Below are 57671 nucleotides of genomic sequence, written 5' to 3'. Positions count from 1 at the left end.
GATGAAAATCAGCTCGGGCACTTCGTTCGTGCATGAAACCGAAAGTCAGGTGATCTTGAATGGGTCGCGCGATATCTCGTTCACCATGGATCTGGTGAAAAAGGACGCGGGCCTGTTTCAGCAAGTGGCCGACCGCCACAACGTTCCGTTGGAAATCTCGCCCATGCTGGTGCAGATTTTCGAAGACGGCATCGAACGCTATGGCGAGCGTTGCTATTCGCCCAACATCATCAAGCGTCTGGAGGAGGCGACCGGGCTGGACATTCGCGCACCCGGGTTCCCGCCGGAAATGCTGGACGATGAACCGGAAGAGCCCGGATACGAAGTGATCCCGCAAGGCACGCAGCTTAAGGCGGCTGAATAAGTCAGGAAGGCGGCTGTTTTGAAACGGATCTATACTTATGCCGGGTTTCCCGCGACGCGCAACCTGACGGTTGCGGATATCAAAGCGGGTAAAGGCAAGCGCAAGTTCGTCCAGACCACCGCCGTGAACCGGATCGAAGCAGCCGCAGCCCAAGTGGCAGGTATCGACCATCTGTCGATCGTCGATCATGATCTGGCCGAGGTGCGCGCAGGCGCGCCCGACACTTTTACAACCGCCGCCTTGATGGCCAGCGACTATGAAACCCATCAGGATATCCTGCGCGCTGGTATCCGTGCCGCTGCTGCAGGCGCCGATGCGGTCTATACATTGCGCAGTTTCAAGGCGGTCGAACTGCTGGCCGATGAAGGGCTTGCGGTACAGGGGCATTTGGGCCTTGTTCCGCGCCTGTCCACCCAGATCGGCGGCCTGCGCGCCTATGGCCGCACGGCGGACGAGGCGATGCAACTGGCCGAGGACCTGCGCCGTTTGGAAGACGCCGGTGCCTATGCGGTTGAACTGGAATGTGTGGCGGATGAGGCAATTGCCGAGATCAGCCCGCGCACCGGGCTGATCACTCATTCCATCGGATCAGGTGGTGCTGCCGACGTGATCTTCCTGTTTCAGGACGACGCCTGCGGCGACACCGAAAACCCGCCGCGCCATGCCAAGGCCTTTGCCGACATGGCCAGCGCGCGTACCAAGCTGGAGGCTGAGCGTATGAAAGGGCTGACCGCCTATCGCGCGGCGGTTCTGGATGGCAGCTATCCCGATGCGGCAACCAGCATCGCCATGAAACCCGGCGAACATGACAAGCTGCGCGAGGCGTTGGATAAACGCCGCCCCTTCCACGAGTAGCATCCATGCATTGCAAAGCGTCGCGAAAATATCCTTATGAGCCACCACCGGGCCTGACCTGAAACCCTTACGTTTTCAGGAAAGGACAGGACATGACCATCGCAGATACGGATCCGAACCAAGAAACACAGACAAAAACCGAACCCGGCCCGATGAGCCGTGAATGGCATTGGCACCCTGAACTGCCGGTGAAATTCGCGTCCTATTGGAACTGGCCGCCAAACTTTACTACCTTGGGCAAATGGGCCTGGCAAAACTGGCTGCAGTTCTCGGACCGTTCCATCTTTTTGGGTCTGGCATTTCTGGTGGCGTTCTTGCTGCAACCTGTTGGTCCGGATCAGACCCGTTTCGCCTTTGGCTGGGTGGCTCATGTCTTCGCCCGCAACTGGATCTTGTTGCTGATCGTGGCGGGCGGCCTGCATTTCTGGTTCTACGGGATCGACGGGCAGGGCAAGCTGCTGAAATACGACCCGCGCCCGTATATGAAGCGCAAGAATGCCCTGTTCAAGTTCGGCTACCAGACGTGGGACAACATCTATTACTCGCTGGTCTTTGGCGCGCCATTCCTGTCGCTGTTAGAGTGCTTTCTACGTTGGATGTACGCCAATGATTACATCGGCACGCTCAGCTTTGCGGCACATCCGATCTGGTTTGTCGCGCTTTTCCCGCTTCTGGCGTTGTGGCAGAGCCTGCATTTCTATGTGGTGCACCTGTTCCTGCACCAGCCGTTCATCTACAAACATGTCCACGCCGTACATCATCGCAATGTCAATACCGGGCCGTGGTCCGGCATGTCGATGCACCCGGTTGAATCCTTCGGCTATCTCAGCGCGATCCTGATTGTTCTGATCCTGCCCAGCAACCCAGTGCATATGTTGTTTCTGGGATACTGGCTGATGCTGGGCGCGGCCTCGTCGCATTCCGGGTACGAGGCGATCTGGGCCAAGGACCGTCAGGCTTTGCTTTTGGGCGCTTTTTTTCACCAGCTGCATCACCGGTACTATGAATGCAATTACGGCAACGCGGAAATGCCTTGGGACAAGTGGTTAGGCACCTACCACGATGGCAGCGAAGACGCCACAAAACGCACCCGAAACCGTAAACGCGAAATGCACGCAAAGGCAAAGTAGCTTGCCCTACGCAACGTAGCGGAGGCCTTTCAACCGACGCTACGTTTTCGCGCCCTATTTGGTAATCCGGTTCCAAGCATTGCGGATATCTGTTTGAGATTGCCTTGCGTTTTGTGCATTGTATCCAAAATGCAAGAAGCCGGAGCAATCACATGGCGGCGACACGGGCCATTTCCAGACAAAGCCTTCCCGAAGCCATCGCGGATGACCTGCGTGAGCGAATTTTGAATGGCGAGCTGGCCGAGGGTGAGCTGATCCGGCAAGAAGCTCTGGCCGAAGAATACGACGTGTCCCGAATGCCCGTACGTGAGGCGCTAAAGCGGCTGGATGCCGAGGGGCTGGTGCAATTGACCACCAATCGCGGCACCACCGTAATGCTGCATTCCCTTGCCGAAATCGCCGAAATTTTCGATCTGCGCATCATGCTCGAGGTTGACTTGTTTCGCCGATCGATTCCGCAAATGACCGCTACTGAATTCGCCGTCTGCGAAGACCTTCTGGCGCAGATGGAGCAATCGTTTGGCGATGGCGACGTGGCCCGCTGGGGTGCGCTGAACCACGATTACCACACCGCACTTTATGCCGCCGCCGACCGCCAATTGACCAATGAATTGCTGCGGCGCATCGGCATTCAGTCCGACCGCTATATCCGCATTCATCTGAGCGTCATGCACCAACGTGGGCCGGCGCAGGCAGAGCATCGGCAATTGCTGGACTTTGCCCACGCGGGCAAGATTGATGAAGCCTGCGCGCTGCTGCGCGATCACATTGGGCGCAGCAAATCTCAGCTGTTGGATCTGATCTCGACGGCACGAAACCGGAACCCGTCCTAAAGCCCACTCACATAGGCTTGGCAAAATTGCTTGGGCTTGCACTAGATACAAAATCCAATGGACCGTTTCCGCATCTCTCAGATTTCGAAGACGAGGCCAGCCTAAAATCCAATCCCGTGGCAAATCGGCAATCAAGTTATGATGGTGGTTGGGAGAGGATTACTGAGAATCTTAAGATGCGGATAACCCGCTTTCGGTGTGGGAAAGTCGTTTCACACGGGCGGCTGCCATCGCGCTGCGATCGGCTCGAATGCACCCAGGCTATCGACCGCACGCGCTGCGATCTGGTCAATAATCTCGGTCAGGCTAAGCGGTTTCAGATAGAATGCGGGAACGGGAGGCATGATCACCGCACCCATTTCCGTCGCAGCCGTCATGTTACGCAAATGGGCCAATGTCAGCGGCGCTTCGCGGGTCAGCAGGATCAGCGGCCTGCGCTCTTTGAGTTGAACGCTGGCCGCTCGCGTCAGCAGATTGTCATCAAGGCCCAGCGAGATTGCCGCAAGAGTCCGCATTGAACACGGGGCCACGATCATACCAGATATCGGAACCGAGCCCGATGCGATGCTGGCGCCGACATCTGTGGTCTCGTGGTGTCGGGTTACCAGGTCGCGCAGATCTTCAAGGGCATCCGCACCGCATTCCTGTGCCAACGTAAGGTTGGCCGCGGGGCTGACAACCAAATCAACCTCAACGCCCAATGATGAGAGTTTTCGGGCCACCGCAAGGCTGAGGGCCGCACCGGATGCGCCGGACACCCCTAATACAACACGGGGGTTCGTCATTGGCGTAACCCAGGGATAAGCCGGTCCACCAATTCGTCGGCAAAGGCGATATCGGCGTCCGAGGTCTGCATGACCGTCCCCCACTCCCGGCTCGTTTCACTGCCGATCTTGGTGGTGGCATCAATGCCCATCTTGCCAGCCAACCCAGGCTGAGGGGAGGCAAAGTCGAGGTAATCCATTGCGGTATTCTCCAACATCATCACATCGCGGGCAGAATCCATGCGCGTCGCCAGCGCCCACGCGATATCATCCCAGTTTCTGGGGTCGATATCGGCGTCAACAGCGACAATCATTTTGGTGTAACTGAATTGCGGCAGCATCCCCCACAACGCCATCATCACGCGGCGCGCCTGTCCGGGATAGCGTTTGTCGATACAGACAATCGCGATGCGATAGGAACACGCAGCGGGCGGAAGCCAGAGATCGCGTATCTCGGGGATCTGGGCGCGGATGGTCGGCAGCGCAAGCCGGTTGAACACCTCGCCGATAATCGCTGGTTCGTCCGGCGGGCGACCGGTATACGTGGACAGGTACAGAGGGTTCTCGCGATGGGTCACAGCACTGACTTGCATCACCGGAAAGGGTTCTGCCGGGTTGTAATATCCGGTGTGATCTCCGAATGGACCTTCAGGTGCCGTCTCGGTGGGTGAAACCCACCCTTCCAGCACGATCTCGGCATCCGCTGGAACCAGAAGAGGTACAGTTTTTGCGGGAACCATCCGTGGCCGTTGACCATTCAATGCGCCTGCGAATGTCAGTTCGGATACAGTTTCCGGAAGCGGCAACGCGGCTGAGAGAAGCGTGGCAGGGTTTGCGCCCAGAACAACAGCCACAGGCATTTTCTCATTGCGTTGCGCCCAACTGCGATGATGCGCGGCGCCACCGCGATGCGGCAACCAACGCATGATCATTCGGTTTCGATCCAAAACCTGAACACGGTAAACACCGGCATTATAGCTGCTGACAGTATCAGGCTCACCGGGATAGGGACGCGTCACAACCACGGGCCATGTAACAAGCGGCCCGGCATCATCAGGCCAATGGGTTTGGACCGGAAGCGCCGACAAATCCACCTCGGCCCCACTGCGGACAACATCTTGCATCGGGGCGGTTCTGATCAACTTTGGGCGGGTCGCCAGCGCAGCCTTGAGCATAGGCCAGCGAGACAGGGCATCGCGCAGCCCATCGGGTGGCACCGGGGCACGGAGCGCGGCCAGAAACGCACCAAGCTCATCCAACCCCTCAAGCGACACACCTAGTCCGGCAGCAACCCGGCCCGTCGTCCCAAAGAGGTTCACGACAACCGGGATGTCCAACCGACGGCCACGTGCGTCCATCGGATGGTTGAATTGCAGAACCGGTCCATGCGCCTCCAGCACAGCCCGATGCACGGCGGTCATTTGATGGCGTACGGAAACCGGATCGGAAACAGCTTTGAACTGCCCGTTGTCTTCGCACCATTTCAGAAAATGTCGAAGGCTGAGATATGGCGGCAGGGTGCGAATAGGTTTGCTCCGGCGTTTTTCCTTCCCCTACCAACGAAACCGCGGGGCAGAATTGACAACAATCAATTCCGTGAAACCGGGATCAGATTAAGAAGCCACTGTAACTGATTTCGTTGAGACAGCAGGAGGACTGTTTGTCCAATTCTCAAAACCTGATACCGCAGTGCCCTGCAGCGCTGGCTGCAGCTTTGCGGGTTGTGCCGCTTGCGCCTTTGTCACTCTCGCTGACCGTGTTTTCCCGCAAAATCGCAAAGAACCATCCTGATCTTTTTCAACGGCTTGGCGAACACAGCCGGACGGCTTTTGTTCTTGATCCGACCGACCTGCCGATTGTTCTGTGCCTCGATCCAAATGACGGCATGCCCAAAGTGAAACTCACCCGGGGTCGCGGAACAGGGGCGGCGCGCATCTCCGGACCTCTGGCTGCTTTGATCGGGCTGGTACATGGCGCGTTTGATGGCGATGCCCTGTTTTTCTCACGCGATCTCGTGATTGAGGGCGATACCGGTGCGGCCTTGGCGTTGCGCAATGCCATCGATGACGCAGAACTGGACCTGTCGCACGAGGCTGCGGCCTTGTCCGGACCGTTTGCGCGTCCGGTTCAGCGGTTGATCGCCCTTGCAGAACGACAGACGGGGCTTTGTCTGACCCGGCCAGAGGATGTGGCGATATGGTAATGGAAATTGTCTGCCCTGCAGGCACACCAGCCGCCCTTCGCGCCGCCGTCAAGGCGGGGGCGCATACCGTCTATTGCGGTTTCAACGACGAAACCAATGCGCGCAATTTTCCCGGTCTGAATTTCAACCGAAACGAAATGCGCGCCGGGATTGCCTTTGCCCATGAACATGGGTCCAAAGTGCTGGTGGCCATCAATACGTTCCCCCGCGCAGGTGATGAGGCGATCTGGCAACGCGCAATCGGTGATGCCGAAATCTGCGGTGCAGATGCGGTCATCCTGGCCGATCCCGGGTTACTGGACTACGCGACCCGTACCCATCCCAGATTGCGTCGGCACCTGTCGGTGCAAGCAGCCGCAGCAAATGCCGATGTCATCAATTTCTACGCCGAAACCTTTGGCGTGAAACGCGTAGTTCTGCCCCGTGTCTTGTCTGTGCCCGAAATTGCAGCGATCAATTCTGAAACAGACGTAGAAACCGAAGTGTTCGTCTTTGGCGGGCTCTGCGTGATGGCCGAAGGTCGCTGTTCGATGTCGTCCTACGCCACAGGGCTGTCCCCAAACATGAACGGCGTTTGCTCACCCGCCAGCCACGTTGAATATCGCGAGGATCAGGGCGTTTTGGATGCCCGCCTTGGCGGCTATCTCATTCACCGCGTCGAACGAGGAGAACCTGCGCCCTACCCCACGTTGTGCAAAGGGTGTTTTTCCGCAGGAGAAAAGGCCGGTCATCTCTTTGAAGACCCCGTCAGCCTGAATGCCGAAAAGTTAATCCCACAATTGCAGAAGGCTGGCGTGACAGCCCTGAAGATCGAAGGACGACAACGATCGAAATCCTATGTTGCGCAGGTCGTGCGCAATTTCCGCATGGCCGTAGATGCGCTCGATGCCGGGCGCCCGATGCCCGAAGGCATGCTGGCGCGTTTGTCCGAAGGGCAGGCCATGACAACCGGCGCGTACAAAAAGACATGGAGATAACGCGATGGAGCTGACAGTCGGACCCAATCAGTTTTTCTGGCCAGCCGATACCTGGAGCGCTTTCTACGATGACCTGACCCGATCCCCGGTGAACCACGTTGTGCTGGGAGAGCTGGTCTGTTCCAAGCGTTTACCGTTTTATCAGGATCGCATCCCCGACGCGATTTCGAATCTGATCGAAGCTGGAAAAGACGTTGCCTTGACCAGTCTGGCCCTTGTGACGCTAAAACGCGAGCGCAAGCTGACGGCTGAACTGGCCGAGATGGGTGTCATGGTCGAGGTCAACGACCTGACGGCGCTGACCCATCTGCCACGGGATTGCGAATTTTCAGTTGGTCCGTTGGTGAACGTCTACAATGAAGGCACGCTGAGATGGCTGGCCTCGCGCGGGGCGCGGCGCGTGTGCCTGCCGCCAGAATTGCCCATTGGCTCGGTCGCGGTTTTGGCAGCAACTGCCGCTGAACTGGGGGTCGCGATAGAGGTGTGGGGTCACGGGCGCCTGCCACTGGCCATATCCGGTCGTTGCTATCACGCGCGCCTTCATGGGCGCACCAAGGACAACTGCCAATTCGCCTGCGAAGACGACCCCGATGGGTTGGATGTCCTCACCGGGGATGGCAAGCCTTTTATGGCGATGAACGGTGTGCAGACCTTGTCTGACAGCTATGCCTGCACCGATCATCAGATCGATCTGTTGCGATCGGTCGGTGTTTCAGCCCTGCGTTTATCGCCGCAATCACGCGGGTTCACGCGGCTTTGTCAACTGTACCGCCAGCGGATTGATCAGGATTTGGCTGCGGGGGACCTCGCGACTGAAGTACGCGCCGCCAGTGCCGACATCCGGTTGAGTGATGGCTTTTTGACGGGTGCCTACGGCGCAGAGTGGTCGGAAACCTCACCCCAAAGCACCACAAGTCGGTGATCGAAATGGGTCGAGTCAGAGGTTTCCGCAACTTCTGGCAGGCTCCGTATCGCCCGCTATTCCTTGCAGCTTTCCTATGTCCGTTGTTGACAGTCGCATGGTGGCCCCTTGGGGTATGGTTCGGACTACCCGGCCCGTTATTTGAGCCGGTCATACTTTGGCATGTCCACGAGCTGTTCTTTGGCTTTGCAGCCGCCGCCATCGGAGGTTACTTGCTGACCGCCCTCCCAGGCTGGACAGGCCAGTCCCCAGTGCGCGGGGGTCCGCTAAAAGCACTGCTGGGTTTCTGGATATCCGCACGTTTTGCCACTGCACTGGCCAGCGCGCTCCCGCCTGTTGTGCCCATCGTGCTGAACGCCGGCTATTTTTTGCTCTTGGCCGGAATTATCGGTCAACAGCTGCTCTCTGCCAAGGCCTATCGCAAACTTGGATTTTTATTCATTATCGCGGCGCTCGGCAGCGGAGAAGTACTGTTTCTGGGTACAGCGCTGGCTGGTAGGTCATGGATCGGTCTGGCCATCATTCCTGTTGTGCTGATCGGTATGGTGATGTTGATGGTCAGTATCGGCACACGGGCGATTCCAGCCTTCACCGACAACTGGCTTGCAAGAATTAGTCGCGAAAATCGAATAAAGCAAAGCTCAGGCGCTTTGACGCAAGTGCTGCTGGCAACGGTGATAATTGCCAGAGTGATGGGATGGCACGACATAGCGAGTGTCGCGGTGATTTGTGCTGCGTTGACGCTGCTTTGGACCATGCGCGGATGGCAAAGCCTGTCGGCCCTTGGCAATCCCCTGCTCGCGGCTTTGCATCTTGCCTTCCTTTGGCTTCCAATTGGTCTCTTGGCCATGGGGTTTGCCGCTCTTGCCCCAGCGATCTATCCAATGGGCGACGCGCTGCATGCCATAACAATCGGTGGGATGTCGGGGCTGATCATGGCAATTGCGGGCCGGGCGGCAGCACACACCAAAACTGGCGATATGCAGGCCAACTTAGGCTTCATGGCTGGTGTTCTGCTGGTTTGGATTGCAACTGTAGTCCGGCTGATTGCACCAATCCTGCCCCACCACCCTGTTGAGATTGTGGCCGCTGCACTATGGTGTACGGGTTGGGTGGCCTTCACGATCGGGTTTCTGCCAGCAGTGACTGGCCCTTTGCGACGCCCGGTCCTTAGCGGTCAAAGGTACGGCGCGCCGGAAAACAATGCCAATATGGAAAGGGCAGACTGATGAAACTCGCATATGTCACTTCGCAAAAGCAGGGCGAAACTGATCGGTTGCTGTCGGATCTGGCTGCAGACCTGCAATCTAGTGGGTTGAAACTGTGCGGAATCGTCAAAGAAGTGGATTATTCTCCCACATACCAAAACGGTTGTGACATGAGTGTGCGCGTTTTACCGGATGGACCTGTGATCAAAATCACTCAGAATCTGGGAAAGGGGTCCGATGCCTGCCGCCTTGATCCCGCAGCCCTTACTGATGCAGTGGCACAGGTCGAGCGACGCGGCTTTGAAGACATTGATCTGTTTATATTGAACAAATTTGGCCCCGAAGAATGTGGGGGCCGGGGGTTCTGCTCGGTTTTGGGGAAAGCACTGGAACATGACGTTCCCGTGTTAGTGGGCGCGGGCACCGCAGGCGTCGAGGCCTTTCAGGCATTCTCAGGTGGGCTTGCCAAAGGGCTTCCCGACAACGTCACCGCACTTCGGGATTGGTGCGTGGCGTCCCGAAGGGAAGCAAAGGACTAAGCCTTGGCCAAGTCCAAACTGAAGCGAATTGCGCACCATTGTCAGCTAATGGTGGCGACACGTCAGACAGTCTTGACCGTCATGTAATTTTCCAGCCCCTCGGTCCCATCTTCGCGACCATAACCGCTCGATTTCACGCCCCAAACGACGCTTTGGGCATCGACGCTTCGAGCGTTTTGATTGACTGGTTACCAACCTCGTCTACCAGACGATCGAAGTAATCGGCGCGATTGGTAAATCTGTAACCGGCAGGATCATAAGGCATCGAATTGGCCTGTTCGATAGCGTGATCCAATAAGGAGGCCGGGTTGGTTGCTGCAACCGGGCCAAATGGTTCCTGCTGCATGATCCGCCCATTGTCCGGAACGTTCAGCAATACGGTCGATTGAAAGAAATAGCCCTTACCCGCTTTCGGCCCGCCCGTGGTTGCCACGATCGTGCCGGTGGCGTGACTTCGATGCAGACATGAACATCTTTCAAGACCCAGTGATCGGTGTAATGTAGCAGATGTAACTTTGCTTCAGCAGGGCGTTTCTAGACGCTCATAGGGACGGGAATACAGTTTTGACTGCACCTTCAACGAAACTTCTCTCGCTCGCAGAAGTGCGGGCATTGGCCAAATCTGTCCTTGTTTCTGCGGGTATGGATGCCCACGGCAGCGATGTGATCGCGGATGTGATCATGCGCTCTGAACGCGACGGTCCGCGCAGTCACGGATTGCGGAACCTACCGGTCTATGTGCAGAGTTTCACGTCGGGCTATGCCAATGCCGCCGCCGCGCCCTCGGTGAAACGCATTGCGCCCGGAGTGCTGCGCGGTGATGGCGACAATGGCTATTATCAGATTGCGGCACGTGCAGCGCACACGGAGCTGATCGCCATGGCACACCAGAACGGCATCGCCGCGTTTACCTGTACAAACTGTCATCACCTTGGCGCTTTGCGGTTTGACACCGAACCGCTGGCCGAGGCGGGACTTGTGGCAATTGCCGTCATCAACTCGCTCTCTTCGGTGGTTCCCCACGGTGGGGTGCGTCCGGTTTTTGGCACCAACCCGATGTCTTTCGCCTGCCCGCGTGAAAACGCTGCGCCTGTGGTCTGGGACCAAGCCTCGTCAACAGTGGCCTTCCTGGACATCAAGATGGCCGCAGCCGAAGGCCACACGCTGCCTCGGCCCGCCGGTCTGGATTCCGAGGGCAATCCAACCAAGGACGCGGATGCCATTCTGGAAACCCGCAGTCTGCTGCCCTTTGGCGCCCACAAGGGCGCGGCAATCGCCTTTTTGGTAGAAGTTCTTGGCGCGGCTTTGGCAGGTGGCACACTATCCGTGGACAATGAGTTGCGCGACGCGCACGGAGCGCTCAATATCAAAGGGGGCGCCACTGTGATCGCCATAGATCCGGCTCGCTTTGGCAATGCAGCTTTTGGCGACTACATCACCCGTATCTGTGCCGAAATTGAAGGCAACGGCGATGCCCGGGTCCCGGGAGACGGGCGATTAAAAAATCGAGCCTCTGCCGAAGTTGACGGCGTGGCTGTCAGCCTGGATGTTCTGGCGCAACTGGAAACGCTGACCTCTCAGGGTTAATTTGACTGGCCCGACCGCATCCCGACCAAAGGTAGTTGGAAAGGGCAGACAGCAACTCTCGACCAGAACATCCCCATTGGCTGCGGCAACGCGCGCCCTTCTTCCGCATCAAGAGGCCCGCGGCGTCTTTATTCTACCGCCCGACGACCCTTCCACTTGCACAAGGTTTCAGGAACGTAGCTACTGCCAAGTGGCGCCAATTGAGCAAGTCCGCAAAAAACTTCGCCAAAAGCCCATGCTCTGCTAAATTGAGGGCATTATTTTAAGAAGCACTTTGGAAATTCAGACAATGACTGACGAGATTACGCCGGTTTCCGTCCTGGATGATTGCTTTGGGAAAAGCGTTCCTATCTACGGGCTAACCTTCGACAAAAACGTCACCGCTGACCCGCGATCATGTGGTCAATGTGATCGACGCGCAGGGTTTCGCCGACGTGATGTGCTATAGCCATGGGTGGAATAACGATTTCCCCACCGCCAAGGCCCGCTACGAAAGCTTCTTTCGCGGTTTGTCAGACATGCAGGCCGCGCATCCGGTGTCACTGCCTGATGGCTTCAATCCACTGATCATCGGGATCTTTTGGCCCAGTACGATCTTGCTCTGGCCAGATGAGCGTACACCCGACATCGCCGCCAGCGGAGCCGCCCCATCCCCCGAAGAAGTGGAAGAGGTGATGGAGCTTTTGGATCCCGAAACACAATCCCTGCTGCATTCAAAACTAACAGCGGGTGATCCGTAGAACCGCGACGAGGCGCTGCTGATCGCAGCGGCGATGGCCGCGACGCTTCCTGACACCGCAATTGTGGATTTGCCCGAGACAACAGATGGTTCACCGCTTGATGCCGACGATCTGGTCGCCGCGTGGGAGCGTCTTTCGGGCACAGGCGGCACCCCGGCGGTTTCTGGCAGTGCTGATGATTTTGGCATGGGCAGCACCGACAGTGATGACGACGCTGGCTTTCTTGGCTTCGATCCGCGTACCCTGGTGCGAGCCGCGACCATGTGGAGGATGACAGACCGCGCTGGTGTGGTCGGTAGGACCGGCGTTGCCGAGGTATTGGGCCGTTTGCTGTCACAATCTTCGGCGCGGGCGCATTTGATTGGCCACTCCTATGGTTGCAAGGTGATCTCGACCGCGTTGTCTGAAACCACCGCAACACGAAAGGCGCAAAGCCTCACCCTGTTTCAACCTGCGGTCAATCATCTGGCTTTCGCGCCCGAGGCACGGCCCGGCAAAGCCGGTGCCTATTGCATCAATTTCAACCGGCTGGTCCGGCCAGTATTCTCGGCATATTCCCAGCACGACACGCCACTTCACCGGATGTTCCATCTGGCCGCGCGACGCAAGAAAGACATTGGCGAGCTGCAATTCGCAGCTCGAACGGGTCGCTATTACGCGTTGGGCGGATACGGTCCGCTGACCTATGCGCAAGGTGAAGTTCAGGAGTTTCAGTTGCCCCAGGCCGGCGCCTTCTATCCCCACCACGCCGCATCCGGCCGACTGATCGGGTTGGACGGGGCCGAAGGGATCACTGGGCATTCCGACGTCGATAACCCTTACACTCATTGGGCGATGATGCAGCAGCTAACCTGACGGAGGGTATTTCTCATGGCAAGTATCATCCGCAGTATCAACGACTTGCCGACACTGCGTTGCTCGATCGGCGTTCGAAACCGTAAGCCGGTTCTGCTGACTCAGCCCTACATTGGGGCCGACAAGCTGGACAGTGAACTGGAAACGCCGTTCATCGCCCCAGATGGGCAGGAGTTCCTGCAACACACACTGTCTCAACCCAATCTGCCAGTGGCCCGACATATCGAAATTCTGCACAAAGCCGCCCTCGAAGGCGTGCCGCTTTGGTTGCAGCTAAGTCAGGACAGCGCCGACGCCGCGTTGTTGCCATGGGAAGAAGCAATCTTCCACCGCACCGGGCGCCGCACGCTGCGCATCTCGAACTTTGTAAAACCCCTACACACCGCGGCACGACCTGCGTCTGGCTGTGTGTGCATTGGCACCCACGCAAAGGGCGACTTTTCCCTGACAGATGAAATCGCTGAGCTTCTAACCTCGCTCGCCGTCGCACTGAACGAGAATACGTATGACGCCCGGGTTTCGGTCTTTGCGCCCCCATGGGAAACCGAAAAGTTGCGTCGATACCTGAGTTTTGCCGACACCGGCGGATTGCTCATCGACATCGTCGACCTGTCTCCGGCGGGCTATGACCCGGCGCCGCAAACACGTTCTATCTCGGACTCGCCACAAGTCACCAATCCCTGGCTACGTTGGATTCAAGATCATCATCGCGATACCGGGCTTGACGGGGTACATTTCATCTGTCCGGGCTATACTGCGCGCGATCAGGGCGCATTGGCACTGGCAGAATCGCCCGGAGAAAACGACGACACAAGGTGGGCACGGTTCGTCGGTCAGGACGAACTGATGCGGTTCTATGACCCTCTGGGCGTGTCCATCATGGGGTTCACCGCGATGGGCAGCAGCCGTTGGGCCGACGGCATCCACAGCCCCGCGTATCAACTGTCATGGGCACGCCCCGGTCCGACTTACGTGAAACCTGCAGGGCCAGCGGCGTATCACTTCGGATCGCTCTTGCGCGGGATATGGACCCCGTCCGGCATACATCCTGAATTGCCGCCGCAAGCCCCTGCTTATGCGTATCCAGATATGCTTGTCCCAGCAGCACTTGTCGCAGACCTCGTCGAGGTTGACCCTCCGTTTGTGACGCCCCATCCCGAAGGGGAGACATGGTCATCTTCTCAAAGAATATCGCCGGTCGGAGACTCGTCATCGACCGGGTTATGTACGCACATACGGGATCACCCTGCCTGCCGCGGAAGCCGCCCAGCCACTAGCGGCTGAACAAGTTTTCGAAAGCGACGTGCACGGTTGAGTTCGGTCAAAACCAGAACATCTCTGGAACAGGCGAAGGACACCAGCGCGCTGGATGCGCTGGCGTTTCTTGAAGAGGTGTTGTCCAAATGAGTGGCGTGCGCATCACCTTCACCGGCATGTCAGGCTCGGGGCAGATGCAATATGGGTTTTCGGTTCAATCGACGCAGGGCGGGCTTCCACCTCACCCTCCGCAGACGATCAACCTGAGCCCATCAGATCAGGTATTTGTCGATCTCGCACAGCTTGTCAGCGACCCAAACGTAGATACGCCGCGGGTTGTGGATGCCGGGCAGACCCTGCACACGATGCTACACACGCATCAAAACACTGCTGTGGCACTTCCGAGCGCGCTAAACGCCCCGGCCAACGCGCCCGACCGGGACATTTGGCTGTGCTTTCCCCCCTATGACGATGCAATGCGGCACTTGCCATGGGAAACGCTGCACGACCCGAGCCAAGGCTTTATCGATAACGATCTCGGCTTGCCGGTGGTGCGCATGGTGGACACGAAACAGGACGCGACCCAACCCCCGACCGCGTTGCCTGCGGATGGATTGCGCATCATCAGCGTGATCGCCGCAGATGGGCTAAAGACCGAGGGCGGGCGTGAGTTCAAGGCGCTGTATGATGCTCTGGCCGCTTACATCAAACCATGGACGCTGCATGTCTATTCATCCGATCAGCCGGTGATTGATCAGATCACTGCGATCGGGAATCCGCGGGTGCAACATCATTTTGTACCCGCCACGGCAACCGATCTGATGACACGGATTTCAAACTTCAAACCACAGATCTGCCATATGTTCTGTCATGGCGTGAGCGTTGGTCAGGGCGCAGCCCGGCTAGAGTTGTCAACACGGGGCAGCCAAACGAACCGGGCCACTGTTGAAGTCAAGGCCTCACATCTTACTGCGGCCCTGCCTTCGTCCGCCTGGCTGGTAATGCTGAGTGCCTGTAACAGTGGCGCGGCACCGGGCGACAGCGGATCTCTGGCGACGGCACTGGTTGAGGATGGAGTGCCAATCGTCGTGGGCATGCACGAGCCGACCCAGGTGCGGACGTTGCACGCCTTCATCAAGGGGTTTCTGGCGCCGGTACTGACGTCGCTTGATCAGGCGCTGGCCCAAAACGGGCGGGTTCCCTTGTCTGTCGCCTCGTGCCTGCCCGCAGCACGCCAGGCGATCTGTGCAACGTTCCGCAAACCCAATGGCAATCCCGCAGAACGCATGAAGGGCTGGTCCCTGCCCGCAATGTTTGTCAGTTCGAACCCGTTCCATATCGAACCCGGCACCGACGATGACGATGACGATGACGATGACGATACGCTGGCCGTGCTGGCGAGCCTTAATCGAAATCGCGATATGCTGCAGAGCTTTCTAGACCGTATGGGGGGTCAGATTTCCGCCGAGGACGCGACCGAAATCAAGGCTCGGATCGCAACGATTGACCGAGAAATTCTGGAGAGTTTGCGATAACCTTCCTCAAACTTCCGGACACGTTGCAGATCAACACCTGGGCAAGTTCCAATCTTTCAAACACGGCGGCGCGCGCAGGACCTGCAAACCAAGTTGCTGGGCTTGCCCCGACCCGAACGCACACACCTTCTTGCACCCGAGGTAATCGATCAATCGCAATGGTGGCACACAGACGTGGGGTGGGGGCTGATCCTGCCTGACGACCCCAGCCTGTCTCCGGCGCAAAAGGCCGGGTTGCAACCATCCGACCCCCCTGCCCTGCACCGGTTGTTGGCCGCACACGGCAACGCACCGGTTCTGCGCTATGCCCCAGATCAAGAGGTCAACACACTGCACCGGTACTATCCCGATGGCCGGGAACAAAAGGTCAGCTTTCAGGCACTGAACTACGGGACCGGGCGCGGAAGATTACCCCGGTATCTGTTGATCTATGGAAGCCCGGATGTCATCCCATGGTCGGTGCAATACAATCTGGGCTTTTCCAGTTTTGTCGGACGTCTGGATCTGACCGGCCCCGCCCTTGACGCTGATGTTGACGCCATCTGCAGTAATTGGGCCCGTAGTGCCGTTGACCCTGACGCAATGACCATCTGGAGCGTTGTCCACAACGACACCGACATAACCGAGCTGATGCTCAACGCAGTGGGCGCTGAACTCGGCCGTACTTTCCGTTCTGATGGCGACTACACTCCCACATTCTTGTCGCGAGATCAGGCAACAGTTGCGTCACTGATCCAAAGCCTGATCGACACCCCGGCCCGGTTTGGTGGCGACAACAAGCCATGGCCTGACCGGGCTTCTGAACGACACTGCTATTATGCGTTTTTTATGCGTTCCCGTCTCGGTCACCTTGTTGATCAGACACACCTGCCTATAGATCCCGCAACGTTGCTGGGGACCTGGCAGCCGGATGGGGCAATTTGGTATGCTCATGCGTGCAGCTCGGCCGGATCAAACAAAAAGACCGACTTCTTGCCATATGTCTCAGCCGGGTCAGACGTTGCAAAAATTCTGACCGACGTCGCGGCGTGCGGATCGATGGTGGCGCCGTTTCCGCGCGCACTTCTGGGCGCGCAGAAACCCTTGCGTGCCTTCATCGGTCATGTTGAACCCACGTTCAACTGGACACTGATGCACTCCAACACACGACAATATCTGACCCGACCAATCAAAGAGGCGCTTTATACCGGTCTCTACTCTGGTCAACCTGTGGGCATGGCCCTGGATGCTTGCCGACGGGCTGGTGCGGCAGTGACAGGAGCCCTTCTGGCAGCCAAAGATGAGTATATCTTCGGATCAGAAAACGCACATGACCTTTTGCGGCTACAACTGACAGCGCACGATTGGGCCTCTTTGGTGCTGCTGGGCGACCCCGCCGTGACACTGCATGGCTTTGGTGCACAGCCGGCTGACTAAGACCGAATAGCTTTATCGTGGTTTCTGGATCGCACGCGCCCAATTTCTTCGGCATTGAGAATGCAAGGCCGCCCCGCTTGCAAGAAACCTATCAAAATCGGGGCTTGATCACCCAATCATGTCGATTTCACTATCGATGAGACGGGTCCGGACGGACCCTGACCCGCCGGCTTCAGGACGAAGGCGCGAGTTTCAGCACTATCACCTCCTGCACAACTCAAACTTGCGCAGGCATATTTGGGTGATCCCCACCTATCCTCGGAAGAGACTGCACATCTATGCGGCTTTTTCTGACCAGAGCAGCTTTATGCAAGCTTATCGCCGCTCGACAGGCTGTCCACCCAAGGTGGACGGAATTTCGCTTACAAACAGCAGAGATACGCATCTTTCTGCTGATGGCGGCATTGCAGCAAGGATTGACCGGACCGAGGCATAAATTCTGTGCTTAGGTTGTTACCTACGCGCTCACCACGTGTAGTCCTACAATCTTAAGTTGAAGGTCACTCACTATGTCAAACGGTACGTTCACCGAATTTCTCTCGGCGCTTCTGGCATTCGAATCCGGCTGGGACCGGGACAGATACGAAACAGGTGTCATTCAGGACTGGCAGCTTGATACATGGGCCAGAGGGACGGTTACTGAGTTCTTCCCCGATTACACCAGTTGGGACGACCTGACCGACAACGAATGGCGGGCAATGTCTTATCGCTCGATGAACTCGCTTGGTTTTGTCGGCTTTCAGTTCGGCGAGGCGCTGTTGATCGATCTGGGCTATTACGATGACGATCAGTTCTACGGCAACGGTGCGGCGACCAACACCTGGGACGGCGATTGGACCGGCAAGAATGGCGTGACCTCGTTAGAAGATTTCATGACCGCCGAGGCGCAGACCGTCGCCATCCAGGAGGCGTTTGGATACAATCTGGAGATCATCGAAAACGGCTTGCAGAATGCAGGGCAAAACCTGAATGATTTCATCGGGCAAACGACCACCTATACCGACGGCACCGGCGCGACCGTCACGGTCGAACTGACCTTGACCGGCATTCTTGCCGCAGCCCATCTGCGTGGCGCCTACGGAACGCTGAATCTGTTGCTGGGCGGCGCAGTTTCAACCGATGAATACGGCACCTCGATCCTACAGTATATCGACCAGTTTGGCGGCTTTGACAGCCCGTCGGTCAACGAAATGATCGCGTTTTTTGACGACAACAAGACCGGAGACGAGGGTCTTGGCACGCCCGACGAAAACCCCGATAACGGTTCGGATAACGGGGCTGACGACGGTTCAGGATCAGGCTCGGCCGACGTGGACAAAGACAGCGCTGATGTTGTGCTGACCTGGTCCTACGGGTCCGACACGCAGATCACCGATTTCGACCCGGCCACAGGCACGATCTTTGTCGATTGGATTTCGGCAAATGATCTGAACATTGCGGAAACGAACGGATCCGTGGTGTTCTCGGTGCCATCGAACCAGCAGTCCCTGACCTTGGCAGGGGTCACGCTGGCTGAGTTGTCGCCAGACAACTTCACCATTCTGGACAGCAGCGCCACGCAGGAAATCCTAAATCTGATCGGAGGGGGCGAGTCCAACCCAGCCCCAGACCCGGCGCCTGATCCAGATCCTGCGCCCAATCCGGACCCAACACCAAACCCTAATCCCGCGCCTGTGCCGAATGAGACTGGTCAAGCCTTCAACAATCCAGAGATCACCAAGCAGAATGCGGATGTTGTCGTGACCTGGGCCTACGGCAGCAATGCGGTCATCGACAATTTTGATCCGGCCAACAACACGATTTTCATCGACTGGGTCGGCGCCGATGCTCTTGAGGTTTCGCAAGTGAACACCTCAGTCGTCATTGCGATACCGTCCAACAACCAGACGATCACACTGCAAGGTGTGACGCTGGCCATGCTTGAGGCTGCAAACATACATGCGCTGGACACTACGGCTCGGGACGAACTGTCCACGCTTATCAGCGCGGGTGACGAGACTGACGGCGGCCACGGCGAAGGAGGACACACCCATATGCACATCGTTGTGGGCTATGGCACCCCAGCACAGGTCCTCGACGGTTTCATGCCCGCAATGAGCGACGTGATCGAAATCAGCGCGGATATTGCTGCCAGCGATTTCGAGATTTTCGAGGAATCCGGCGACGCACTTGGCCAGACTGTACGGATCAGCGTGACGGTGGACGGGGTGACAACTCAGACCATCCTGACCGGTTTTGGGCTGGAAGACCTCACCATCGCGAATTTCTCAGCCGACAGTCAGCCGGTTTTGAACGAGATCGCCAGCGCCCTGGGTCAGGATATCTCGACCCCTGCCAGCGGCGGTTATACCCTGTCCTACGATGCCGACGGGTCCAATCCGGCGGACGTCACAGGCAGCACCCAAGCAGGCGGGCGCATCTTCAAGGCCGACAGCAACGCCGATGACATCATCGATTTCGATCCCTCGATTGATCAACTGGATTTCGGCAGCATATCGGTCCATGGCATGATCGTGACAAAGTCTCCAACGGGCGAAATCGTCATCGACAGCCCGTGGTCGGATGCGGCCCAGATCGTGCAAGGCGTTACCTATCAGGACGTAACCATCGACAGTTTCGGCGTGGTCGGGAATGAGCACTTGCGGCAGGATCTGGGCGCCGTCGTTTCCTGGGAACACGGTATCGGGCCCCGCGATGCGGACACGGTCTACATCCGCAGTCATGAATATGGCCGATCCGAAGTCATCGACGATTTCGATCCAGCCTCGATGAAGATCAGCTTTCTCTACTATGGCACGCGCGAGCGTCTGTCGGTCGAAGACACCAATGCCGGGCTGGTGATCTCGACCCTGCCCAGCGGGCAGAGCTTTACGCTCACCGGTGTCACCAAGGCGGATCTGGTTCCAGGCCTTGTCGAGTTCCATTTTGATCAGGTGATGGAAGATAATCTGGAAACGCCCCTTGGTTTGGACCAGAACGACGTGACGTTGGTGGACAGAACGGATCTGCTGACGCCCGAAGCGCCTGACGTGGCAACCACCGACGGATTCCAGACCCGCACCGGCGACCTGACTGGCAGCGTTTACGAAGACGCCGCTGCCGAGACGGACGACAGTGATGGCGATGCGCCGGGCGGGACATTGCCCGGGGAAACCGTGGTTCTGGGTGTGGGTTCCGATGTGGTCGAAATCAACTGGAACTGGGGCGTTCAGACCCGGATCGAAGGGTTTGATCCGTCAGAAGACAGTTTTGACTTCAATGCCCTGAGCGGCGATCACGTCGCGCTTCGCGAGGTGAATAGCAACCTCGAGATCGAAGTGTTGGGCAATGGTGGCAACATAACCACCCTTGTCAACATTCAGGTGGAAAACCTGACTCACGCCAATCTTGTGGCAGATGCCAACAACCCGATCCTTGACGATAACAGTTTTCTGATCACCCAACTGGCCGAGCTTGGTTTCGATCCCCTGGCGTAGCAGCTTGGGCAGTGGCGGGACCCCGCCCATGCTCCATTTGATCCTGCGCGCCGGCCTGCCTGGGATCACGCGGCTGAAAATCGCCTTGGAGTTGTCGCATTCTCTGCGAGTTCTTGCCTGAAACACTAAAGCTTCTTGGCAAGGGATCGTTACTTACCTAAACCCGATAAACGTTTGGCTCCTTGCTGCTTATTGTGGATAAAGAACATTGAAACCTGAACACCGTATGTCGGCGGCCCCACGACATGAACTGCGCACTGTGCGCAACCAGGGCATGACGTTCCTGGCGTTGGCGTTTCTGTTCAGTATCTTCGTCAACCTGTTGATGCTGACCGGGCCTTTGTTCATGCTGCAGGTCTACGACAGGGTACTGGGCTCGCGCGCGGTTGAAACACTGACCGCGCTGTTCTTGCTGGTTGCGCTGCTCTACAGCCTGATGGCCATGCTGGATTTTGCACGTGGTCGCATCGTTGCGCGATTTGGCGCACGCTTTCAATCGCAGCTGGATGAGCGTGTATTCGATGCCACCTTGCGACGGGCCCTTTACCCACAAGCACGATCCGCCCCGGCAACCGCGTTGCGCGATCTGGAATCGATTCAGAACCTCTGCGCGTCACCTGTGCTGCTGGCGGTAATGGATATTCCTTGGACACCGGTTTTCCTGGCCGCAATCTTCCTGTTTCATCCCCTATTGGGCTGGTTGGCCGTCACAGGCGGTGGGTTGCTGATCATCATTGCCCTGCTCAACCAGGCTATGACCCATCGCAAGGTCGCTGCTGCACAATCCGCCTCGGCGCGGGCCAATGCGTTTTCCGAACACGCAAGACAGGCGGCCGAGGTCGTCCGCTCGCAAGGGATGCAAAAGGATGTCACCCTGCGCTGGCTGAACCAGCGGTCCGATGCCCTGCGCCAGACCGTTGCGGCCAGTGACTGGACCGGCAGCTTCACCTCGTTGACGAAATCGCTGCGGTTGTTTCTGCAATCCGCGATGCTGGCCTTGGGCGCGTGGCTGGTGCTGCAGAATGAAATGACGCCGGGCGCGATGATCGCCGGATCAATTCTGCTGGGCCGTGCTTTGGCGCCGGTTGAACAGGCCGTCGGGCAATGGGGCATGATTGAACGGGCCCGGGCGGCCTGGGTATCCCTCAATCGCTTTCTGGACCAGACACCACCCGAAATCCCGCGCACCAAATTACCTGTGCCCGCAGCGCGGCTGGAGGCCAAATCCCTGACAGTCGTCCCACCCGGTGCTGCAACGCCAACGCTCCGCAATGTGACTATGAGTCTCGAACCCGGGCGGGCGCTTGGTGTCATCGGCAAAAGCGGGTCAGGCAAGACAACGCTGGCCAAGGCCCTGCTGGGATTATGGCGTCCGACAGCAGGTGAAATCCGGCTTGGCGGCGCAACCCTGGATCAATACGATTCAACCGATCTGGGTCGCCACATCGGGTATCTGCCGCAGCAGGTTACCTTGTTCAATGGCTCGGTCGCCGAAAACATCGCGCGCATGTCCGCCAACCCGGATGCTCAGGCCGTTGTCGAAGCAGCCAAAAAGGCGAATGCACATGAGCTGATCCTGACCTTGGAGAAAGGGTATGACACCTTTCTGGAGGGTAATGACAGCCAGTTGTCCGGCGGGCAGAAACAGCGGATTGCGCTGGCGCGCGCCCTGTATGGCGACCCGGTTCTATTGATTTTGGACGAGCCGAATTCCGCTTTGGATGCCGAGGGAACCGAGGCTCTGAATGCCGCCGTACGCGGGCTTAAGGCTGCGGGTAAGTCTGCGATCATCATGACCCATCGCCCACAGGCAATTTCCGAATGTGACGATCTGGCGGTTGTTGAAAAGGGTCAGCTTGTGAAATTCGGCAGTCGGGACGAGGTGTTGAGCTCCATGGTTCAGAACGCGGGTGCTATCAAGCGCAATATCAGTCAGGCGGCAAATTGATGGCGAATAACGGAACAGAAAATGCGCACCCGGTCTGGCGTATCAGGATTCCCGCGATGGTGGGTTTTGCCGCACTGGCGCTTTTGATCGGCGGGTTAGGCGTCTGGGCGGTCCAGACACGTCTGGCGGGGGCTGTTGTGTCATCGGGCGTGATCGAAGTCCAAAGCAACAGACAGGTGGTCGAACATCCCGATGGGGGCGTTGTCGGCGAGATTTTCGTACGAGATGGCGACGTGGTGGCAAGTGGCGAATTGTTGCTGCGGTTGGATGACACGTTCCTGTCGTCGGAACAAACCATTGTCGAAGCTCAGCTTTTTGAACTTCTGGCCCGCCGGGCCCGGCTTGAGGCCGAGCGTGACGGCGCAGCCTCGGAGGAGTTGGCGGTACGCCTTCATGAGGTTCAACAGCAAGACAGCATAGACCCGGATCTGATCGCCGGTCAGCAGCGTCTGTTTGATGCCCGCGTGGAAACGCAGGCCAAGCAAACAGAACAATTGGCCGAACAGCGGGTTCAGATCGAAAGCGAGATCGTCGGCACGCAGGCGCAACTTGTGTCGCTGCGTCGACAGGTCGATCTGATTCAGGATGAGTTGGAAGATCAGCAAAGCCTGTTCAGCCGGGGTTTGACACCGGTCAGCCGGGTTCTGGCCCTGCAACGGGAAGAGGCCAGCCTGACCGGAGAAATCGGCAGGCTGGAGGCAGCAGTGGCACGCTTGCGCGGGCAGATCGCCGCAAACGAGATTCAAATTGTCGAACTGACCGCAACCCGACGCGAAGAAGCGATTACCGCCCTACGCGATGCGCAAACTCAGATCTCGGAACTGTCCGAGCGGAGATTGTCCTTGTCCGAACGCCTGTCGCGGTTGGACATCCGCGCACCCGTGACCGGAACCGTCTATGACAGTCAGGTTTTTGCGTTGCAATCCGTCATTCAACCCGCCGAACCCATGATGTATGTGGTACCCCAGGACACACCCTTGCTGGTGGCGGCACGCGTTGATGCCATCCACGTGGATCAGTTGTATGTCGGGCAGCCTGTCGCCCTGCGCTTTCCGGCGTTCAATCAGCGGGAAACTCCGGAAATAGACGGTCATGTGATCAATGTCTCCGCCGATACGTTCACCGATGAGCAATCCGGCTTTACGTTCTACCGCGCCGAACTCGCACCAGACGATGGTCAGGTCGAACGGTTGAATGGTCAGGCCCTGTTGCCAGGTATGCCCGTCGAAGCGCTGATCAAAACCGATGAACGCACGCCGTTATCCTATCTTGTCAAACCAATGGCAGATTACTTCAACCGGGCATTCCGTGAGTAATCCATCGGCAGCATTGGGTGATCTTTCCTAATGCTGTATCACTGCGTTTTCCCATTCGGAAAGAAACTTTTTTCTCTTTAGCGTGTCGAGAAATGTCAACAGTGCGGGGTCCAACGTGATCGTCTCGCGTTCGTGTGTCGTATCTTCGGAATTCAGCAAGGGAAGAGCCGAGCCGTCATTTGGCGATCCGGGTTTTTCTGCGATCAGATGGCGGATGAACGCTTCGGCAGCTTCAGGCTCCAAGGTTCCCTTCATGACCATCGCGGATCGCATCATGGTCGTTTGAAAATCCGATGGCAGGATAATCTCCAGCGCCGCCGCCCCCTCGGCACGAACGGCAGCGTAGCTTCCCAGAACATTATATGCGACCGCGATAGTGCCGTCGGCCAGATCGGTGAGCATATCACCAGAGCAGCAATAGAGACGCACATCCAAACCACCCATGACCTCCATCAGACGCCAATACGTCTCAGAGGCGCGTGCGTCTTGCGTGGCAAACAAATATCCCAAACCGGATTGACGCACGTCATACGTGCCCACCCTTCCACGAAAATCTTCGGGTCTGGTGCGAAGGGTTTCAATCAGGTCCTGTCGCGTTTGCGGAATCAACTCACCGTCGAATGCCGTCCGGTTGATAACGATTGTCGCAGGCTCGGATGTGAAGGCGAAAAGGCTTTCATGCCACTGCGCCCAGTGCGGATGCGCAATATCATTTATGGTCAAAGCAAACCCATCATTTGCCAGCTTCAACTGCAAGTCCATTGCGCTGGAAACGACAATATCAAAGGTTTCTGGCGCTGCCCGGACAAGGCGATCCAAGTCGGCTGTTCCCGTCACCATATATTCGACAGAGATCGACGGATATTTGGCGACAAACCCCTCGATCAAAGGGGCGAACAAGGCTGTATCGGTGCTTGAGATAATGCGAAGGCGGGTGCCAACTGCTCCTTCGTTGAAGATTTTCTGTTCTTCCCAATCCTGCGCCACGCCCACGCAGGGCAGCAGACATAGAACTATAGCGATAAGATAACGCAAGCGCCGCCCCCCGGTTGGTTCGTCAGGACAAGCGAGCCGCCATGGGCTGTCGCCACATCCTGTGCAATCGTCAGCCCCAGACCAGAACCGATGGTTCCGGCGGCATTCTGGCCGCGCTCAAACCGCCGTGTGAGGGTATCAATCTCATCGGGTGGAAAGCCGGGACCCTGATCACTGACCTTGATCTGAACGCATGGGTTCGCCACCACCTCAATCACCACCACGCTGTCTGCCGGGGCATATTTCAGGGCATTGTCGATCATGTTGCGCACCGCATTCTGTATCAGGATCGGATCGCCTGAATATGGAACCGAGGGATCACCAACCAATGACAGCATGAGATCCTTCATCTCGGCGATTGGCGTCAATCGCTGCACCAATTCGCGTATCAACGCGACCAGATCGATATCTTCGCGCACTAGGTGATCAGCGCGGAACGTGATCATGGCATGATCCAACAGCTGGCCCGCCGCGCGCGAGCTTTCGTCGATAGCCCGCACCATGGATCGCAGCGCCTCGCGGTTTTCTTCCTTTTCGACCCGGTGGAGGGTCGCGTCCGCATAAGATCTGACCGTCGCCAATGGCGTTCTTACCCTGTGCGCGGCTTCGGCAATAAAATCCTCGGATTGACTAAGCGATTGGTCCAGACGCCCCATCAGCGAATTCAACGACCTCACCAAAGGCGCCATTTCCCGGGGGACAGGTTTGCGAAACGGGCTAAGGTCCTGCGGACCACGGCGCGTGACCGACGTGGTCAGCCGGTTGAGCTGCCCGATAGTGGCCGACGTCGCCCAAAAGGATAGCGCTGCCGCCAACGCAAAAAACACCAACCCCAGCAGGGCCGCATTGCGCGAGATCTGATCCAGTGTTTCAGACAGCGCATCCTGGGTCTGGCCAAGCGCCACCTCGATCTCAGTCTGTTTCTTCAACCCGGCGAGGGTTCTGGACGCGCTGACCTGCCGGATGTTTTCCCCGCGTACCTCACCCGATTGAAAGGACCACCTGCCATCCGCCGCCCCTGGAAGGATCGGCATGTCTTCATAACCCGACAAAAGTTCTCCGTCTTGAAAGATCGCATAGAACACCCGATCATCTGCTGGCGTGGTCAGCATCGAAAAGGCCGCATATGGAATATCGACTTGAAGCTCGCCGTCTCTCAGCGCGGCGGCGTCCAATATGGACGAGACAGACGCCTCGAGAATACTGTCCTGACCCTGTTGCGCCACCTGTGCGGCATAGTTGCGCACTGCAAAGAACAGAAGAAGTGCAAGGATCGCAGCCCCGCCGATCAGTGTCAGAACAAGCCTGTTTCTCAGCGACCCTGAAATGTTTGGATCAAGTGACATGATCCAACCTGTACCCCAAACCGCGTAGCGTCGTGATTTTCAGATCCGAGTTTTCAAGATGCTTCCGCAACCGGCCCACATAGACCTCGATGGCATTGTCAGAGACATTGTCGTCATAGGAAAACAACCGATCCGCCAGCTTCTGTTTAGAAAACACCTGACCGGGCGCATTGATCAACAGCTCCAACAACCGCAACTCGCGGTTTCGCAGCGGGACAATGTCCGGCCCCACGGTCAAATGACCGGCCACCGGGTCAAAGATGATGCCGCCGATCTCGATCGTTGACTTGGCGATCCCCGATTTTCGACGCAGAACGGCACGGCAACGGGCCTCAAGCTCGGCATGATCGAACGGTTTGGTGACGTAATCATCCGCCCCCAGATCCAGCGAACCGATTCGATCCGAAACTTGACTGCGCGCCGTCAAAACGATCACAGGCGTGTCCAAACGGCTGGCGCGATGTTGCTTTAGGAAGTCCCGTCCATCCCCATCTGGCAGCATGATATCCAAGAGGATCAGGTCATAGTCCTCGATTTCAACGAAGGCTGCCGCATCCTCTAATTTCGCTGCGTGATCAACAACATGCCCATCCAGTCGCATGCGGGAACTGATCGCGTTTGCGAGGTCCAGATTGTCTTCGACCAATAGAAATTTCATGAGGTTCCAGCAGTATTTTTGCGCGTGACAGGTTGATGTCAGGTTGATGTGTTCTGTTTCCGGATAATCTGAGCCGCCAAGCGGCCGGTTGTCAAATGGGAGGAAAACATGACGACATTCAAACTGGGCCGCCGCGCCCTGATCGCAGCTGTGGCTGCCGTTGGTCTGACAGGACCGGCATTGGCCGATGAACAGGTGGTGGACAGCATCCACTTTCTGATCCCCGGGGGCGCTGGCGGCGGCTGGGACGGTACAGCCCGTGGCACGGGTGAGGCGCTGACCAACGCAGGCCTTGTGGGCACCGCGTCTTATGAAAATATGTCGGGCGGCGGCGGCGGCAAAGCCATCGGCTTCCTGATCGAAAACGCCGACAGCAACCACGGCACACTTATGGTCAACTCGACCCCTATCGTGATCCGTTCACTGACCGGCGTGTTCCCGCATAACTTCCGCGACCTGACGCTGGTCTCGGGCACCATTGGGGATTACGCCGCGATCGTTGTTGGCAAGGATAGCCCGATCAACTCGATGGCGGACCTGCTGGCGGCTTACGACACTGATCCATCAAGCACAGCCATTGGTGGCGGTTCGGTGCCGGGTGGCATGGACCATCTGGTCGCGGCCATGGTCATGGAAGCAGCGGGAAAAGACGCGCTTGGCGTCAAGTACATCCCCTATGACGCCGGTGGCAAAGCCATGGCCGCGCTTCTGTCAGGCGAGATCGCGGCCCTGTCGACCGGTTTCTCGGAAGCTGTCGATCTGGCAAACGCGGGTGAGGTCAAAATCATCGGTGTGACCTCGGAAGAGCGCGTGGGCGCTGCCCCCGACGCAATGACCATGAAGGAACAGGGAATCGATACCACCTTCGTGAACTGGCGCGGGTTCTTCGGCGCCCCCGGTCTGCCCGAGGACAAGCTGGTCGCGTATCAGGACGCCATCACCAAGATGTACGACACCCCTGAATGGGAAGACGTCCGCGCGCGCAACGGTTGGGTGAACATCCACAACTCGGGTGACGATTTTGAGACTTTCCTGGAACAGCAGGAACAGCAGATCAGCGATCTGATGAAGAAGCTGGGTTTCCTTTAACGACACCGTTGGTGGGGCGGTATGCCGCCCTGCCACCACCAAAGACAAACAAAGGGAGGGGGGATCATGGCACTGGATCGCTGGATTGCGCTCGTATTGCTGGGCATATGCCTGACTTATGGCTACGCCGCCTGGTTCACGATGGATGGCGGTCTGCCCCCCTTCATGCAGCGAAACCCCATTTGGCCAAGTACCTTTCCCAAGGTACTGTCGATTTTGGGCATAATCACGACAACGATTATTCTGCTGGGTTTTGAAAAGGGCGAGCTCAAAGAGGCGGATATCGACTATCGGAAACTCGGTGAATACCATCTGGGTCAGGCCCTGATGTTGCTGGCGCTGATGGTGGTTTACGCGCTGTGCCTGCGCCCAGTCGGGTTTTTGATCTCGACCTCGGCCTTCCTGATCTTCGGTTCCTTCATTCTTGGCGAACGCAAGTGGCATGTCATGTTGCCCGTTGCGCTAATCGCGACAGGGGCCGTCTGGTATCTGGTCCAGGAAGTTCTTGGCATCTACATGCGCCCCTTGCCGGGCATTTTCGGAGGCTGATATGCTTGAAGGACTTCTGATCGGCCTGCAAACGGCATTCTCACTGCAAAACCTTCTGATGGTCATCGCTGGCTGCTTGATTGGTACGTTTATCGGCATGCTGCCGGGCCTTGGCCCGATGTCGATCATCGCTATCATGATCCCGGTTGCCATCTCGATGGGCGATCCGTCGGCCGCGCTGATCCTGCTGGCCGGGGTCTATTACGGCGCAATCTTCGGCGGCTCGACCTCGTCAATCCTGCTGAACGCGCCGGGGGTCGCTGGCACTGTGGCCTCTAGTTTCGACGGCTATCCGATGGCCCGTCAGGGCAAGGCCGGCAAAGCGCTGACCATCGCAGCCATTGCCAGTTTCGCCGGGGGAACAATCGGGGCTGTCCTGTTGATGATCTTCGCACCTGCCCTGTCTTCAGTGGCGCTGCTGTTTCATTCCGCCGAGTACTTCGCCCTGATGGTCGTAGGTCTTTCAGCAATCGCGGCCTTTGCGGGCACTGGTCAGGTGGCCAAGGCGATCATCATGACCGTTATGGGCCTGATCATGGCAACCGTGGGCGAAGGTGCTTTGTTCAATCTGCCCCGTTTCACGATGGGAATCATGGACCTGCAATCCGGCTTTGGCTTCATCACGCTTGCGATGGCGATGTTCGCCTTGCCCGAGGCCCTGTTTCTGGTTCTCAAACCCAAGAACCTGCAGGGCGATGATGACGCCATCAAAGACCTGCGCATCTCAAGAGCCGAGGCAAAGGCAATCTCGCCCGTCATTGGCCGTCAGTCGATACAAGGGTTCTTTATTGGCGTTCTGCCGGGTGCCGGTGCCACAATCGCAAGTTTCCTCGGCTATGCGGTCGAACGCAACATTGCCCCTAAGGCCGAACAGGAAGAATTCGGCAAGGGATCTATCAAGGGCCTTGCCGCGCCCGAGGCGGCAAACAACGCCGCCTGTACAGGATCGTTTGTACCTCTGCTGACGTTGGGCATTCCGGGTTCGGGCACAACGGCCATCCTGCTTGGGGCTCTGATCGCTTTGAACGTGACTCCGGGCCCTCGCCTGATGATCGATGAGCCGCAGATCTTCTGGGCTGTCATCATGTCGATGTTCATCGGCAATCTGGTTCTGCTGATCCTGAACCTGCCGTTGATCCCCTACATCGCCAAAGTGCTGGCCGTGCCACGCAACTATCTGATCCCGTTCATTTTGTTCTTCACCCTGATGGGCGCCTATATCGGGCAAAACAATGCCACCGAGTTGCTGATACTGGTAGGCTTCGGCATCTGCGCAACAGCGCTGAAATTCGCGGACTATCCGCTTGCGCCGTTGCTGATCGGGTTCATCCTTGGCGGCATGATGGAGGATAACTTCGCGCGGTCAATGCAGCTCTATGACGGAATAGCATTTGTCTGGGAACGCCCCATGACGCTGGGTCTTTTGGTAATTGCCGCCCTGCTGGTTCTGCTTCCCAGCTTTCGCGCGCGACGCGCAAAGGCGCGGGCGGCTGGTGTCGCGGATGGCGACTGAACCGCTCTTCTTGTTACGCTTTTTTTCGCCCTAGGCTCTTGCCTCGTTCGGCTGTGCAGCCAGCAAGTCAGCCGCGGCTCGGGCGATGACCAGTTCTTCGTTGGTCGGGATGACCATCACTGAAACGCGGGACAGATTGGTCGAGATGATGCGGTCATTGTCTGCATTTGCGTCCGGGTCCAGTTCGATCCCCAGCCAACCCATGCCAGAACACACCCTGTCCCGGACCAAACGCGAATTCTCACCAATGCCCCCAGTGAAGACCAAGGCATCAATTCCCCCCAGAATGGCGGACATGGCCCCCAATTCGCGACGGATACGAAAGGTGAAATAGCTGATCGCCTGACGGGTTTCGCGGGTATCCGCCCTTTCCAATGTGCGCATATCATTCGACAGGCCCGACAGGCCCAGCAATCCGGACCGCTTGAACAGCAGGTCCGAGATTTCCGAAGCACTCAGCCCCTCCTGCTCCATCAGATACAACAAAACGCCCGGATCAAGCTGTCCGCACCGGGTTCCCATCGGCAGCCCATCCAGCGCCGAAAACCCCATGGTTGAACCAACAGATCGCCCCCCGATCATCGCACACATGGACGCGCCGTTGCCCAGATGGGCCACCACAACCCTACCGGCGTGAAGCAACGGGGCCGTTTCTGCCAGGTGGTCCGAAATGTACTCGTAGCTCAGCCCATGAAACCCATAGCGCCGAACCCCCTTGTCATAATATTCGCGGGGCAGCGCGAAAACATCATTCTCCCACGGGTGATGACGATGAAACGCGGTGTCGAAACAAGCAATCTGGACGGCATTCGGGAAACGTGCCATGGCTGCCCGCACTCCGGCCAGATTATGCGGTTGATGCAAGGGCGCAAAAGGCGAGAGCTTATCCAAGGCCGTGATCGACATCGCCGTCAGTGGCAGCGGCGTGTCGATATCGGGACCACCGTGAACAATGCGGTGACCCACTGCCGTGATCTCGCACTCGGGATACGTGCGACCCAGTAGCACCAAAACCCAGTCCAAAGCACTTGCGTGGTCCGGCATCGCCCCGGGCGTGCCATTGGCCAGAACCTCCCCGTCCACTGTTCTTGCCTTGACGAAAGTGCCCGGCTCTCCGATCCGGTCCACCGCCCCAGTGCAAACCGTGACAGGATCACTGCCACCCAGTTCAAACAACCCGAATTTGAGTGAGGATGATCCAGCATTCAATGTCACGACATGGGTCATCAAACGCCTCCTGACGCAACGGAGATCCGCGCCTCGTGCAACGCGGCGACGGCGCAGGAGGCCAGCCGCGCCTTGTCGTCATCTGCACGGCTGGTCAGGATAATAGGAACCTTCGCGCCCAAAACCACACCTGCGCCTTCGGCATTGGCGATATAGGTCAGTTGCTTTGCCATCATGTTGCCGGCATCCAGATTGGGGACCACCAGAATATCGGTCTTTCCAGCGACTTCGGACACAATGCCCTTTGTGCGCGCAGCGGCCAGGCTGACGGCGTTATCCATGGCCAGAGGTCCGTCCACCAGCCCGCCTGTAATCTGGCCTCGTTCAGCCATCTTAGACAGCAGGGCCGCGTCAACCGAAGACCGGATCGCGGGATTGACTGTCTCGATGGCCGACAGCACACCGGCCCTTGGCTGCTCGATGCCCAAAGATCGGGCAAGGTCAATCGCGTTCTGTGTGATGTCGATCTTGGTTTCCAGATCCGGCTCGATATTGATCGCGGCGTCGGTGACCAACAAGGGCCGTGGCTGGCCCGGCACATCCATCACGAACACATGGGTGAACCTGCGCCCGGTCCGCAGCCCCCTGTCTCGCCGAAGCGCCGCCTTGAGCAACTCGTCCGTATGCAGATGCCCCTTCATCAATGCTCTGGCGCGACCTTCCGCAACCAGATCAACAGCTGCGTTTGCGGCACTGAAATGGTCGCGGACCGGAACAATCTCAAAACCTTTCAGCGACGCCCCGATTTCAGTGGCAGCAGCCGCAATCTTGTCCGGGTCACCAATCAGAATGGGCTGAATGATCGTTTCGCGCGCTGCAAGCAACGCCCCGCCCAATGAGTTTGGCTCTTCAGGGGCCACCACAGCGGTTGGCATAGCGGGCAACGGCCGTGCCCGATCCATGATGGCGTCAAAATGACGGTGCCGTTTGACAACCAGACCCGGCAAATCGATCTCGGCAAACACCATTTCCTTTTCCGGGGCGATCACCACAGCCTGCCCACTGACAATGACCGCAGCATCGGACACGCGCGTCACGATCGTGTCGAATACCACCTCGCGGTTTGGGCGTTTTTCCAAAACTGTCACTTTGGACACCAATTCATCTCCGGCATGGGCGCGTTCGACGAAATCGAAACACTGCGATTTGTACAGCGTACCGGCCCCCGGAAGAATGTTTCCCAATACCGCCGAGATCAAAGCACCCACAAACATGGCAGGTGCCAAAGCCTCGTTCACATGATCCCCATCGCCATCCTCGGTCGCCAAATGAAGCGGGTTGTGATTGCCGGAGTTGTTGGCGAAGACATAGAAGTCATCGACAGAACAGCTGCGCATCAGTTCGGCGGTGTCACCAACCTTGAGGCTGTCGTAGGGCTTGTTGTGATACTGCATCGGTGCTCATTCGTTTTTGAAGAACGGACCGCCCTTGTCTTAGGGACCTGTGGCAACGTCTTCTGTACCCGGCGGTCAGTCCGGAACTTAAGGCAACCGCTGCGGTTCGGCCAGAGCAGATGACGCCACGCCATCCTTTGGTGCGGAGACACAGCAGCCGGGACGGTTCACGCCTTGCGACGCTGCCCCCCACCATCCTTGCGCATGGTCAGTCCGATACGCTTGCGCGGCACGTCCACTTCAACCACGCGCACTTTGACAACCTGCCCGGTCTTGACCACCTCATGGGGGTCTTTGACGAACCTATCAGCCAGTTGGCTGACATGTACCAAGCCATCCTGATGCACACCTATGTCCACAAAAGCACCAAACGCGGCGACATTTGTGACCGTGCCCTCCAACACCATGCCGGGTTTCAGATCCGTTATCTCTTCAACCCCATCCGTGAACGAGGCTGTCACAAAACTTGGCCGCGGATCGCGGCCGGGCTTTTCAAGCTCAGCAAAAATGTCCTGAACAGTGGGCAGGCCAAATGTCTCGTCTACAAACTGCTGCGCCCGCAGCCCCTTCAACGCACCATCATGGCCCATGATCTGCCGGATATCCCGACCGCAAGCGGCGACCACCCGCCGGGCCACATCATAAGCTTCGGGGTGCACGGATGAGGCATCCAGCGGCTCCGCACCGTCCCGGATTCGCAGAAATCCAGCGCATTGTTCAAAGGCGCGGGGGCCCAGCCGGGCCACCTTCAACAGGTCCTTGCGGGATTGAAACGGGCCGTTCAGATCACGGTGATCAACGATAGCTTCGGCCTGCCCGGGGCCAAGACCTGAAACATGCGAGAGCAACGGCGCGGATGCGGTGTTCAGATCAACCCCAACCGCGTTCACAACATCCTCGATCGCGGATTCCAAGGACTGCGACAGACGATGCTGGTCTACGTCATGCTGGTACTGCCCGACACCGATGGATTTCGGCTCAATCTTGACCAGTTCCGCCAGCGGATCCTGCAGGCGGCGCGCGATGGACACCGCACCGCGCAGGGAAACATCCAGATCGGGAAACTCGCGGGCGGCCAGCTCCGACGCGGAATAGACCGACGCCCCGGCCTCGGACACCACAACTTTAGTTGGCGCTTTTACCGATTTGGGCAGCAGGCTCAGGGTATCCGCAACCATCCGCTCGGTCTCACGGCTGGCGGTGCCGTTACCGATGGCGATCAGTTCGATGTTATAGGCCGAGATCAGGTTCAGGATCGCCGCTTCCGCCCCGCGCAAATCCTTTTTGGGTTGAAACGGATACAGGGTATCAGTGGCAATCACTTTACCTGTGGCATCCACCACGGCGGCTTTCACGCCGGTCCGAATACCAGGGTCCAGACCCAGCGTTGCGCGCGCGCCTGCCGGGGCCGCGAACAACAAATCTTTGAGATTACGCGAGAACACCTGAATCGCTTCGTCCTGAGCACGGCTGCGCAGATCTGCCATAAGTTCGACCATCATCGACAGGGACAGCTTTACCCTCCAGGTCCAGCCCGCAACCTTGCGCAACCATTTGTCCCCCGGGCCATCGCCCCGCGTTTGCAACTGAGCCGCCACGATCGTCTCGGCCCGAGCGGCGCCAGTTTCCGTCTCGGGCGCGATGTCCAGCGTAACGATACCTTCTTTCGATGCGCGCAGCATCGCCAAGGCCCGGTGCGAAGGAACTTTGGCCCACAATTCCGAATGATCAAAATAGTCGCTGAACTTGGCGCCTTCCTGCTCTTTCCCTTCGATAACTCTTGCGCTCAGCAGCGCCTCACGCTGCATGAAACTGCGCAACTCACCCAGCAGGGTTGCATTTTCGCTCAACCGTTCGGTCAGAATATCCCGAGCCCCGTTCAGCGCGTCTTTGGTCGTCGACACGGTCTCGGTCACGTAGGATTGTGCCAACACGTCTGGATCGGCGTAGCGGTCGGCAAGGATGGCGTCGGTCAACGGTTCCAACCCGTTTTCCCGCGCAATCATCGCTTTGGTGCGGCGCTTTGGCTTGTAAGGTAGATAGATGTCTTCAAGCTGGGCCTTGGTGTCGGCCTGGGCGATGGATTTGGCCAGAGCATCGGTCAGCTTGCCCTGATCCTTGATCGAATTCAGGATGGTGCCGCGTCGCGCCTCCAACTCTCGCAGATAGGTCAACCGGTCAGACAAGGTCCGCAGCTGTGTGTCGTCCAGTCCCCCTGTCACCTCTTTGCGATAGCGGGCGACAAAAGGCACTGTGGCGCCTTCATCCAGCAGCTTGACCGCCGCGCCGACCTGTTCGGGACGCGCGTTAATCTCGGTGGCGATGGTGCGGGCGATGCGGTCCAAATGGGCCTCCTGAAGCTGAGTTGGAGGAACTTCTTAGCCAGCCATGTTCACGAGGGAAAGAGACTCTGGGATGCAGCGTGGAAATTTCCTGCCCCAGGACCATGAGGCAGACAGCGCTTTGGCTGCATCTATACAGGCCGCGCGTTGAATGCAAAGGTGCAGCCATGTCTAAAATCAAAGTGAATGTTATTGGTGCCGGACGGGTTGGACGAACACTGATCAGCCTTTTGGACGCGCATCCCCAATGCGCGGTCCAGGGTGTTCTGAGCAGGCGATTTGCTTCTGCCCAAAACGCGGTCCAATCCACTGCCGCAGGTCGGGCTGTTGCATCTTATGCTGAGGTGAGGTCCGCCGACCTGTGGATCATCGCGGTACCGGACACGCAGATTTCTGATGTGGCCACAGATCTGGCCGAAGCGTTCCGTGACAGGGCGCAAAATGACCAAACACCCGTCGCTTTTCACTGCAGTGGATTTTTTCCAGCGGCAGAGATGGCGCCCCTTCGACAGTTGAAATGGCAACTCGCAAGCGTCCATCCGGTGTTGTCTTTCGCTGACCCCGACATCGCCAAGACGCAATTCAAAGGGTCACTTTGCGGCCTTGAAGGGGACGAGGATGCAATATCCTGCATTCAGCCCATTTTCGAAGGCCTCGGCGCCACCTGTTTCTCCATCCACTCTGAAGGTAAAAGCCTCTATCACGCCGCTGCCGTCATCTCGAACAATTTTACCGTCGTTTTGCAGGCAATCGCGCGTGAAGCCTGGGCCGAAGCAGGTGTTCCCGATGAGATTGCGCAACAGCTAAATGCAAAACTGCTGGACAGCACCGCCAAGAATGTCGCGACCCTTGGGCCTCAGCAAGCGCTCACTGGTCCTGCCGCCAGAGGCGATGAACTGGTTGTGACAAGACAATCCAGCTACGTGTCCCACTGGCATCCTGCTGCCGGGCGCATCTACGATGAGTTGAGTGCGATGGCCAAAACCCTCAAAGCCACCGCGTTCACCCGCTAAGAGATATCTAAATGGACGCCGGGGATTCTCCCAATCCCTTTGTGACGCACCTCACTTCTTATTGTGCATGATGAACCCGATGAAATTGAGCAGAACCTGCGCCGCCAGAATCTGGGTGCTTTCTGATGGATCGTAGGCCGGGGCAACCTCAACCAGATCAATACCCACTACATCACCACGTTTGCTCAGACCCTGAAGGATCTCCAGCACATCGTAGTACAGGAACCCGCCATGGCTGGGCGTGCCGGTGCCCGGCGCGATCGAAGGGCAGAATGCGTCGATATCGATGGTGACGTAGTAGCGGACACCTTCCGGGATACGATCCAGCACCCCTTCGGCTCCCAGCTTGCGTACCTGCCGGACCGACAGGATATCGGATCCACGGGCGCGCGCGTCGTCATAGCCTTCCTTTGCGGTCGAGGACACATTGCGGATACCCAACTGAGTCATGCCCGAGACATAGTCCTTTTCAATGGCCCGACGCATCGGATTGCCATGCCCAACGGTGACGCCATGACGGTCGTCGACGAAATCCAGATGCGCATCGATCTGAACCACGTGGATCGGGCCGTTTTCAGCGCAGTCTTCAGCATAAGCGTTGATGCAGGGAATGTTGATCGAATGATCGCCGCCAATTGTCATCGGGATCGCACCTGCGTCCAGAATCTTTTTCACGCCGTATTCGATATTGGCGTGGCTCTCTTCGGTCTTGGTGTGGACGATATCGGCATCCCCCAAGTCGACGATGCGCACATCGCTGCCCAGATAGGTCGCATCATCCTCATGGTCATATGCCCCAGCGTGGCCAAAGCTGAACAACGTTGATGCCTCGCGTACAGATCGCGGCCCGAACCGCGCTCCCGAACGGAACTGACACCCAAAATCATACGGCGCGCCAAGGATGGCGACATCTGCATCGATCTCGTCCCAATTCTCGACATAAGGTTTTTTGCCAAAGGTCGCGATGCCAACAAAAGGCAGGTTCAGACGACCAGATTCGTAACCATGTCCTGACATGATCTCTCCGTTTCTTGTGGTTTATCAATTGACCAGTTCCGACAGGAACCGGGCTATTTGAGAGAAAGCAACCGACAACCCCGTCGCAATCAAACGCTTAACTCAAAGCCCAAACGAATGCCTACCTGACACTTATAACCATCGCTTTTCAGGATAAATCTTGCACTGGATTCAACGTGATAAAATATCGCATTGCTTGCGTTCACATGAAATATTTTTATGTTATTTGGCATGCCGCCAGATTGAAAGGGCAAGACGTTTGAACCTATTGCGCAATCCGCTGTTGGAAACTTTCGTAACCGTGGTTGAGTGCGGTGGGTTTTCGGATGCACAATTCGCCTTGGGCATAACTCAATCAGCAATCAGCGTTCGAATCCGGGATCTGGAAACCTCGTTAGGGTACCGGGTGTGCGAACGGGGGCGTGGCGGATTCCGCCTGACCGGTCGTGGAGAAATTGCCTATCAGAAAGCACGGGACATCCTGCGCAGGACTCGCGACTTCGATGCCGAACTGCTTGAGCTGCGGGATTCAGTGACCGGCGAGTTGCGTATAGGCATGGTAGACGCCGTAGGCAGCTTTCCGCAGCTTAATCTGACGGCTGCGTTCCAGCGGTTTCTCGCACGTCCAAACGACGTCAGGCTTGAGATTGTCGTGGCATCCCCCACCGATCTCACACAACAGCTGATCACGGGTCAGCTTCATGTTGCGATCGCTCCGTTTCGAAACATGATTAACGGTTTATCCTACACCGAACTATGTTCCGAAGAACACCGGCTGTATTGCAGCGACCAACATCCGCTGTTTCACGTGCCCGAAAGAGAATTGAACTCGGACGTCATTTCTCAGTACGAAATGTGCCAGCGTACTTACGACATGCTTGTTTCACCCGATCTCGGCCAATCAAAACCCAACGCCGTCGTCGCAAATATGGAAGCAATGGCGATGCTGATTGAAACCGGGAAATACGTGGGGCCACTCCCGACGCATTTTGCAGCGTCATGGGTTGGCCGAGGCAAGCTTCGGGAACTGGCCGTGGCTGAAATGCGGTGGCATTCAACGTTCTATCTGGTTCGCAGACAAGCTCAAACTCACAAAAGAGCTGTCGAGCTCTTTGTCGAAGATGTCATCCGTTCTGTGATAGTGCTGCAACCAAGTACAAATACCACCGACTGCGCAGAGCCTCGAAAACCACTTGAACCATGACACTCGATCGGAGCCCTTTCGGGTACGCTAACCGATATTCTTTCGAAAACTCCAATAGTTCAGATTCCATCTGAACAACCTTTCGCGCGGCAAGATCATCGGACGCAATCATGGTTGGAACCAAGGCAACATCCAGTCCATTGGCTGTCCATGATTTCCAGACTGCACCAAGGAAGATTTTCAGGTGTCGCAGGTCAATAACCACAATCAGCCGGGGCTTTGTATGTCCAAAGATGATCGCAATTTTTCAGGTCTGAAATTGTTGTTACGCCAAGCTGTGCCATGGCCAGGCTGACTTCTTGCCTCAGCAGGTTCCATGTGCTGCGCAACCCTTTGATGCCGTCCGCAGCGACGGCAAACAACAGCGCCCGGCCAAGGAAGACAAAATCTGCCCCCATGACATAGGCTTTGACGATATCCTCGCCCGAGCGGATGCCGGAATCGAAAAACAGTGGAAAATCAGAGCCAACCGCCGCTCGGATTTCAGGCAGGGCCAGAATGGCAGGTGGCGCGCTGTCCAGTTGCCGACATCCATGGCTGGAAACTTGGATCGCATCCGCACCGGCGTCAATCAACCGAAGCGCGTCCTCGGGGTGCAAGACCCCTTTCACGACCAATTTTCCCGGCCATGCAGCGCGAAGCTTATCGAAATAGCTCCAATCTGCCGCCGCCCGGCTTTCCATGCGGTCAAAAATATAGCCCTTACCGTCGAAATTCGCCATTTTGGGGCTGCCTGCCATCAAAGATGTCAGCGACCAGCGCGGATGCATGGCAAAATCCACAAACTGCCGTGGACCGATGCGGAAGGGCATCTTGAACCCGTGACGCAGTTCGCGTGGGCGGCGGCCAACTTCGGGCACATCCAGAGTTACCACCAGTGTGTGATAGCCAGCCTGTTTGGCGCGCTCCACCAGTTTAAAGGTGCCGCTGCCATCACCACTGAAGTAGAGTTGAAACCACGCAGCACCGCCGGACGCTTTGAAAAGAGTCTCCATATCGGTGGACGCCACGGTCGACACACCGTGGGGCACACGGGTTTCCTGCGCAATCTCGGCCAGCATCAGATCAGCTCTGGGCGCTGCGAGGTTGCACATGCCCATCGGGCTGATACCGAACGGGCACTGTGCCGTTTCGTCAAACACGCTCACCGACAGGTCGCGATTGCTGACGTCGCGCAAAACGCGTGGGATCAGCCGAATATCTTGCAACGCCCGTGTGTTCAACGCGGCGCCATGCTCTGGCCCCGCTGACCCATCGATATAGTCAAAGACCATCCAAGGGAGGCGTTTGCGCGCCAGACGGCGCGCATCGGCTACGGAATGGATGCCAGTCCCGAATAGCATGGTTATGCCTTACGCTTGCACCGACTTCATGAAACGGTCGCGGATCACGACCGGATCCATAGTGATGACCGGAACCTTGATATTGCCGCTTTCGCATTTGGCCACAATGATCGTCATCCTGTCACCATCAAGCGCCGCCTGCAGCGCCTTCCCGGTCTCTTCCGCCGGCACTTCAACGACATTTCCACAGCCACAGGCCCGTGCGACCGCCGCCAGAGAGGTCTTCTTTCCCGCATAGGTCGGCTGATCCCCGGTAGAGCCATAACTGCCGTTGTCGATGATCAGCAGAATGAAGTTGTCGGCCACGTTGTTGGCAATGGTTGGTAAGGTGCCGAAATTGGTCAGAACCGATCCGTCGCCATCAATCGAGATGACCTTCTTGTCCTGCGCCAGTGCCAGACCAAAGCCGATCGAAGATGACAGCCCCATTGTACCCAGCATGTAGAAATTAGTCGGCTGATCGTCGATCATATGCAGTTCCTGGCTGGGCAGGCCGATGTTGCAGACCACAAGTTGGTCCCGCAGGATGGGTGCGATTTCTTTCAGAATTTCAGAACGGATCATTGGTCGCCGTAGCCTCCCCAGAAATTGGCATCGGTCAGGATTGCGACCGGCTTGTTGCACATGAAAGTGTATTTCAGGATCGCATCCAGCTCGTCGGCATCGGACTGAATATGAAAATGGTAGGTCGGGATGTTCATCTGTGCCAACAACGCCTTGGTGTGCACTGCCATTTCGACCTGACAAGCGACCGGTTCGCGCAGCTCACCCCGGTATGAGATCAGCATGGGCAACGGCATTCTGTAGTATTGGATCAACGTGGCCAGAGTGTTGATGGTCACGCCGATGGCCGTGTTTTGCATGATGATGGCCGGGCGCTTGCCGCCCATCCATGCACCGGCACACAGGCCCATGCCTTCGTCTTCTTTGTTTGAAGGGACGTGCAGCACATCCGGGCGGGTGTCGATCTCGTCGATGACACCGGCCAATTGCTTGCACGGCACGGTGGTGACGAAACTGATGTCGTTGGCAACCAGATCATCAACGATTTTCGTGTTGATAGACAAAAACGGGTCTCCTTTTGGATAGTATTCTAACGCAAGACGATGACAGCGCAGGGCGCATGACGGACAATTCGGGCGGCGGTGGTGCCCAAGAAATAGTCGCTCAAACCGGGTTTGTGGGATCCGACGATAATAGCGTCAGCCCCGATTTCGGCAGCGTATTCGGTGATCGTACGGCTGGAATGTCCCTTGAGGATCACAGGGGTGACATTCGGGGTACCCTCTACCCGCTCGTGCAGCTTACTTTTGGCATCCTCAAAGGCTTGCTGAACCAGTTCCTTGTCCAGATAAGCGCTGACGGATCCGCTGGGTGGTTCGTATACATGCACCGCAATGATTTCCGCATTGGCGCCGCCAAGACACTGCGCGGTCTCCAATGCCTGTGCGGCAATGCCGTGTTCCAATGACAGGGCGAGGATGATCTTGTCATACATCGGTCAACTCCTTTCCGGCGCGGTTTCAGGGCGCAGCAGGATTTTGGGCGCAGCCACAGCACCGCTGCGAATATCGGAAAACGCCTTGGCCCCTTCTGCCAGAGATCGGGTCTCGGGCCAATCCAGCGGACCAAGACGTCCGTCATAGATCGCCTGGGTCGTTTGTACGAAGTCTGCAGCGGTATATGTGTAGGTGCCTATGAAGGTGATCTCTTGCAAGGTCATCCGGCGGATATCCAGACCGCCCGTATCCTCGCCCAATCCAATGTGGCCAATCACCCCGCCGGGTCGCGCGCAGGCCGAGGCCGTGGCCCGGGTGGTGGCATAGCCGACCCCGTCGATGACCAGGTCGAACAGAATTCCTTCGGGGGCTTCGGCAACGGCGTTCTGGCCGCAATGATCGATCAGGTGGGCGCGGCGGGTCGGATTGGGTTCGACGATGATGACGTCGGCAACACCTTGTGCCTTCAGGCTTAGTGCAGCGCCCAAACCGATGGCGCCGCCTCCCAAAACCAGCGCCTTGCCCCGTGTGCCCTGCAGGGCGTCCAGCGAAAGCCGCACGGCATGCCAACCGCAGGCGATGGGTTCAGCCAGCGCCGCCTTGGACAGTGCTACATCATCCGGAACCGCAATCAGATTGCTTTCCGGCATTGCAACCATTTCCGCAAAGCCACCTTCACGTGGTGGCATGGAAATGATCTGCCGTGTCGGGCACAGGTTATCGCGGCCTTCCCGGCAAGCCGAACAGGTGCCGCACGACACCAACGGGTTGATCGTTACCCGCTGACCATCGCGGGGACCGCCTTCGATGACGCCCGCAGCCTCGTGCCCAAGGATCAGAGGGGCCGGGCGGCGACTGTCATGGCCAAGATACGCATGCATGTCCGAGCCGCAAATCCCCACAAGGGCAACCCGGACAACGTGTTCGCCCCCGGTCGCGACCGGGTCGGGTACGTCGCAATAGTCCAGGTTTTCGGGGCCAGTATATACCAATGCCTTCATTTCGCAGTGAAACCTCCGTCCACCATCAGCACTTGACCGGTCACATAGGCGGATGCGTCCGAACACAGAAACAGCAGTGGGCCGTCCAGATCTTCGGCGTCACCATTACGCCCGATACAGGTCTGCGCAGCGTTGTTTGCCGCGCGGGCGGGGTCGTTAAAGACGGCTGCGGTCAATTCGGTGCGGAAAAAGCCCGGCCCTATAGCATTAGCGGTGATGCCGTGTGGGGACCAGGCCTCGGCCATCGCGCGGGTCAACTGCGCAATACCCGCCTTGCTGGCGCCATAGGCGATCCCACCGGGAAAGGCCCGTGTGGTTTGAAGCGATGCGAAATTGACGACCCGGCCCCAACCTTTGGCCTTCATCCCCGGCACCAGATGCTGGCTGAGGAAGAAAGGGACAGACAGGTTCAGGCCCAGAGTGGTATCCCAGCCCTCGGGCGTGACATCGTCTGCGGCCTGACGCGTATTGATGCCCGCGGCGTGAATCACGATATCCGGCGATCCGAACGGCACGGCAACGTCGTGCGCCAGCTCTCCCAAGTTGTCGCGATCCGAGATATCAAAGGCCAAAGCGTGGGTTTCCCCACCAGTGTCTGCTTGCCAGTCGGCCAGCTTGTCGGCGCGGCGGGCGACGCCGACGACTTGCGCACCAGCCTCTGCCAGCACTGTCGCCGCACGCCGACCGAGCCCTGAGCTGGCACCGGTCACACAGGCAACCTTTCCACGCACAGAAAAGAGATCGATTAGCTCAGCCATTTGCAGTCAGGTCAAAGGTCTCGTCCGGAAAATACTTCGCAAGCCGCACATCCGCGGCGCGGGCGTGGCCTTCCATGCCTTCCAGCCGTGAGATACGTGCTGTGGCCTCGGCCACGGGTTTGGCCCCTTCACGTGTAGCGCGCTGCCAGGTGACGATTTTCATGTATTTGTGCACCGACAACCCGCCTGTGTAGTTAGCCGCGCCCGAGGTGGGCAGAACGTGGTTGGTGCCTGCCGCCTTGTCACCATAGGAAACCGTCGTCTCTTCGCCCAGAAACAGCGATCCATAACAGGTCAGACGCTCCAGCCACCAATCCAGATCCTCGGCCTGCACCGTCAGGTGTTCCGGTGCATAGTCGTCCGAAGTCGCGGCCATCTCTTCACGATCTGTGCAGACAATCACCTCGGCATAATCGCGCCACGCGGCGGCTGCGTTTTTCCGGTTCACGTCTGGCAGGTCCTCGATCAATGCCGGTACGCGGGCCATGACGTCCTCGGCCAGGGAGCGGTTATCCGTGACCAGCCAAACCGGAGAGTTGTAGCCATGTTCCGCCTGACTGACGAGATCGGTTGCCACGATGTGGGGATCTGCGTTTTTGTCAGCCAGAATAAGGCTGTCGGTTGGTCCAGCGATCATGTCGATGCCGACGCGGCCAAAGAGAATGCGCTTGGCTTCGGCGACGAACTGATTGCCGGGGCCAACCAGAATATTGGCCTTGGGCAGGCCAAACAAGCCAAAGGTCATCGCAGCAATACCCTGTACGCCTCCCATTGCCATGATCTTGTCAGCCCCGCAGATATGCGCGGCATAGACGATCGCCGGGGCGATCCCCACGCCCGGGCGAGGCGGCGAGCAGGCGGTGATATGCTTGCAGCCCGCCACCTTGGCGGTGGTCACGGTCATGATCGCACTGGCGACATGGCTATAGCGCCCACCCGGAGCGTAACAGCCCGCCGCATCAACCGGGATCGCCTTTTGACCGGCGATCAAACCGGGCACAACTTCGTATTCCACATCCGCCACGGTGGCTTTTTGCATCTCGGCAAAGCGTTTCACGTTATCATGGGCGAACTGGATATCAGCTTTCAGCCTGTCGGGAACCAAGGCACAGGCGGCTTCGATCTCGTCCGGGGTCAATAGGATAGCACCCTCGTAATTGTCGAATTTCGCCGCATAGTCCAACGCCGCAGCATCCCCGCCAGCTTCGATATCCGATAGGATTTTCACCACGGTCTCATGCACGTCCGTCGCGTCGGATCTGGAGGTCAGCGTGGCCTTCTTCAGGTATTCTCGAGCCATTATCATTGGTCCTATTTGTAGATGTCGGGGAGCAGGGTTGTCGAAATCGCGGGCACATAGGCGATGAGCAGAACAACCATCAGCATGAAGAAAACGAATGGGACGGCGCGAGCCGCAATCTTGAGAATTGATTCACCGGTGATGCCGGAGACAACGAACAGATTCAGCCCTAGAGGCGGTGTTATGAACCCCACACCCAGTGCCGTGATCATCATGATGCAGAACTGAATCTCGTTCATCCCGATATTGTCTGCCAGTGGTTTGAGGATCGGCGCAAGGATCACGATGTTCGGTGTGGTTTCCATCACGCAGCCCGCCGCGATCAAGATGCCGATCATCAGCAGGATCAACACGTACGGATCGTCCGTCAGTGAAGTTACGGCGGTAACAAATCCCTGAGGCACGCCCATGATGGCGAGGGCCTCGGCCAGCGGTGCCGAAAACGCGATGATCGGCAAAATGATCCCGTTCACCTTGGCCGAGCTGACCAGCATCGCCGGAAAATCCGCCAGTTTCAGCGTCCCCAGAATGAATCCCATGATGATGGTGACAACCACCGCCGTTGCGCCCGCTTCGGTAGGTGTCAGACGGCCCGAAAAGATGCCATAGAAGATGATACCCGGCACGATGAACGCATACCAGCCTGAGGCAAGCGCCCGGCGCAGGTTGGCGAACCATTCGCCAAAACTCATCAGGCCACCACCTTCGTATGCGTAGATCCGGTTCATCACGATATTAGTGACCAAAATCGAGATCAGAATGGCCAGACCCGGGATCAGGGCGGCCAGAAACAACGTCGACGCAGATATGCCCAGCACGAGACCGATGATGATATAGGCGATGGACGGCGGAATAAGGATACCGGTACAGGCGCCCGCAGCAACCAGAGCGCAGGCGTAAGGACGGGGATATCCGCTTTCGACCAACCGGTCGATGGTCATTCTGCCAACCGCAGCGGCGCCGGCAGCGTCAGAGCCGGAGATCGCCGCAAACATGCCACAGACCAGAACAGTTGCCGACCCGAAGCCGCCTTTGGCCCAACATGTCAGCGCCTCGGCCACGTTGAGAAATTTTCGGCTGAGGCCGGTGCGCACGAGCACGTCCCCGGTCAGGATGAACAAAGGCACCGCCGTCAGGGCAAATGCGTCTATGCCCGAAAAAAGGCTCTCCCCCACCAGACTGAGCGGCAGATCGCCGGACATGATGAGCATGAGGATGGCGGCAGAGCCGATCGAGGCCCAGACCGGCACCGCCATGGCGATGAGCCCGACAAAAAGGAGCACCGGCAAATAGAAATCCCAGCCAAGTTCGACCGTTTGCTGAAGGTTATTCCAAAGCATTGTGTCTTCCTTCAATCAAACAACTTGTCGCCTTCGAAGACGGGGGTGCCGTCACGAAGGGATCGAAAATCTCGCACGAAAGACTGCAAGAGGCGAAAGATCATGAGCGCAAAGCCCAGGGGGACGGCCGCAAGGAACCAGACTTTGGAAATGCGCAGGCCATCCGTGACCGAGCCGAATTCTGCTGAAACCAACGCGGTCTCGAAAGACCAATAGAGCGCGACCAGAGCGACAGCGAACATCACCAGATCGCCAAAAATGTAGATCAGGGCTTTGGGTCGGTTCCCGAGATAATGAAGCAAGACATCAATGCGGATATGCGCACGCTCCTTTACCGCCGCCGCCGCCCCGATCCAGGCGAGGTAGATAAAGGAATAGCGCACGATCTCTTCACCCCAGATCGAGGAGTAGGAGAACACCTCGCGGCGCAGCACTTCGACGGCCATCGTGACGACAAGCATCACGTAGAAAACCAAAAGCAACCAGCGTTCGGCATTCCGATCAATTTGTCTCAGAAGATTCATCACACGCCCCGGATTGTGAGGATCAGGAGATCAGCGCCTCAGTGCGCGCAGATCGGGAATTCGAGATTGAAATGCCCCCCGAAAATGTACCTCGGGGGGGGAGGGTCTAGGCGTCGTGAACGTAGTATTTCCCCTGCGTACCTGCAGCTTCTTCCAGCTTGGCAAAGGCATCGAGCGATCCCGCAAGTTCCGTCTTGAAGGGATCCCATTCTGACAGCTGATAGCCGCCGGCCGCTTGCCATTCGGCCAGTTGGTCTTCACTGAGCGAATGGAATTCCACGCCGGATTTTGCCAGTTCTGACATGGCGTAAGCGCGGGCAGAAGGAACCTTGGACAGGTTCTGGTGCGCGGTCATTTCCGAACCCCACATGATGCCCTCTTGCACGTCGGCAGGCATGCTGTTGAACCATTCCAGATTGCAGGAATAAACTTGGCTGTCAGGAACGGCCTGGGTGAAGGTCACATGGCTGAGAATATCCTTGAAGCCAAAGACATACAGCGCGCCGACCGATGGATCGAGCGCATCAGCGACGCCTTGCTTGATCGCAGACGGTGTTTCACCCCATGCCACCGGCGTCGGGTTGGCCCCGACCATGCGGTAGTATTGCTGCAGCATTTTCGATCCCGGTACCCGGAATTTCACACCCGACAAGTCAGACGGGCTAAGCACCGCGCCAGCACCGCCTTTGCGGACGGCCACGACACGCGGGTCGATATTGACATAGAACAAAGCCTTGAAACCCGCCGCCTCGACCTTAGGGTGGACTTCGGATTTCCAATGGTCAGAATTCACAAGGTTGGTAAAGCGCTGGTTGGAGCCACACAGGTAGGGCATGTTGATCAGGTCGACGGTAGAGGCGAAAGGCGCGAAGTTAGAGAGCGAATGCTGGGCCGCCTGAATGGTGCCACCTTGCACCTTCTGAACCAGTGCCCCGCCCGCGCCAAGCTGCCCACCGGGCGCCAGTTTGACGTAGACCTTGCCATTCGTCGCGTTCTGGATGTTCTCTTTCAGATCCAGCTGCATGATCGGATAACTGCGCGAAGCCCCCAGAACATAGGCGGTCGCCAGGGTCATTACATGATCTGCAGCTTGTTCGCGCTCGCGCTCTTCCTTGTTGGTTTGCGCGGCCGCTTCGCTGGACCACAGAGTACCTGCGGCGCCGGCAACCATTGCGGCCGTAAAGCTGCCAGTTCCGGCCAGTTTCAAAAAATTCCGACGTTCAGCCGAAGCAAGTTCTTTGCGGTTCCGGTCCATGATTTCCTCCCGATGGACAGTTCAGCGCTGCTGTTCTTTTGATCTTTTTTCAGCAGCCTCTTTTTGCAAAATGGCCGCCACAAAGGCGATTGTAGCGGCGAGCAAAATCAGCATTTCAGACACATCCCCCAGAAATCCACCCATACCCATAGACCCCAGAACCACATTGGTGCCGAAAACGGCAAACAACAGTAAGGCAAGGGTCAGAAGCATTGAGTCCTCCGAAAGATCAGGGAAAGGTACGATTCGCAGAGATAATGTAAGCGCTTACATTCCTTGTATGCAAGCGCTTACATTTGTTTAGTTGCAAGTCGGCGGCTAGATTTGGAAAATTCAGTGCAGAGATTTGGAAATCATTATAACAAGGCTGCCATGAACATTGGTGACACAAACAAGGACCGAACCCCTACCCTCGCAGACGTGGCGCGGTTTGCCGGTGTGTCGACGGCGACGGTATCACGCTGCCTGAATTCGCCGGACCGGGTCATCGAAGAAACCCGCAACAAGGTTTTGAAGGCCGTGCGGGAGTTGGGGTATGCTCCGAATTTCAACGCCCGTGCGCTGGCGGCGAAACGCACCAACACAATAGGCGCGATCATTCCGACCATGGAAAACGCGATCTTCGCACGTGGTCTGCAAGCATTTCAGGAAGAGCTTGGGCGCAACGGCACTACGTTGCTGGTCGCATCCTCGTCCTATCAGACCGATCTTGAAGAAGAGCAAATCCGCACATTAGTATCTCGGGGGGCAGATGGCCTGCTCTTGATTGGCTATCGTCGAGATCCCAAAGTCTATGAGTTTCTTCACAGGCAAGGTGTCCCCGTCGTGGCGGCATGGGTGTTCGATCCGGACGCCGATGTTCCAACGGTCGGGTTCGACAATTTCCTTGCCATGAAAATGCTGGCAGAAAAGGTGATAAGTTTGGGGCATCGCCGTATTGCGACGATCACCGCCGCCACTCAGGGGAATGACCGTGCGAGCGAACGTCTACGGGGCATATTGGCCGCTATGACCGAGGCCGGAATTCCGGAAAATGACCTGTCGATCATCGAGACGACCTATGGAATAGACGAAGGCGGAGTTGCGCTGGAGAAGCTCATGACGCAGCAAATTCGACCCTCGGTGGTGATGTGCGGCAATGATGTTTTGGCGGTTGGCGCCATCGCCAAAGCAAAGGAACTGGGATTGAATGTCCCTGCAGATCTTTCGGTAACTGGCTTTGACGATATCGAGATCGCCAAGATTTCCTCTCCTCCCCTCACGACTGTACACGTACCCCACCGACGCATGGGCAAGGAGGCTGCGAGGGCTCTCCTCAACATGGTCGGTACGACAGGCGGCAGGACAAAAATTTTGCTTGAAACCACCCTTCAGATACGTGAATCACTGGCTCAGCATACAGACTAAGGGAACAATGGATGTGTCCCGAGATAGCTTCTGTTGCGAACTTTTGGCTATTGGTACTCATGACGTTGGGGACAGAATGGCGAGTGGTATCGTCGGATCTGTCGCAAACTTCGTTCTTACCTGTCAGGTCGATTGTATTTCTGGTAGCGCGCACTCGAACATGGCGGGGGCTGGCCGTGACGATCTCATTTAAGGGCACGCATTTTCCGAAAGACGTGATCTTGCACGCGGTTTTCTTCTACCTGCGTTACGGTGTTTCAGACCGGGATCTGGAAGAAATCATGGCGGAACGTGGCGTAGATCTTGATCATGCAACGCTGAACCGTTGGGTCAGTCGATATGCCGGTCTCGCGGCTGATGCCGCACGGTATCGGAAACGCCCCACAAACCGTTCATGGCGCATGGATGAAACGTATGTAAAAGTTAAAGGTGAATGAGTTTCTGCCGTGCTTCAGTTAAGATTTCGCGGTCTTTTTCGCAGGCAGGATCGCCATTTCTTTACTGACCTCTAGACCCTTGCGCCATTTTCCCCGCTCAGGTCGGAGCTTATCGAAAAAATCTAGGCTACGTTTGTGCTTTTCCTCTTCCTTTGGGTCGGTTGCTTCACCACCCGGCAATCGGCACCGCAGCTTGTATGACGCTGCGTCGATATGGTTTAGGAAGCGTAATTCATAAAGCTCGAATGTCTCTTTGTCTGTAGCGCGCAAGGTTGCAAGCTCTTCCAGTTCCAGGAGGAACTCCCAAACTGGGTGATGAATGTCCGACACAGGATCGTCCGGCGTATTGCCATCTTCGATTGAAGCCATATGACGCTTCTTACGCGCTTCGTATTCAGATTGGCGGATCGAAGCTTGTAGATATTTATCCTGAAACTCATCCAGAAGTTCCCGAACAAAGGCAGATGCGGCCCGTAATTGACCGCCAATGTCCTTGCCAATTCCATCAGTATCTGGACGAAGAGCGCGACGCATGTTGTGCAGAGTGACCTGCGCATCGGGCAGGTTACGCATCTGTTCGCCATAAGTCTTGGCAGATTTGTGAGCTCCAATGAGCAGCCGGGCGCGTTCGACAATATCGTAAACAGACTTGATATCGGCGAGAAGCGCACGAACAAAGTCATGCCGTGCGGCTTCCTCTTCCCGCCTCTTCTCTGCTTCTGCGCGCGAAATCTCCCGCGCGCTGTTTAATGTGTCGAAAAGATGTTTGATCCAGCCACCAACAATTCCAGCAAACGCTAGCGTGATGCCTGCGGTGCCGAGGTTCACCAGCATCTGTTCTTGACCTTCAGAGAGCCTTTCAGCGAAGTGACTGACTCCCAAGAACGAGAGACCGAAAATCAGTGCCGCGAGCAGGAAGATAGCGAAGAACCAGCGACGAATTTCTTCGGGTTCCGACGGGGTCTGCAGAAATGGAATACGCAAGCCAAATTCCCTTTAAGTTGTCTTTTCTAACCAAGAAAGCGACTTCATCATACACGATGTTTGTCACATTTAGATTTTGCGAATCTGTTGGTGGGATCGATTTTAAGTAGGTCTATGTGGATCGCAGCCTCTAAACACGAAATCACTTCAAGACCACCGCACTGCGGTGTCAACCAGCTCGCGGCCGCGTTGACCTACATCAACACTTGGTACAGCGATGAGATCCTAGCCGCGATACAGGCAGACAGCCTCATTACAAATCCAGAGCTGCTCTGACACTTCTCACCCCTGCCATGAGTGTTTAATGTTGACGGCCCTTAGCGGACATTGGTCCAATCCGAAAACCAAAAATCTCGCTTCCCCAGACCGGACTTTCGTGCTCCGCGCAACATCTTGATCTCACCAAGGACTGCAACGCGGAGAGGCTGTGTGAAAACTCTGAACGTCCGGCGAAATACGCCGAAAACACCCTTTAAGCTCACTCAGCCCACAACCGAGGAGGCCGACATTAGATACCCTGCAGCATTCCCAAGGTGCATGTAGGATTAGCAACCTAGAGGACCGCCAATTTCGGATCACCATGGACTATTCAAAAACTGCTGTACGGGTTCTTGAACCTGAACATTGGAAGGTCGCGCATCCGAAAAGCATTTCAAATGCCTGGATCGTCTGTGGAAATTGCACTTAGGCAATCGGAATGCGTAAGTTCTGACCCGAAAAAATCAAGTTGGGATCATCAATAAGGTGTGCGTTTGCGCGCTGGATAACGGACACTTGGCCCGGATCACCATACTGCGCCGTTGAGATCGAACTCAGCGTGTCACCCGGTGCGACAGTGTAGTTCCGATAGCCAACATAGCCCGGCAAAATGCGTGGTCCGTAAAACACTGGAACATGGACAGTAGGGATAACGCCTTCCCCTCCAGCACTGTCATCCGTCACCGTCACAAATAGACGGTCAAGCTGGAAATTGGGATTGTCTGGTATCTCCACCTTGGCTTGAAACTGTCGCAGTGCGATGGCTCCAGCTGAGGCCGCACCGCTAAATTCAACGTGTCCTTCGCTGATAGAGATCGAAAGATGGCCTTCGAAGCCAACAGCATTTCCCGCAATCATGATTGTGCTGCCGACAATATCAAAGGGCTTGGGTTGGAGAATCTCGATATTCATAATTGAGTTCCTTACGGTTAAATAAATCACTTTTACCCCAAGTTGCTCCCGCGACCAAACCCAGCGGGCAATATCTGATACACGCGTTGGGGATAGCGGGACTTTCGCTCTTGTATGTGCCGATGTCCGTTATGCGGGACAAACCCGACCCAGAGTGAAGGTCGGTTTCAAGCACGCAGCCCTAGTCTTCGGACACTGCGGTTAAGTTCATTGTAAGCAGAGCGCCCGGTTTCGGCAGATCAACAACAATTGCGGTGCGGGCAGGTTTCCGTACGCCCATTTTGCTAGCGTATCCGCTCTCCATCGGTGACGACTATAGCCTCGACAGAGGACAGGGTGACGTTCTCAAGTATGTCATCGATCCGGTCACGCTCGGGGTATGAAATGATCAATCCACGAGGGTGATCGTATATCTCACTGAATTTTTTTGCAGGCGTCACCCACAACGGGTGTGTAAATCATCGGCATCAATTCGAATAGATGCCGAACCAAAAGGGCGTAAAACAAAACTTCGTTATCGTCCTGCAGGCCACGCAGATAGACATGCTTGTCCAGCGGTGTCTCCTCACGTTCAAAGGCGGCATAGACACGGTCTATCTGGGTTTCGAGTGTTTCAAAGGTGGGTTCGTCAAAGTCCTGCAAATTTGCAGGACTGGTATCGACCATTGGATGTCCTTTCGGATCGGGACACACAAGGTACACGGATCTCATTCAGCAAAGTCAGCATTTTAAGACAACAATTGCAACGGACTTAGAACACGATTGCATTTAACCATCTTGCATAGAAGTACCTAAGTATCATTACTCTCTGCTTTCAGGATGCTGTCTGCCGAAGCGCCCGCCGACAGATTAGCGTCTGAAAATGATCTTGTTTCCGGAAGTTCAAGATGCAGAGAAGACGTATGATCAATTTCAATTCGACCGCTGGTCAGTGTATAGTCCAGGACGTGCCCTCCTTTGCTCAGGTCGCCGGAAATAAAGTGTAGGTGGTAACCCGGGACGCCAATCCCGACGGCATAATCCGGGCACCGAAAACCCAGAATTATCCCGTCCACGTTGTTCAGTTCAAACTCAGCCTGCGTTTTTACGACCTCCAACAGAGGTTTGTATGGCTTCTTCTGCCGTAGAACGTTTCTGTACTTTATGTGTTTAATGTTGCCGGTAAATCGAATGGCATAGAACAGATTTCTTGCCTCCGCCAAAGCATCAAGCTGGACCTCAAGAGCATCCTTTTGTGTTTCCCTGTCCAAAGATCGAAAAACCGCAGGTTCGAAATTGATGACGGCAGCATAAGGTGTCATAGCCTTGTCGCTTGCGACCGAAGCATTGCCATCCCCGTCGAGGCGATAGGCAACGCTATCTAACACAATCATTTCTCCGTCGAGCGCATTGAAAGTGCCCAGGCCGAAGTTTCCATGTTCCAGCAGCTGTTTGATGGAAACAGTCCCGTCGTAAACGCCCTGCATGACCGCGCTAAGCAAGGAAGCCTGGTAATACTCATGCGCATGTTCTTCCGATTGGAAACCCTGGTCCCTGGAATGGCTGACCAAAGCCGTTACAAAAGTAAGCTCTTTATCTTGTTGCATGCTGTTTCACCAATCTGTCTGCCTGGCTTCTATACATTTCCGGCTATTCGAATCTGTCATGCTTTCCAGTATCGCGCGCCTCTTGAGATCGGGCAACTTAGGAGAGAGAAAGTGATTGTTCACAGCTTCGTAGAGATCACCAAGTTGCAATTCATATTTTTCAGCAACCTCCCAATGGCAATCTAGATTAGTCGTTCCGGCCCTTTCCTGCCGTTGAACAGGAGGCTCCAATTCTGCGGACGCAGCCCGCTTTCCGGACATTCGCCGCAGGCGCAAAATCCGAGGCTGGTCGAACTAGCGCTATGCGCAACAAAGCACCCATTCACTGTTTCACCACCAATGTCTGCAGTCAGCACGCATTGATTCGGCAACCAGCATTACCCAATCGTTGGAAACACGTTTGTTTTCTTAACGACACCATAGACAAAACTGCTGTCCATTGATGCGATGCTGCCAATGGAATGCAGCCTCCTACGCACGAAATCTTCGTAGTCAGAAAGATCTGCCACAACCACGCGAAGCAAGTAATCCGACGCACCCGTCATGACGAAACACTCCATCACCTGATCAATGTGCGCAATGTCAGTTTCAAATTTCTTTACCGTTGCCTCGGTGTGGCTCTCCAGCTTGATATGAACAAATACAGTTACTGGTAATCCATAGGCCTCGGCATCGATATTGGCGCTGTAGCCAGTGATAACGCCGTTTTGTTCCAGCAGCTTGAGCCGCCTAAGACAGGGAGAGGGTGACAGATTTACCTCTGCCGCCAAATCCTGATTCGTCATACGACCATTGCGTTGCAAAGTTCGGATGATTTGTTGGTCTTTATTGTCCAATTTTCTCACATTGTGGCATTTAATGCCAGCTAAGGTGATATTCAAGGCAGTATTTGGAATAATTCCATAGCTAGGTTGCGATATGATGCCTCTGGAAATCAAGGCGCTACTTGAAATTCTCGACATCATGGAGCCACCCAATGCGCAATCGTCCAGACAGCTTTTCCACACGTGCTATCCACCACGGATATGATCCGATGGAGAATGAAGGCGCGTTGACGCCGCCGCTACATTTGACGTCGACCTTCGCGTTTGAGACTGCTGAGGCAGGCGGGGAGATGTTTGCGGGCGATCGCGCCGGGCATATCTATTCGCGCATCTCGAATCCAACATGTGATTTGTTAGAGCGCCGCATCGCTGTGCTTGAGGGGGCTGAGGCCGGATTGGCTTTGGCCTCAGGCATGGGGGCAATCACCGCTACGATGTGGACGCTTCTCGCCCCGGGTGATGAGGTCATTCTTGATAAGACCCTATATGGCTGCACGTTTTCGTTCATGCAGCATGGGTTGGTCAAATTTGGCGTTACCGTAACCCATGTGGACCTGACGGACCCTGAAAATCTTACCGCGGCGATCAGCGACAAAACCAAGGTCGTGTATTTCGAAACACCTGCCAACCCGAATATGCGCCTTGTTGATATTCAGGCTGTGTCGACCATTGCACACGCACAAGGCGCTTATGTGGTCGTCGACAACACTTATGCAACGCCTTACCTGACCCAACCGATCAAACATGGCGCGGATATAGTTCTGCACTCGGCGACGAAATACCTTGGCGGTCACGGGGATGTTGTTGCTGGCCTGCTGGTTGGATCGGTAGAGCTGGTCTCGGAAATCCGCCTTTACGGTATGAAGGATATGACCGGTGCAGTCATGGCACCGTTCAATGCGATGCTTATCCTGCGCGGCCTCAAGACCCTTGAGTTGCGGATGGATCGCCATTGCAGCAGCGCTGCGACCATCGCTGAAATTCTGGAACACGCTCATGGCGTGCGAAAGGTCTGGTATCCGGGGCTGCATAGTTTTGAGCAGCACGATGTGGCCAAGCGGCAAATGTCCCAGTTTGGCGGCATGATAGCCTTTGAGTTGGACGGAGGTCTGGAAGCGGGACGGGCCATGATGAACAATTTGCGAATGATCACCCGCGCGGTATCGCTTGGCGACGCCGAGACATTGGTCCAGCACCCGGCCAGCATGACCCATTCCACCTATACGCCCGAAGAGCGTGCCATTCACGGGATCAGCGAAGGGTTAGTACGCCTGTCTATCGGGCTCGAAGGGATCGACGATGTGATCTACGATCTTGAACAGGCCCTGCCTAAACCCCTGATCCACAGCGCAGCATAAAGAGAGGCCGTCATGTCCCAAGACCTCAAAACCATTGAACAACGTTTGTTGTGGCTGTCACACTGGATGATCCATCATGCGAACCACATTCGCCCCAAGGCCGACGGCATCAAGGTTGGCGGACATCAGGCGTCATCAGCTTCGATGGTGTCGATCATGACGGCGCTCTACTTTCAAACGCTGCGCCCAGAAGACCGCGTGGCGGTTAAACCCCATGCCTCGCCGATCTTCCATGCGATCCAATATCTCATAGGGAATCAGACGCGCGAGAAGATGGAGAACTTTCGTGGCTTCGGGGGCGTACAAAGCTATCCATCCCGCACCAAGGACATCGATGATGTCGACTTTTCCACCGGCTCAGTTGGTCTGGGGGTCGCGATCACATCCTTTGCCTCAATTGTTCAAGACTACATTCAGGCCAAGTCATGGGGCAGCGATCAGAAGCTGGGGCGCATGATCGCGTTGGTGGGTGACGCAGAGCTCGACGAAGGCAATATCTATGAGGCGCTGCAGGAGGGCTGGAAGAACGACTTGCGCAACTGCTGGTGGATCATTGACTACAACCGGCAGTCCCTTGACGGCGTGGTGCGCGAAGGCCTGTTCCAGCGGGTCGAACAGATTTTCGATGCGTTCGGTTGGGATGTGGTTCGCGTCAAATACGGGGTTCTGCAACAGGCCGCGTTCAAAGAGCCGGGCGGCGACCAGCTGCGTCAGTGGATCGATGATTGCCCGAACCAGCTTTATTCTGCCCTGACCTTTATGGGGGGTGCTGTCTGGCGCGAACGCCTGATGGATGCCCTGGGCGATCAGGGCAATGTGACCGCGCTGATCAAGCGGCGCAACGACGATGAACTGGCCGCGTTGATGGAAAACCTTGGTGGCAACTGCGTCGAGACACTGGCCGATACATTTGCCGCAATCGATCATGATCGCCCGGTCTGTTTCCTGGCCTATACGATCAAGGGCTGGGGGACACCAATTGCGGGCCACAAGGACAACCATGGCGGCTTGATGAACAAGTCGCAAATGGCCAAATGGCAGAAATACATGGGTGTCGCTGAAGGTAAGGAATGGGACAAGTTCGCCACAGTTGCGGACCCGGCAACCTTCCAAAACATGCTGAACAAGGCACCCTTCTTTGCTAAGGGCCGCCGCCGCTACACAGATGAAATCATAGATGTTCCGGTGATTGAGCTGTCTTCTGATCGCGAAATCTCGACCCAAATGGCGTTTGGCAAAATCCTGGACAACCTGTCAAAGGGCGACAGTCTGCTGGCCGAACGTATTGTCACAACTTCACCTGATGTGACCGGCACAACCAACCTTGGCCCGTGGGTCAATCGCCGCAAACTGTTCGCGCGCTCGCATCAGGAGGATACCTTCAAGGCTGAAAACATCCCCTCGACCGCAAAATGGGAGTTTACGCCGGAAGGTCAGCATATCGAACTGGGTATCGCTGAAATGAACCTCTTTCTTTTGCTTGCTGCCGCTGGTTTGTCGCATTCTGTCTTTGGAAAAAGGGTCATCCCCATCGGGACGGTTTACGACCCATTCGTCTCGCGCGGCCTCGATGCACTGAACTATGCCTGCTATCAGGATGCACGGTTCATGATTGTTGGCACGCCGTCCGGTGTCACATTGGCCCCCGAAGGCGGCGCGCATCAGTCCATCGCCTCGCCCCTTATCGGCATGTCACAAGACGGGCTAGCAGCATTTGAACCTGCCTTTGCTGACGAACTGACGGTTATCATGGAATGGGCTTTTGCCCATATGCAAAAAGACGGCGAAGGCGATCCGGATGAACGCACTTGGTTGCGCGATGAAACCGGCGGATCCGTCTATCTGCGCCTGACGACCAATCCAATTGAACAGCCCGGCAAGCGAGTCGATGACGATTTTCGCCAGGGAGCAATTGATGGTGCTTATTGGCTGCGCAAGCCGGGCCCTAATTGTGAAGTTGTAATCGCCTATCAGGGTGCCGTTGCGCAGGAAGCCATCAAGGCCGCCGGCCATATCGCACAGGGACGGCGTGACGTCGGCGTTCTCGCTGTGACATCAGCAGACCGCCTGAACGCGGGCTGGACGGCGGCGCAACGGGCGCGATCCAATGGGATCTGCGTCGCGGAGGCACATATCGAAGCATTGCTGGCTGGCTTGCCGCGCAACTGCGTTCTCATCACTGTCATCGACGGCCACCCGGCTACGCTTTCTTGGTTGGGCGCGGTTCACGGGCATCAAACTATTCCGCACGGAGTCGAGCACTTTGGCCAAACCGGGACAATCGCCGACCTGTATCGTCATTTCCGGATAAACGCAGATGCGTTGATACAATCCGCCAGTGAACTGTCGCACGGACGCAAAATCCCGCAGATTGCTGCTATAGGATAGCAATAGCAGACATCGGCACTCCTTGCAGCACCGGTCACTTTGGGTTCGATGCTGACCTTGATGCCGTTGCAGCTAAGCCCCCTGCCCCGCTAATAATCGACTCGGGGACGGCCCAAAGCATGCGTAATTGGGCTGACCCTGTTCTGAGGTCGAGCTCCCGATAGGATCACAGGAGATCTGTGAAC

The 57671-nt window shown here is 56.8% G+C and carries 54 protein-coding genes and 1 pseudogene (1 of these 55 running past the window's edge); 27 read left to right on the top strand and 28 right to left on the bottom strand.

From position 1 onward, the window contains the following. The 4 genes from HW561_RS19895 to HW561_RS19880 form a co-directional block, all read left to right on the top strand. On the top strand, positions 1 to 364 hold the final stretch of the coding sequence (locus HW561_RS19895) for an NAD(P)-dependent oxidoreductase (protein ID WP_176867106.1). It extends 602 nt beyond the left edge of the window; the window shows 364 of its 966 coding nt (coding positions 603–966); its start codon lies off the left edge, out of view; the stop codon is at positions 362 to 364. A gap of 18 nt (positions 365 to 382) precedes the next feature. After that, positions 383 to 1219 (top strand): 3-methyl-2-oxobutanoate hydroxymethyltransferase, encoded by an 837-nt coding sequence (locus tag HW561_RS19890; protein ID WP_176867105.1) that lies wholly within the window; start codon positions 383 to 385, stop codon positions 1217 to 1219. A 92-nt stretch (positions 1220 to 1311) separates the two neighbouring features. Next, positions 1312 to 2349, top strand: a complete 1038-nt coding sequence (locus HW561_RS19885; RefSeq protein WP_176867104.1) for a sterol desaturase family protein — start codon at positions 1312 to 1314, stop codon at positions 2347 to 2349. Positions 2350 to 2501: 152 nt separating this feature from the next. After that, positions 2502 to 3182: a GntR family transcriptional regulator gene (locus HW561_RS19880; protein WP_176867103.1), complete on the top strand. Its 681-nt coding sequence runs from the start codon at positions 2502 to 2504 to the stop codon at positions 3180 to 3182. A 212-nt stretch (positions 3183 to 3394) separates the two neighbouring features. On the opposite strand, the gene HW561_RS19875 is transcribed toward HW561_RS19880, so the two are convergent. Then, a complete protein-coding gene (locus tag HW561_RS19875) occupies positions 3395 to 3967 on the bottom strand; it encodes a UbiX family flavin prenyltransferase (RefSeq protein WP_176867102.1) in 573 nt (190 codons plus the stop codon). Continuing rightward, the gene (locus tag HW561_RS19870; RefSeq protein WP_176867126.1) at positions 3964 to 5472 is read right to left on the bottom strand and encodes a UbiD family decarboxylase; all 1509 of its coding nucleotides are present in this window, start codon (positions 5470 to 5472) and stop codon (positions 3964 to 3966) included. The genes HW561_RS19875 and HW561_RS19870 overlap by 4 nt, the downstream gene beginning before the upstream one ends. A gap of 134 nt (positions 5473 to 5606) precedes the next feature. Between HW561_RS19870 and ubiT the strand changes: the two genes are divergently transcribed. The 5 genes from ubiT to HW561_RS19845 are packed head-to-tail and all read left to right on the top strand — an operon-like array spanning position 5607 to position 9795. Continuing rightward, positions 5607 to 6149 (top strand): ubiquinone anaerobic biosynthesis accessory factor UbiT, encoded by a 543-nt coding sequence (gene ubiT / locus HW561_RS19865; RefSeq protein WP_235963002.1) that lies wholly within the window; start codon positions 5607 to 5609, stop codon positions 6147 to 6149. Further along, on the top strand, positions 6149 to 7126 hold the full coding sequence (gene ubiU / locus HW561_RS19860; RefSeq protein ID WP_176867124.1) for a ubiquinone anaerobic biosynthesis protein UbiU: 978 nt from the start codon (positions 6149 to 6151) through the stop codon (positions 7124 to 7126). Before ubiT ends, ubiU begins: the two co-directional genes overlap by 1 nt. A gap of 4 nt (positions 7127 to 7130) precedes the next feature. Continuing rightward, positions 7131 to 8048 carry a ubiquinone anaerobic biosynthesis protein UbiV gene (ubiV, locus tag HW561_RS19855; RefSeq protein WP_176867101.1) on the top strand — a complete coding sequence of 306 codons (918 nt, stop codon included), beginning with the start codon at positions 7131 to 7133 and terminating at the stop codon, positions 8046 to 8048. Between the two features lie 5 nt (positions 8049 to 8053). Beyond that, a complete protein-coding gene (locus HW561_RS19850; protein WP_176867100.1) occupies positions 8054 to 9277 on the top strand; it encodes an NnrS family protein in 1224 nt (407 codons plus the stop codon). Continuing rightward, complete coding sequence (locus tag HW561_RS19845; RefSeq protein ID WP_176867099.1) at positions 9277 to 9795, top strand: DUF2478 domain-containing protein; 519 nt, start codon at positions 9277 to 9279, stop codon at positions 9793 to 9795. The genes HW561_RS19850 and HW561_RS19845 overlap by 1 nt, the downstream gene beginning before the upstream one ends. Positions 9796 to 9857: 62 nt before the next feature. On the opposite strand, the gene HW561_RS24155 is transcribed toward HW561_RS19845, so the two are convergent. Together HW561_RS24155 and HW561_RS19840 are read right to left on the bottom strand one after the other, a co-directional pair. Then, on the bottom strand, positions 9858 to 9932 hold the full coding sequence (locus tag HW561_RS24155; RefSeq protein WP_328803315.1) for a hypothetical protein: 75 nt from the start codon (positions 9930 to 9932) through the stop codon (positions 9858 to 9860). Next, positions 9929 to 10228: an aldehyde dehydrogenase family protein gene (locus tag HW561_RS19840; protein WP_235963001.1), complete on the bottom strand. Its 300-nt coding sequence runs from the start codon at positions 10226 to 10228 to the stop codon at positions 9929 to 9931. The genes HW561_RS24155 and HW561_RS19840 overlap by 4 nt, the downstream gene beginning before the upstream one ends. Positions 10229 to 10398: 170 nt before the next feature. Between HW561_RS19840 and HW561_RS19835 the strand changes: the two genes are divergently transcribed. From HW561_RS19835 to HW561_RS19795, 9 genes are all read left to right on the top strand, one after another. Continuing rightward, positions 10399 to 11382 (top strand): Ldh family oxidoreductase, encoded by a 984-nt coding sequence (locus HW561_RS19835; RefSeq protein ID WP_328803314.1) that lies wholly within the window; start codon positions 10399 to 10401, stop codon positions 11380 to 11382. Positions 11383 to 11789: 407 nt separating this feature from the next. Then, positions 11790 to 12122, top strand: a complete 333-nt coding sequence (locus HW561_RS19830; RefSeq protein WP_176867097.1) for a hypothetical protein — start codon at positions 11790 to 11792, stop codon at positions 12120 to 12122. A 33-nt stretch (positions 12123 to 12155) separates the two neighbouring features. Then, positions 12156 to 12977 carry a hypothetical protein gene (locus tag HW561_RS19825; protein ID WP_176867096.1) on the top strand — a complete coding sequence of 274 codons (822 nt, stop codon included), beginning with the start codon at positions 12156 to 12158 and terminating at the stop codon, positions 12975 to 12977. A gap of 15 nt (positions 12978 to 12992) precedes the next feature. After that, on the top strand, positions 12993 to 14261 hold the full coding sequence (locus tag HW561_RS19820) for a hypothetical protein (RefSeq protein WP_176867095.1): 1269 nt from the start codon (positions 12993 to 12995) through the stop codon (positions 14259 to 14261). Positions 14262 to 14380: 119 nt separating this feature from the next. Continuing rightward, positions 14381 to 15769, top strand: coding sequence for a CHAT domain-containing protein (locus HW561_RS19815; protein ID WP_176867094.1), 1389 nt, complete (start codon positions 14381 to 14383; stop codon positions 15767 to 15769). Positions 15770 to 15871: 102 nt separating this feature from the next. After that, positions 15872 to 17185 (top strand): hypothetical protein, encoded by a 1314-nt coding sequence (locus HW561_RS19810; RefSeq protein ID WP_176867093.1) that lies wholly within the window; start codon positions 15872 to 15874, stop codon positions 17183 to 17185. A 509-nt stretch (positions 17186 to 17694) separates the two neighbouring features. Then, positions 17695 to 20661, top strand: a complete 2967-nt coding sequence (locus tag HW561_RS23735) for a hypothetical protein (RefSeq protein ID WP_211198707.1) — start codon at positions 17695 to 17697, stop codon at positions 20659 to 20661. 226 nt (positions 20662 to 20887) lie between these two features. Beyond that, on the top strand, positions 20888 to 22609 hold the full coding sequence (locus HW561_RS19800) for a type I secretion system permease/ATPase (protein WP_176867123.1): 1722 nt from the start codon (positions 20888 to 20890) through the stop codon (positions 22607 to 22609). Then, complete coding sequence (locus HW561_RS19795; RefSeq protein ID WP_176867092.1) at positions 22609 to 23925, top strand: HlyD family type I secretion periplasmic adaptor subunit; 1317 nt, start codon at positions 22609 to 22611, stop codon at positions 23923 to 23925. Before HW561_RS19800 ends, HW561_RS19795 begins: the two co-directional genes overlap by 1 nt. Before the next feature lie 27 nt (positions 23926 to 23952). Here the strand turns inward: HW561_RS19795 and HW561_RS19790 are convergent, their stop codons facing one another. From HW561_RS19790 to HW561_RS19780, 3 genes are read right to left on the bottom strand one after another with little or no spacing between them, the layout of a single operon-like run. Further along, a complete protein-coding gene (locus HW561_RS19790) occupies positions 23953 to 24960 on the bottom strand; it encodes an ABC transporter substrate-binding protein (protein ID WP_176867091.1) in 1008 nt (335 codons plus the stop codon). Further along, positions 24939 to 26306, bottom strand: coding sequence for a sensor histidine kinase (locus tag HW561_RS19785; protein WP_176867090.1), 1368 nt, complete (start codon positions 26304 to 26306; stop codon positions 24939 to 24941). Before HW561_RS19785 ends, HW561_RS19790 begins: the two co-directional genes overlap by 22 nt. Beyond that, positions 26296 to 26964, bottom strand: coding sequence for a response regulator transcription factor (locus tag HW561_RS19780; RefSeq protein ID WP_176867089.1), 669 nt, complete (start codon positions 26962 to 26964; stop codon positions 26296 to 26298). Before HW561_RS19780 ends, HW561_RS19785 begins: the two co-directional genes overlap by 11 nt. 108 nt (positions 26965 to 27072) lie before the next feature. Here HW561_RS19780 and HW561_RS19775 point away from each other — a divergent pair, with 108 nt between their 5' ends. From HW561_RS19775 to HW561_RS19765, 3 genes are all read left to right on the top strand, one after another. Beyond that, a complete protein-coding gene (locus tag HW561_RS19775; protein WP_176867088.1) occupies positions 27073 to 28053 on the top strand; it encodes a Bug family tripartite tricarboxylate transporter substrate binding protein in 981 nt (326 codons plus the stop codon). Positions 28054 to 28119: 66 nt separating this feature from the next. Further along, a complete protein-coding gene (locus HW561_RS19770; protein ID WP_176867087.1) occupies positions 28120 to 28602 on the top strand; it encodes a tripartite tricarboxylate transporter TctB family protein in 483 nt (160 codons plus the stop codon). A 1-nt stretch (position 28603) separates the two neighbouring features. Next, positions 28604 to 30115, top strand: coding sequence for a tripartite tricarboxylate transporter permease (locus tag HW561_RS19765; protein WP_176867086.1), 1512 nt, complete (start codon positions 28604 to 28606; stop codon positions 30113 to 30115). 30 nt (positions 30116 to 30145) lie between these two features. Here HW561_RS19765 and HW561_RS19760 read toward each other — a convergent pair whose 3' ends face one another. The 3 genes from HW561_RS19760 to HW561_RS19750 all read right to left on the bottom strand — a co-directional run bounded on the left by HW561_RS19760 (position 30146) and on the right by HW561_RS19750 (position 35081). After that, the gene (locus tag HW561_RS19760; protein WP_176867085.1) at positions 30146 to 31342 is read right to left on the bottom strand and encodes an acetate/propionate family kinase; all 1197 of its coding nucleotides are present in this window, start codon (positions 31340 to 31342) and stop codon (positions 30146 to 30148) included. Beyond that, on the bottom strand, positions 31342 to 32736 hold the full coding sequence (locus HW561_RS19755) for a bifunctional enoyl-CoA hydratase/phosphate acetyltransferase (RefSeq protein ID WP_176867084.1): 1395 nt from the start codon (positions 32734 to 32736) through the stop codon (positions 31342 to 31344). The genes HW561_RS19760 and HW561_RS19755 overlap by 1 nt, the downstream gene beginning before the upstream one ends. 167 nt (positions 32737 to 32903) lie before the next feature. After that, positions 32904 to 35081: a Tex family protein gene (locus HW561_RS19750; RefSeq protein WP_176867083.1), complete on the bottom strand. Its 2178-nt coding sequence runs from the start codon at positions 35079 to 35081 to the stop codon at positions 32904 to 32906. 164 nt (positions 35082 to 35245) lie between these two features. Here HW561_RS19750 and HW561_RS19745 point away from each other — a divergent pair, with 164 nt between their 5' ends. Further along, positions 35246 to 36091 carry a Rossmann-like and DUF2520 domain-containing protein gene (locus tag HW561_RS19745; RefSeq protein ID WP_176867082.1) on the top strand — a complete coding sequence of 282 codons (846 nt, stop codon included), beginning with the start codon at positions 35246 to 35248 and terminating at the stop codon, positions 36089 to 36091. A gap of 51 nt (positions 36092 to 36142) precedes the next feature. On the opposite strand, the gene speB is transcribed toward HW561_RS19745, so the two are convergent. Continuing rightward, positions 36143 to 37108: an agmatinase gene (speB, locus tag HW561_RS19740; RefSeq protein ID WP_176867081.1), complete on the bottom strand. Its 966-nt coding sequence runs from the start codon at positions 37106 to 37108 to the stop codon at positions 36143 to 36145. A gap of 160 nt (positions 37109 to 37268) precedes the next feature. On the opposite strand from speB, the gene HW561_RS19735 reads away from it, so the two are divergent. Continuing rightward, the gene (locus tag HW561_RS19735; protein ID WP_235962999.1) at positions 37269 to 38312 is read left to right on the top strand and encodes a LysR family transcriptional regulator; all 1044 of its coding nucleotides are present in this window, start codon (positions 37269 to 37271) and stop codon (positions 38310 to 38312) included. Between the two features lie 194 nt (positions 38313 to 38506). Here the strand turns inward: HW561_RS19735 and HW561_RS19730 are convergent, their stop codons facing one another. The 11 genes from HW561_RS19730 to HW561_RS19680 form a co-directional block, all read right to left on the bottom strand. Beyond that, a complete protein-coding gene (locus tag HW561_RS19730; RefSeq protein ID WP_176867080.1) occupies positions 38507 to 39655 on the bottom strand; it encodes an alpha-hydroxy acid oxidase in 1149 nt (382 codons plus the stop codon). Positions 39656 to 39664: 9 nt separating this feature from the next. Next, positions 39665 to 40219: a sulfopyruvate decarboxylase subunit beta gene (gene comE, locus HW561_RS19725; protein ID WP_176867079.1), complete on the bottom strand. Its 555-nt coding sequence runs from the start codon at positions 40217 to 40219 to the stop codon at positions 39665 to 39667. After that, the gene (locus HW561_RS19720) at positions 40216 to 40722 is read right to left on the bottom strand and encodes a sulfopyruvate decarboxylase subunit alpha (protein ID WP_176867078.1); all 507 of its coding nucleotides are present in this window, start codon (positions 40720 to 40722) and stop codon (positions 40216 to 40218) included. Before HW561_RS19720 ends, comE begins: the two co-directional genes overlap by 4 nt. Positions 40723 to 40748: 26 nt before the next feature. Further along, on the bottom strand, positions 40749 to 41153 hold the full coding sequence (locus HW561_RS19715; RefSeq protein ID WP_176867077.1) for a universal stress protein: 405 nt from the start codon (positions 41151 to 41153) through the stop codon (positions 40749 to 40751). Positions 41154 to 41156: 3 nt separating this feature from the next. Beyond that, positions 41157 to 42155 (bottom strand): zinc-dependent alcohol dehydrogenase, encoded by a 999-nt coding sequence (locus tag HW561_RS19710; protein ID WP_176867076.1) that lies wholly within the window; start codon positions 42153 to 42155, stop codon positions 41157 to 41159. Continuing rightward, positions 42152 to 42913 (bottom strand): SDR family NAD(P)-dependent oxidoreductase, encoded by a 762-nt coding sequence (locus HW561_RS19705; protein WP_176867075.1) that lies wholly within the window; start codon positions 42911 to 42913, stop codon positions 42152 to 42154. The genes HW561_RS19710 and HW561_RS19705 overlap by 4 nt, the downstream gene beginning before the upstream one ends. After that, positions 42906 to 44213 carry a histidinol dehydrogenase gene (hisD, locus tag HW561_RS19700; protein WP_176867074.1) on the bottom strand — a complete coding sequence of 436 codons (1308 nt, stop codon included), beginning with the start codon at positions 44211 to 44213 and terminating at the stop codon, positions 42906 to 42908. Before hisD ends, HW561_RS19705 begins: the two co-directional genes overlap by 8 nt. 11 nt (positions 44214 to 44224) lie before the next feature. Then, entirely contained in the window at positions 44225 to 45553 is a 1329-nt protein-coding gene (locus HW561_RS19695) for a TRAP transporter large permease (protein ID WP_176867073.1), read from the bottom strand. An 11-nt stretch (positions 45554 to 45564) separates the two neighbouring features. Then, a complete protein-coding gene (locus HW561_RS19690) occupies positions 45565 to 46077 on the bottom strand; it encodes a TRAP transporter small permease (protein WP_176867072.1) in 513 nt (170 codons plus the stop codon). A 106-nt stretch (positions 46078 to 46183) separates the two neighbouring features. Then, positions 46184 to 47332 carry a TRAP transporter substrate-binding protein gene (locus HW561_RS19685; protein ID WP_176867071.1) on the bottom strand — a complete coding sequence of 383 codons (1149 nt, stop codon included), beginning with the start codon at positions 47330 to 47332 and terminating at the stop codon, positions 46184 to 46186. A 21-nt stretch (positions 47333 to 47353) separates the two neighbouring features. Then, entirely contained in the window at positions 47354 to 47545 is a 192-nt protein-coding gene (locus HW561_RS19680; protein ID WP_176867070.1) for a hypothetical protein, read from the bottom strand. Between the two features lie 159 nt (positions 47546 to 47704). Between HW561_RS19680 and HW561_RS19675 the strand changes: the two genes are divergently transcribed. After that, entirely contained in the window at positions 47705 to 48739 is a 1035-nt protein-coding gene (locus HW561_RS19675) for a LacI family DNA-binding transcriptional regulator (RefSeq protein ID WP_176867069.1), read from the top strand. A gap of 176 nt (positions 48740 to 48915) precedes the next feature. Then, positions 48916 to 49173, top strand: a pseudogene (locus HW561_RS19670) (IS6 family transposase); the annotation flags it as partial. 21 nt (positions 49174 to 49194) lie between these two features. Here HW561_RS19670 and HW561_RS19665 read toward each other — a convergent pair. From HW561_RS19665 to HW561_RS19645, 6 genes are all read right to left on the bottom strand, one after another. Next, positions 49195 to 50160 carry a hypothetical protein gene (locus HW561_RS19665; protein ID WP_176867068.1) on the bottom strand — a complete coding sequence of 322 codons (966 nt, stop codon included), beginning with the start codon at positions 50158 to 50160 and terminating at the stop codon, positions 49195 to 49197. A gap of 684 nt (positions 50161 to 50844) precedes the next feature. Continuing rightward, positions 50845 to 51330, bottom strand: a complete 486-nt coding sequence (locus HW561_RS19660; protein WP_176867067.1) for a LysM peptidoglycan-binding domain-containing protein — start codon at positions 51328 to 51330, stop codon at positions 50845 to 50847. Between the two features lie 284 nt (positions 51331 to 51614). Further along, a complete protein-coding gene (locus HW561_RS24330) occupies positions 51615 to 51770 on the bottom strand; it encodes a hypothetical protein (RefSeq protein ID WP_211198706.1) in 156 nt (51 codons plus the stop codon). Next, positions 51745 to 51996 (bottom strand): hypothetical protein, encoded by a 252-nt coding sequence (locus HW561_RS23725; protein WP_211198705.1) that lies wholly within the window; start codon positions 51994 to 51996, stop codon positions 51745 to 51747. The genes HW561_RS24330 and HW561_RS23725 overlap by 26 nt, the downstream gene beginning before the upstream one ends. Before the next feature lie 125 nt (positions 51997 to 52121). Further along, on the bottom strand, positions 52122 to 52916 hold the full coding sequence (budA, locus tag HW561_RS19650; protein ID WP_176867066.1) for an acetolactate decarboxylase: 795 nt from the start codon (positions 52914 to 52916) through the stop codon (positions 52122 to 52124). A gap of 377 nt (positions 52917 to 53293) precedes the next feature. Then, the gene (locus HW561_RS19645) at positions 53294 to 53752 is read right to left on the bottom strand and encodes an Lrp/AsnC family transcriptional regulator (RefSeq protein WP_074739094.1); all 459 of its coding nucleotides are present in this window, start codon (positions 53750 to 53752) and stop codon (positions 53294 to 53296) included. Between the two features lie 140 nt (positions 53753 to 53892). Between HW561_RS19645 and HW561_RS19640 the strand changes: the two genes are divergently transcribed. Then, positions 53893 to 55098, top strand: a complete 1206-nt coding sequence (locus HW561_RS19640; protein ID WP_176867065.1) for a methionine gamma-lyase — start codon at positions 53893 to 53895, stop codon at positions 55096 to 55098. Positions 55099 to 55110: 12 nt separating this feature from the next. Beyond that, positions 55111 to 57486 carry a 1-deoxy-D-xylulose-5-phosphate synthase N-terminal domain-containing protein gene (locus HW561_RS19635; protein WP_176867064.1) on the top strand — a complete coding sequence of 792 codons (2376 nt, stop codon included), beginning with the start codon at positions 55111 to 55113 and terminating at the stop codon, positions 57484 to 57486. Positions 57487 to 57671: the final 185 nt, after the last annotated feature.

The organism is Ruegeria haliotis (genome assembly GCF_013377785.1).
Lineage (GTDB): Bacteria > Pseudomonadota > Alphaproteobacteria > Rhodobacterales > Rhodobacteraceae > Ruegeria > Ruegeria haliotis.
Note: the sequence above shows the minus strand (reverse complement) of the source record. Positions and strands in the feature narration are given on the sequence as shown.

Coding starts and splice junctions, on each gene's coding strand:
- HW561_RS19885 (WP_176867104.1), top strand. CDS start 1,312: ATGACCATCGCAGATACGGATCCGAACCAAGAAACACAGACAAAAACC.
- HW561_RS19880 (WP_176867103.1), top strand. CDS start 2,502: ATGGCGGCGACACGGGCCATTTCCAGACAAAGCCTTCCCGAAGCCATC.
- HW561_RS19875 (WP_176867102.1), bottom strand. CDS start 3,967: ATGACGAACCCCCGTGTTGTATTAGGGGTGTCCGGCGCATCCGGTGCG.
- ubiU (WP_176867124.1), top strand. CDS start 6,149: ATGGAAATTGTCTGCCCTGCAGGCACACCAGCCGCCCTTCGCGCCGCC.
- ubiV (WP_176867101.1), top strand. CDS start 7,131: ATGGAGCTGACAGTCGGACCCAATCAGTTTTTCTGGCCAGCCGATACC.
- HW561_RS19850 (WP_176867100.1), top strand. CDS start 8,054: ATGGGTCGAGTCAGAGGTTTCCGCAACTTCTGGCAGGCTCCGTATCGC.
- HW561_RS19845 (WP_176867099.1), top strand. CDS start 9,277: ATGAAACTCGCATATGTCACTTCGCAAAAGCAGGGCGAAACTGATCGG.
- HW561_RS19825 (WP_176867096.1), top strand. CDS start 12,156: ATGGCCGCGACGCTTCCTGACACCGCAATTGTGGATTTGCCCGAGACA.
- HW561_RS19820 (WP_176867095.1), top strand. CDS start 12,993: ATGGCAAGTATCATCCGCAGTATCAACGACTTGCCGACACTGCGTTGC.
- HW561_RS19815 (WP_176867094.1), top strand. CDS start 14,381: ATGAGTGGCGTGCGCATCACCTTCACCGGCATGTCAGGCTCGGGGCAG.
- HW561_RS23735 (WP_211198707.1), top strand. CDS start 17,695: ATGTCAAACGGTACGTTCACCGAATTTCTCTCGGCGCTTCTGGCATTC.
- HW561_RS19800 (WP_176867123.1), top strand. CDS start 20,888: ATGTCGGCGGCCCCACGACATGAACTGCGCACTGTGCGCAACCAGGGC.
- HW561_RS19795 (WP_176867092.1), top strand. CDS start 22,609: ATGGCGAATAACGGAACAGAAAATGCGCACCCGGTCTGGCGTATCAGG.
- HW561_RS19785 (WP_176867090.1), bottom strand. CDS start 26,306: ATGTCACTTGATCCAAACATTTCAGGGTCGCTGAGAAACAGGCTTGTT.
- HW561_RS19780 (WP_176867089.1), bottom strand. CDS start 26,964: ATGAAATTTCTATTGGTCGAAGACAATCTGGACCTCGCAAACGCGATC.
- HW561_RS19775 (WP_176867088.1), top strand. CDS start 27,073: ATGACGACATTCAAACTGGGCCGCCGCGCCCTGATCGCAGCTGTGGCT.
- HW561_RS19770 (WP_176867087.1), top strand. CDS start 28,120: ATGGCACTGGATCGCTGGATTGCGCTCGTATTGCTGGGCATATGCCTG.
- HW561_RS19765 (WP_176867086.1), top strand. CDS start 28,604: ATGCTTGAAGGACTTCTGATCGGCCTGCAAACGGCATTCTCACTGCAA.
- HW561_RS19760 (WP_176867085.1), bottom strand. CDS start 31,342: ATGACCCATGTCGTGACATTGAATGCTGGATCATCCTCACTCAAATTC.
- HW561_RS19755 (WP_176867084.1), bottom strand. CDS start 32,736: ATGCAGTATCACAACAAGCCCTACGACAGCCTCAAGGTTGGTGACACC.
- HW561_RS19745 (WP_176867082.1), top strand. CDS start 35,246: ATGTCTAAAATCAAAGTGAATGTTATTGGTGCCGGACGGGTTGGACGA.
- speB (WP_176867081.1), bottom strand. CDS start 37,108: ATGTCAGGACATGGTTACGAATCTGGTCGTCTGAACCTGCCTTTTGTT.
- HW561_RS19730 (WP_176867080.1), bottom strand. CDS start 39,655: ATGCTATTCGGGACTGGCATCCATTCCGTAGCCGATGCGCGCCGTCTG.
- comE (WP_176867079.1), bottom strand. CDS start 40,219: ATGATCCGTTCTGAAATTCTGAAAGAAATCGCACCCATCCTGCGGGAC.
- HW561_RS19715 (WP_176867077.1), bottom strand. CDS start 41,153: ATGTATGACAAGATCATCCTCGCCCTGTCATTGGAACACGGCATTGCC.
- HW561_RS19710 (WP_176867076.1), bottom strand. CDS start 42,155: ATGAAGGCATTGGTATATACTGGCCCCGAAAACCTGGACTATTGCGAC.
- HW561_RS19705 (WP_176867075.1), bottom strand. CDS start 42,913: ATGGCTGAGCTAATCGATCTCTTTTCTGTGCGTGGAAAGGTTGCCTGT.
- hisD (WP_176867074.1), bottom strand. CDS start 44,213: ATGGCTCGAGAATACCTGAAGAAGGCCACGCTGACCTCCAGATCCGAC.
- HW561_RS19695 (WP_176867073.1), bottom strand. CDS start 45,553: ATGCTTTGGAATAACCTTCAGCAAACGGTCGAACTTGGCTGGGATTTC.
- HW561_RS19690 (WP_176867072.1), bottom strand. CDS start 46,077: ATGAATCTTCTGAGACAAATTGATCGGAATGCCGAACGCTGGTTGCTT.
- HW561_RS19685 (WP_176867071.1), bottom strand. CDS start 47,332: ATGGACCGGAACCGCAAAGAACTTGCTTCGGCTGAACGTCGGAATTTT.
- HW561_RS19680 (WP_176867070.1), bottom strand. CDS start 47,545: ATGCTTCTGACCCTTGCCTTACTGTTGTTTGCCGTTTTCGGCACCAAT.
- HW561_RS19675 (WP_176867069.1), top strand. CDS start 47,705: ATGAACATTGGTGACACAAACAAGGACCGAACCCCTACCCTCGCAGAC.
- HW561_RS19660 (WP_176867067.1), bottom strand. CDS start 51,330: ATGAATATCGAGATTCTCCAACCCAAGCCCTTTGATATTGTCGGCAGC.
- HW561_RS23725 (WP_211198705.1), bottom strand. CDS start 51,996: ATGGTCGATACCAGTCCTGCAAATTTGCAGGACTTTGACGAACCCACC.
- budA (WP_176867066.1), bottom strand. CDS start 52,916: ATGCAACAAGATAAAGAGCTTACTTTTGTAACGGCTTTGGTCAGCCAT.
- HW561_RS19640 (WP_176867065.1), top strand. CDS start 53,893: ATGCGCAATCGTCCAGACAGCTTTTCCACACGTGCTATCCACCACGGA.
- HW561_RS19635 (WP_176867064.1), top strand. CDS start 55,111: ATGTCCCAAGACCTCAAAACCATTGAACAACGTTTGTTGTGGCTGTCA.